Raw genomic sequence first — 55,580 nt, 5'->3', positions numbered from 1 at the left:
CAGCCAGCGAGGGCTCGTCCGAGTAGTCGATCCAGACGCCCTCCGGGCCGAGGGTGGTGACCCAGCTGCCGACCCGCCGCAGCACCTCCTCGGCGGTCCACCCGGTGTGCTCCAGCAGCAGGCCGCGCTCGCGCCGGTTGGTGACCAAGCAGTCGGCGCCGGTCAGCACGGCCTCGGCGCCGGCCGTGCCCAGTTCCTCCGTCCGGCCGGCCACGTCCACCAGGTACGGCAGGCCGAGGCGCCGGCACTCGGCGGCGCGGGCGGCCATCACCTCCGCCGCGGCGGGGCCGAGGAAGACCAGCCCGACGCCCTCCGTCCAGCCCGGCGGGCCCGGGCTGACGTCTTCGGCCAGCGCCCCGGGGTGGAAGGAGGTGATCCGGTTGCGGTCGGCGTCGGTGGTGCTGGTGTAGCGGGCGGTGGCCAGCTCGGTCGAGACCCGGACCAGGGAGGTGTCCACCCCGGCCTCGGTCAGCCGCTCCCGGTAGTCGCCGAAGTCCCGGCCGGCCGCGCCCAGCAGCAGCGGCCGGCGGCCGAGGCGGCCGAGCCCGTAGGCGACGTTGGCGGCCACGCCGCCGTAGCGCACCTCCAGGTCGTCGACCAGGAAGGAGAGCGACAGGTGCTTGAGCTGGGCGGGCAGCAACTGGTGGGTGAAACGGCCGGGGAAGGTCATCAGGTTGTCGATGACGATCGGGCCGGTGACCGCGATTCTCATGGGGGTACCTGCCTCACCGTGGAGGGTCCGGAGTGACGTGGCCGGAGCGGCCGGAGCGGAGCGGAGGGGGGTGGGCGACGACGGCGGGACGGGCCGGTCCGGCGCTCGTCGGCCAAGCCCTAGAGGGCCCAGAGGACCCAGCCGAGGAGCAGCAGGTTGGCGGTGCCCTGGGCGACGGCGCTGGCCAGCGCCGAGCCCGTCCAGGCGCGGCAGACGCCGAGTGCGAGGCCCATGGTGAAGACGGACGGCAGGACCCCGGTGATCACCCGGGTGTCGAACGGGTTGAGGCCGTAGTCGCCGAGGTGGACCAGCGCCCAGGCGGCCGAGGTGGCGGCGATCGCCACCACCGGGCCCCGGCCGCGCTCCACCGCGTGGTACAGCACGCCCCGGTAGCAGACCTCCTCGACCAGCGGCACCAGGACGCCCATGCAGACCACCATGGCCAGGCCCGCGACCACCGGGGCGCCCGGTGCCAGCTGCCGGAACAGCTCTGGGATCAGCGACGTCCAGTTGCCCCCGCCCCGCCCGAAGGCGGCGCGGGTGGCGAAGACGGTGTCGGCGTAGGCGAGCACCACCAGGGCGGTACCGGCCGCCGCGGGCCCGAACCGGAAGCGGCGCAGCCCGGCGGCGGCGCGGTCCGGCCGGTCCAGCACGGTCAGGACCAGCGCGCTCAGGCCCACCGACAGGACCATCAGCGGGATCGCGAACGCTCCGGCGATCCGGACCGAGGCCAGCACCGCGAACAGCAGCGCGGCCGAGGCGACGGGCGTGGCGCGGTGGCGGTCGCGCAGGCGGTGCAGGGTGCGAGCCCGTCCGGTGGCGGCGGGCTCGGGGGGCGCGGGCGCCGCCACCGGACGGTTCGCGGTCATCGCGGGCCCACCTCCGCCACCACGGGGGCGCGGCGCAGCGAGGGGAGCCACCAGTTGTAGCGGCGGAACAGCAGCAGCGTGGCCGGGACGAAGAGCATCCGGATCAGGGTGGCGTCCAGCAGGACGGCCAGGCCGAGGCCGGCGCCGTACTCCTGGAGCATCACCGTGGAGGAGAGCACCATCGTGCCGAGGCTGCCGGCCATCACCAGGCCCGCCGCGTTGATCACCCGGCCGGTGTCGACCACCGCGCCGATGGTGGCGCTCTCCTGGTCGGCCCCGCCGCGCACCAGGTCGCGGACCCGGGTGACCAGGAAGATCTCGTAGTCCATGCCGAGCCCCATCATCAGGACGGTGAGGAAGATCGGCAGGTCGTCGATGATCGCCCGGTCGAGCCAGAAGTGGAAGATCAGCACGGTGATGCCGATCGCCCAGACGTTGCTCATCATGATCGTGAGGATCAGCCGGACCGGGATCAGCAGCGAGCGCAGGGCCACCACCAGCATCACGAACACGCCGACCGAGACCAGCCCGATCATCTGCCAGAAGCTGGAGTTGAGCGCGTTGCCGTACTGGCGGTCGACCTGGGTGGCGCCGCCGACCTGGAGCGCCCCGACGTCCTTCGCGCCCTCGGTGACGTCCTGGATCCGGTCCACGGTGGCGACCGCGGCCTCGGAGTAGGGCGGGTCGGCGAGTTCGACCACGATCCGCAGCGCGCCGTCGTCGGCCAGGTAGTCCCGCCGTACGTCCGCGGTCAGCGCGTCGACCTGGTCGTCCGGCAGCGGGCTGCCGAACGGCCTGGTCACCGCGGAGACCCGGGCGACGCCCGGAACGGCGGCCAGTCGGTCGGTGAGCGCCGTCACCGAGCCGAGGCCGCTCGCGGTGAGCCGGTGGGTGGCCGGGTCGACCACGCCGGCGGCCGGCCGGGTGACCACCAGGGTGGGCAGCACGGTCGCGTCGCCCCACTTCTCGGCGACCAGCTCGAAGCCGGCCTTGGAGTCGGTGGCCGGGCTGAGCGCCACCGGGTCGGCGGTCGAGCGGTGCTGGGCGGTGATCACCGCGAACGGCACCGTGATCACGGCGAACACCAGCACGATCGCCACCTTGCGGCGACGCGCCAGGTCGGCGGCCCTGGCCAGGTGCCGGCCCAGGGCGCTCTCGTGCTCCAGATCGCTCAGCGGGCGCCAGCCGAGCGCGAAGAACCGGTCGCCGAGCAGCACCAGCAGGGCCGGCGTCAGGGTGAGCGCGGCGAGCAGCACGATCGGGATGCCGATCAGCCCGCCGTAGCCGAGCGGCGGGATCCAGTCCACCGGGGAGAGCAGGGTGGCCCCGAAGGCGAGGACCACGGCCACCGCCGCGAGCAGCATGGACTCGCCCGCGTGCGCGGTGGCGTGCACCGCCGCCTCCTTCGGCGGGCGGCCGGCCAGCCGTTCCTGCCGGTAGCGCGAGGAGAGCAGCATGCTGTAGTCGACGCCCGCGCCCAGCATCACGAAGTTCATGATCGTGATGGTGAACTGGGTGAGCGTCACGCCGTGGCCGAGCGCGAACAGCGCCGCCTGGCTGACCGTCATGGCCAGCCCGATCGCGGCCACGGTCAGCACGGCGGGCACCACGGCGCGGAAGAACAGCAGCAGCACCACGAAGATGATCGCGTAGGCGACCGTCTCCATCAGGGCGTTGTCGTCCTCGGCCTTCTTGTAGGTGTCCTTGATCAGGGCGAGCTCGCCGGTCACGTGGGCGTCGACGTCCGGGCCGGCGCCGACGGCGCGCAGCGAGCCGTCGATGGCCGAGCGCAGCCAGTCCACGTCCGGATCGTGCCCGGCCTGTTTGGCGAAGCTGACCGTCACCAGGGCCGCCCGGCCGTCCTCGGCGAGCAGGCGGTTCACGGCGTCGGCGGGCACCGGCACCGGGAAGGAGCGCCAGTCGGTGGCGGCCGCGAAGCCCGCGGCGAGACCGGGCAGCGCCGCGTCGTCGGCGGCCACCCCCCGCTGGGCCAGGTCGGCGAGGCCGGCCGGGACCTGGCCGGCCGCCACCGCCGCGTCCACCGCCTGCCGGCGGGCCTCCGGGGAGGTGCCGGCCGCCGCGGCGGTGAGGTCGCGGTCCACCTGGGTGCGCAGTTGGCGCAGGTACTCGGTGGTGGAGTCCCGGTAGAGGGTGTACGCCGAGACGGACTGCCGGACCTCGCCGGTGCGCTCCTTCCCGGCGATCCGGCCGTCCAGCTCGGCCAGCAGCTTGCGCAGTTGCTCGCCCCGGACGTCCGGGGCGCCGATCGCGACGATCGACTCGCGCTGCGAGCGGTCGGGGAATGACTGCTCGACGAGCTGGTCGGCCCGGGCACTGCTGGTGCCCGGGACGACCTTGGAGGCGCCCTGTTTGGTCAGGACGTCGTTCAGCTGCGAGGCGAACGGGAAGCAGACCGCGATGACCACGGCCCAGACGGCGAGCACGGTCTTCGGGCGGGCGGTGAGCACCCCGGCGAGGCGCAGCAGGCGGCGTTGCACCGCGCCGTGGGTGGTCTCCGGTGGTGCGGGGGTGACGGTCGTGGTCATGCGGTGCCGACTCCCTCGCGGTGGCGCCCGCCCGGGCCGGTGCCGGCCGAGGGGGTGCTGGGGCTGGTGCCGGTGACCACCGCGAAGGTGTGCCGCAGCTCCAGCGTGCCGTTCCTGGCCACGTGTTCGGCCAGGCCGGCGCGGATCAGCTCCAGCGCGTGGTCCTCGCGGCGGTGGTCGACCGCGTCCTTGAAGCCGGCCGCCGCGCCGGAGCGCTGGACCCACTCCAGGGCCGCCTCCGGGGTGTCGGCGGGCAGTACCTGGTGGCCGTCGCGCTGGACGTCGACGGTCAGGCCGGCCTTGGTGAACCAGCGGGCCACCGTGGCGGCGTCCTTCGGCAGGTTCACCCGGACCAGACCGGTGAGCAGCGACGGGTCCGCGGCGAAGACCTTCTCCAGCTGGGTGATCAGGGTCTTGAGCGCGTCGCCGCGGGTCTCGATCACCACCACCCGGCCGCCGGGCCGCAGGACTCTCCTGATCTGCTCCAGCAGCTTGACCGGCTTGCTGTAGCAGATCGCCCAGCCGACCACCACGAGGTCCGCCGAGGCGGTCGGGCGGGGGCGCAGGAACTCCTCCATGTCGCCCTCCTGGAGGGAGACGTCGAGCTCCGGCGCGCGCAGGGTGTCGGGGAGGATCTTGGCCTGCGCCACGGCCAGCATGCCGGGGGACTTGTCCACCGCGTGCACCGAGCCGCGGCCCTCCAGCCGGCGGACGATCTCGTGGGTCAGGTGCCCGGTGCCACAGGCGAGTTCGATGACGTCATCGCCCGGGCGGATCTTTACCTCGTTCAGCGCGGCGACCGAGTGCACCCCCATCACCGGGCTGAAGTAGCTGTCGTAGCTGGAACTCGCGGCGTCGTAGTCGGGCGTGGTGTCGGCGTGGGTGCGGCTCAGGGTGAGGCGCAGGGCACGCGCGGCGAGTCCGAGGCGACTCATGGCTGGCTCCTTCTGATGTGGTCGGATTCCGAGGGCTGCGAGGCCGGTGCCGCGCAGGCGAGGAGCAGGAGGCCGGCCAGGCCGGCCAGGGTGCCGAGGACGCCGGCGGACACCGAGGGGGCGGTGGCCCCGGCGGCGACGCCCGCGACCAGGGCGAACACCGCCGGGGCCACCACGGGTGCCCGGGCGGCGGGGCGGTCCGGGCCGAGCGCCACCGCGACGGTCAGTGCGGCGACGGCGGTGACCGCGGCCGCGAGGACGGGGCTCGCGGTGGTGGCCGAGGCGGGCAGGGCGGCGCCGAGCAGCAGCAGGCCGGCCGCCGGGGCCCGGTGGGGCGGGCCCGGCAGCAGGGCGGCCGCGGTCCGGCGCCGCGGCAGGGCGGCCGTCAGGGTGAGCGCGGCGCCGATCGCGGCGGCGGCGCACCAGGGCCAGTCGGGCGCGCCGCCGCCGGCCGGAGGCAGGCCGGCGCCGAGGACGGCACCGGCCGCGCCGCCGGCCAGCGCGGCGATCGTCGGGGGGCCGGCCGGCGGGCCGCCCGGTGCGCCCGCCCGGCTGCCCCGTGCGGGGTCCGGCGTCCGGTTCACGGCCGCGCGGCGGACGAGTCGGCGAGCTCCGCGAGCTCGGCCAGCTCGTCGGTGGCGTCCGGCTCGCCGTCGCGCAGGAACATGGCCGTCTCGTCGCTGAGCGCGTCCAGCACCCGGTTCAGGTGCTCGGTGGTGTGGGTGGCCATCAGGCTGAGCCGCAGTCGGGGCGAGGCGGCCGGCGGCACCACCGGGTTGGTGTAGACGCCCTTGTCGATGAGCCGGCGCCAGAGCAGCAGGGTGTCGACGACCCCGCGGGTGCGCAGCGGGATCACCGGGGTGCTGCTCTCACCCGGGCTGATGCCGAGGGAGAGCAGGCCGGCCCGCAGGTGGTCGGCGTTCTGCTGGGCCCGCTCGGGGCGCCAGGGCTCCTCGCGCAGGATCCGCAGCGCGGTCAGCGCGGCGGCCATGCTGGCCGGGGTCGCGGAGGCGCTGAAGATCAGGCTGCGGGCGTGGTGCTTGATGTAGTGGATGACGTCGTCGTCGCCGACGACGGCTCCGCCGAGCGAGGCCAGGGACTTGCTGAAGGTGACCGTGATGAGGTCGACCCGGTCGGTGAGGCCGAAGTGGGAGCAGGTGCCCCGGCCCTGGTCGAGGACGCCGAGGCCGTGCGCGTCGTCGACGATCAGCCGGGCCCCGTGGCGCTCGCAGACCTCGACGATCTCCGGCAGGGCGCAGAGGTCGCCCTCCATCGAGTAGACGCCGTCGACCACGACCAGCTTGCCGGCCTGGGCCGGGACGGCGGCCAGGCCGCGGTCCAGCGCGCGGGCGTCGTTGTGCCGGAAGCGCCGGTGCTTGGCGCCGCTGAGCAGGCAGCCGTCGACGATGGAGGCGTGCGCGTCGCGGTCGGCGAAGACGACGTCGCCGCGGCCGGCCAGGGCGCTGATCGTGCCGAGGTTGGCCTGGTAGCCCGTGGAGAGCACGGCCGCCGCGGGCTTGCCGTAGAAGTCGGCGAGTTCGCTCTCCAACTGGTCGTGCAGGTCGAGGTTCCCGTTGAGGAAGCGGGATCCGGTGCAGGACGGGCCGTACCGGTCGAGCGCGTCGGCGGCCGCCTTTCTGACCCGGGGATCGGAGGTCAGACCCAGATAGTTGTTGGAGCCGCACATCACCAGCTCACGGTCACCCAGGGTGACCGTGGTGCCTTCGTGGCCGGTGAGCGGGAGGAAGTAGGGATAGATCCCCGCCGCCATGGCATCCCGGGCAGCACGGTAGTCGGATACCTTGGAGAAAATGTCCACCAGATTCCCTCGAATTCGATGATCGGCGTATTCGACGCATCGGTTCACGCGAATTTTGACCCTGGTTTGAACGGAATACCCGCCGCTTGGGCATGGCCGGGCCGGCCGCATCGGACGGGGCCGTGCGGAAGCCTGCCCCGGGGCGGTGCGCGTCGTTGCGCAGCGGCCCCGGGCGTGGTCGTCGAAGCACGACCGGGCATGGCGGATGAGCTGGCGGTGTGTTGACGCGGCGCGAACAGCCGACGCCTCAGCCTTGTTGACGTGTTGTCAGCTAGTGCTCGTGGGCTGCCGGCCTGCGCGGACATCGTCGAATCCGTATGTCTCGCATGATCCCCCGTGGATGTCGAACAGCGTTCCCCCTGGCGCGGAGAAAAATCCCGGCGCCGCTTCTTCGATCATCGTGCGCATGAATCTTGAGGTGGCCGGGCGGCGATCCCCGGGATCTCGCCTGTTTTCGGCCGAGGAAACGTAAGCACGCTCCATTCCGGGCTGTCAACACCCGTCTCTTTCGGGCCACTTGGAATTACCGGCGAGTCACATCGGTTCTGCTAGGGTGGGCGCCGACCGTCTGGACGGTCCGTGACACGGAGAGAGGGACGGAACGGTGCGTGATCATCTGCTCGACGCTGTCGAGCGGCTGCTGGTGCGGGGAGGTCTGGACGCGGTGCGGCTGGACGCGGTGGCCGTCGAGGCCGGCGTCAGCAAGGGTGGGCTGCTGCACCACTTCCCCAACAAGCGGGCGCTCGTCCAGGGGGTCGTCGAGCGGCTGGCGGACCGGTTCGAAGCCGTACTGCCCGGGCCGCAGGCGCCTCCCGGCGCCTTCGCGCTCGCCTGGTTGGAGGCGAGCATCCCGGAGGAGTCACCGGCCGGGGACACCAGCGGGGCGGACCAGGTGCCGGTGGCGCTGCTCGCCGCGGCCGGCGGTCCGGAACTGCTCGACGTGCTGCGGTCCCGCTACGAGCGCTGGCAGCGGCGGCTCGTCGAGGACGGCCTGGACCCGGCCGTGGCCACCCTCGTGCGGATGGCCGTGGACGGCTGGTGGTCGGCCCGCCTGCTCGACCTCAGCCCGCCGCACGACGGGCTGCACCGTGAGTTGCGCAAGCTGCTGGTCGACCTCGCCGGCGGCAGAAGCTAGGTCATCCGAAACGAGACGGGGGACGGACATGACGGCGTACCTGCTGGTGGGAGCGGCCATCGCGGCCGAGGTGACGGCGACACTGGCCCTGCGGGCCTCGCACGGACTGACCAGGCTCGCGCCCAGCGTGGTGGTCGCGATCGGCTACGTCGCCGCGTTCGTGCTGCTGGCCCAGGCGCTGAAGTCGTTGAACGTGGGCCCGGTGTACGCCGTCTGGTCCGGGCTCGGCACGGTCGGGGCGCTGGTCGGCGGCGCGGTCGTGTTCGGCGAGCCGGTCAAACCGGCCTCGCTGATCGGGGCCGTGCTGGTGGTCGGCGGGGTCGCGGTGATGTACCTCGGCGGCGGGCTGAGCCACGAGTGAGCTCCTGATTCGGGGCGCCGCCCGGCGCCCCGCCGCGGGGTGCGCCCCGCTACTCCCACTCCCAGCGGATGCCGACGTGGCCGGGCTGCTGGTCGGGGGCGAGCACGTGGGCGCTGGCCGAGGCACCGATCCACAGCTGCTCGCGGCGGCGGTCGACGTCCTCGCCCGGAGCGCGGTCGTAGCGCTCGCAGTGGACGGGCACGGCCGCCGGGTCGAAGTGCACCTGGAGCACGTACTCGCGCACCGGGATGGCGAACCGGCGGCTGTACTCCATGGTCGGGCCGCCGGGCGGGATCTCCACCTCGTACTCGAAGACCGTGCTGTCCCCGTGGCCGAGCGGGCGGTCCAGCATCAGCTCGCCGACCACCAGGCCGGCCTTCGGCCTGCGGCGGACCCGGCCGAGGCGGCCGTGCCGGACCGAGGTGATCTCGGGGCAGCCGGTGGCCTCCTCGTCGGCCTTGTGCACCACCAGGCAGCGGCCGACGCCGCCGACGGTGGCGCGGACCACCTGGCGCATCCGCAGCAGGTTGCCGCGGCGCTCGGCGTCGACGTAGTACGAGTCGTGGATGGAGAGCCGCTCCAGCTCGCCGACCGGCGGGGCGTCCAGCTCGGCGAAGACCTCGGCGATCTGCTGCTCGCCCGGCCAGACGTCCTCCAGCCGCAGGTGCGCGGTGTTGGCGGCGGCGGCCCAGCGGCCCCGCGGGCGCGGCGGGCCGAGCAGGGCGGAGAGGGTGGAGTGCGGCAGGCCGAGCAGTTCCTCCAGCAGGTGGACGGCGCGCAGCGAACTGGCCCGCTCGGGCTGGCTGCGGCCGCGCCGCCAGTAACTCAGCGTGGTCACGCTGACCCTGACCCCGCGTTGGGCGAGAGCGGCGCGGATCCGGTCGAGGCTCAGGCCGCTGGCCTCGATGGCCAGGTGCAGGGTGTCGGCGAAGCCCCCGGCGGGGGCGGGCCGGCCGGCGCCCGGGGCGGCGGCGGGTGTGGTGGCGGTCGCGGCGGTGGTGACGGTCGTGGCGGGGGGCACGGCGGCGGGTGCGGGCGCGCCGGGGCGCGGTCCGACCAGCCGGAGCCGGGCGTCCTGGGGGTGTTGTGAGCCCATGCGGTTACCTTCCCCAGCAAGCGGGTTCGGCGCGGTCGGTCCGGCGCCGGAGGGCGCCGTGAACGGCTTCACCGAGCTGTGGGGAACCCTATGCACGGTCGAGAGGCTACGTCATCAGTCGTGCGTATGACAGTGGTCACGAGGGGTGGGCCACAGGGTTATCGATCTTGAAACAGAACGGAAACACGCCGTCGGGGCGGTCCCGGTGCGGACCGCCCCGACGGCGTGGGGTCGCGGAGGTGATCAGGAGACGCTGAGCGCGGCGTCGTCGATCACGAAGCTGGTCTTGAGCGAGGCGTCCTCGGTGCCGGTGAACTTGACCGTCACCGTCTGGCCCGCGAAGGCCGACAGGTCGAAGGACTTCTGGACGAAGCCGGTGGCCGCGTTGGCGTTCGACAGGGTGGCCAGCGTGGTCGAGCCGGCCTGGACGGTCAGCTTGTCGTACGCGGTGGAGCCGGACTCGGCGGTGTCGACGTGCACCCAGAAGGAGAGCGTGGCCTTGCAGCCGGCCGGGATCGACACGGTCTGCGCCAGGGTGTCGGTGTGGGCGCTGCCGTAGCCGTCCAGCCAGGCCTTCCAGGAGCCGGCGTGCGCGGCCTCGCCGGAGGCGTTGTCGACGACGCCGGTGGACGCCGTCCACGGCGCGGCGGTGCCGGTCTCGAAGCCGCCGTTGCCGATCAGCTGGGCCGCGGTGCAGCCGCCGGTGGGCGGCGTGGTGGTGCCGCCGAGCAGCGCCGCGTCCAGGGCGTCGGCGATCGGGCTGCCCCAGCCGGTGACCTGGTCGTAGCCGGCCTTGGTGGAGAAGTCCTGGTTCTTGCCGGTGGTCACGTCGTGGAACGTGGTGCCGTAGCCGCTGCCGTTGGCGACGGCGTACAGCCGCGGGCTGGCCTCACCGAGGACGGGCTGCCCGGCGGCCTTGGCCTTCTGGTTGAACTGCGCCGCGTAGCCGGACCAGAGCGGGGCGGCCGCGCTGGTGCCGCCGTAGACCTGCCAGCCGCCGGCGGTGTAGATGGCGAAGCCGCTGGCCGGGTCGGCGTTGGAGGAGACGTCCGGGACGGTGCGCATGGTGCCGCTCACCCCGGTGCCGGTCTGCCAGCTCGGCTTGGCGAAGACGGTGGAGACGCCGCCGCCGGCGGTGCTCCAGGCGCTCTCGGAGGAGTAGGCGCTGCCGGAGACCTTCAGGTTGGTCCCGCCGACGCCGGTCTGGTGCGGGCTGGACGCGGGGAAGTCGACCGCCTTGACGGAGGAGCCGCTGGTGGAGCGGGTGCAGTCGCGCGAGCCGTCGTCGCCGGAGGCCGAGAAGATCGAGATGCCCTGGGCGGCGGCCTGCTTGAAGGAGTTGTCGACCGCCGTCATGGAGGAGGCGGTGGTGTCGGGCTCGCAGGAGCCCCAGGAGATGGAGATGACCGAGACCCGGTTGTCCGCGACGATCTTGGCGGCCATGTCGATCTCGCCCTGGTCGCTGTTGGGGGCCTCGTAGACCAGCTGGGTCGCCTTGGGGGCGACGCCGCGCACGATCTCGCTGTCCAGCTCGACCTCGCCCTGGCCCTCGCCGGGGGAGGAGTCGTAGTTGGCGCCGTCCACCGACACGGTGGAGACGGCCGGGCCGGTGAGCCCGTACTGGCTGTCGTACGTCTTCAGGTTGTTGGAGCTGTAGCCGTCGAACTCCCAGAGCGCGACGCTGACGCCGGTGCCGTCGGCGCCGGTCTTGTTCAGGTTGTACGCGCCGTCGTACTGGCTCGGGCCGAAGCCGCTGGGGGCGGCGGTGACCGCGTTCGGTGCGGCCGGCGTGGACGGCTTCACGTTGCGGGTGGTGCGAACGGTGTGGTTGTTCAGGCCGGATATGCCCTGCACCACGCCGGCGAGGTCGGCCGGCACGGAGGCCGCCGCGTCGTTGGCGAAGAAGGTGCGCTGCTGCTGCGGGTCCAGGTAGGCGCTCTCGTGGGTGCCGAAGGCCTTGGCGATCTGCTCGGCGGTGCCGTGCGCGTCGACCACCTGGCGGTTGTCGCTGACGGCGGAGACGGTCAGGCCCTGGGCCGTCAGGTAGCCGCGGACCTGGTCGACGGCGGCCTGGGTCGGGCCGAACCGGTCGGTGAACTGCTGCGGCGTCAGGTGGGTGCCGAACTCGGGGGCGCCGGGGGTGGCGATCGCGGCGAGGAAGCGGTCCAGCTCGGCGGTGTCGCGCAGCTTCAGGCTGACCGCGACGGAGAGCTGCTGCTCGGCGGGGACGTCGCCCTTCTTCTCGGAACGGGCCACCGCGGGGGTGACGGTGTTCGGCAGCGAGACGCGCGGCGCGGCGGCGTTGGGGGCCGGGGCGGCCTGCGCGGCGGTCACGCCGAGCGAGACCGCGGACAGCGGCAGGACGGCGAGTGCCGCGACGAGGGCGAGGGAGCGAGGGCGCACGGAATCCTCCTCTGGCCGGCATGTGGGGGCCGGCAGGGGCCAGGGCGTCTCTGGGGTGAAACGCTGGCTAGAACATGACAGAGCGGTTCCGGGAATTGGCTTATGGTCAAGCAATTCGTTGCTAAAGAACAGTCAACTGTGGAGAACGGAATGGAGGCGTCTTCATACAGTTAACGGCCGGAATTCACGCTCCGGACCGCCCCGATTCGGCGGCCGCGGGCGACGTAGAATCGGGTACCGGGCGAGACCGAGGGAGTATCCGATGACCGACCGGACGGCAGACCCGCGCGACCCCCGCCCGCTGACCGGCGAGCCGCTCGCGCTCGACCTGCTCAACACGCGGTGGGCGGGCAGCCCGGTGAACGACCTGCTGGACCGGCCGGACGGCTTCGGGGTCTGGCTCTCCTCCGCCGGGCTGGCGGACCGCTGCGAGGCCGACGACGCGGGGCTCGTGGCGCTGCGGCAGGCCCGGGAGGCGCTCGCCGCGGCGGTCCGGGACCTGGACGCCCGGGGTGAGGTGACGGCGCCCGCGGCGGCCGGTCTGAACGAGGTGCTGCGGCACGGGCGGCTGCGGCGCGAGCTCGGTCCGGCGGGGCCGGCGGCGCACGTCGAGGTGGACGGGCCGCAGTGGCTGGCGGCCTGGCTGGCGGTCGACGACTTCCTCGACCTGCTCGCCCGGGGCACCCTCCGGATCAAGAAATGTGCCCACGAGGCCTGCATTCTGCACTTCTTCGACACATCGCAGAACGGCCGCCGGCGGTGGTGCTCGATGGCGGTGTGCGGAAACCGCGCGAAAGCGGCCCGGCATTACGAGAAGGCGCGCGCCTAGGGCCGGCGGCGGGGGCGGTGAACCGCCCCCGCACGCGGTCCTCAGCTCTGGTCGGGGGCGCCGAGCCACTGGGCCAGCGCGGCGCGGACCTCGCCCTGGCCCGGGTCGACGGCGGCCCAGGCGGCGTAGCCGTCGGGGCGGACCAGCAGCACGGTGTCACGCAGCTTGCCGTGCGGGTCGGCCGGCGCGACGGCCTGCAGCCGGCCCGCCCACGGCTCGGCGGCGGGCAGCTGGTCATTGCTGACCAGCACGAACGTGCCCGCGCGCAGTGCCTCGTAGAGCCGCTCGGGCGCGGCCGGCCCGTCCTCTTGGGCCTCCTCCAGGGCCGTCAGCCGCAGGTCCGGCACGCGCCGGCCGGCCAGCGGGTGGGCGTCCTTCGGCGCCGCGTAGCGGATGCCGATCCCGGACACCGTCCGGGCGCCGCGCTCGGCGACCACGTCCAGGTGGTCGGCCAGCGTGGTGAGGGCGCCGCGCAGCACCCGGGTGGGAGCGGACTGGGCGAGGGCGAGCCGGATCAGCGCGCCGGAGGTGCGCAGCACCGACTTGCCGACCGGGTGCCGCTCGGTCTGGTAGGTGTCCAGCAGGGCGTCGGTGGCGTGGCCGCGGACGGCGGCGACGAGCTTCCAGGAGAGGTTGGCGGCGTCCTGGAGACCGGTGTTCATGCCCTGGCCGCCGGCCGGGGAGTGGCAGTGCGCCGCGTCGCCGGCCAGGAAGACCCGGCCGGAGCGGTAGTTCGGCACCTGCCGCTCGTCGCTGTGGAAGGTGGAGCTCCACCGGGCGTCGTGCAGCCCGTAGTCCTCGCCGAGGGCGGTGCGGGTCATCTCGGCGATCCGCTCCAGCGAGGGCGGGGCGCCGTCCGCGTGCTGCTCGGCGCGGTCCCAGGCGATGACCCGGTACCAGCCGTCGCCGAACGGCGCGAGGAAGGCGAAGCCGCCCTCGCCGGCGCCGACGGTCAGCAACTCGTCGGGCGCGCGGTCCAGCCGGACGTCGGCCAGGACGACGGAGTTGACCACCGACTCGCCGGGGAAGGGGATGCCGAGCAGGTCGCGGACGGTGGAGCGGACGCCGTCGGTGCCGACCACGTAGGCGGCCCGGTGGGTCTCGGTGGTGCCGTCCGCGGGCGCCTCCCCGCTGCGGGCGCGGGGGCGGGTCTCGACGGTGACGCCCTCGGCGTCCTGCCGCAGCCCGACCACCTCGGCGCCGCGCAGGAGGGTCGCGCCGGCCTTCAGCGCGCGTTCCTGGAGGAGGCGTTCGGTGTGGTACTGCGGGGTGATCAGGACGAACGGGAAGCGGCTCGGCAGGGCGGCGAGGTCGACCCGGAGCCGGTCGAAGAGCCGCAGCGAGCTGAGCGGGCGGCCGGTGGCGATCAGGTCGTCGGCCAGGCCCCGGGCGTCCAGCAGCTCCAGGCTGCGGGCGTGCACCGCGAAGGCCCGGGTGAGGTTGGACTCGGTGTCGCGCTTCTCCAGGACGGTGACCCGGATCCCGGCGGTGGCGAGGTCCCCGGCCAGCAGCAGGCCGGTCGGTCCGGCCCCGACGATCAGGACGTCGGTGACGGTCTGCTTCGCGGTCATGTGTCAGCTCCCGGTGCTCGGACGGAGGTTGGACGCCGGTCCGGGCGCCCTCCCGGCCTCCATCATCGCTGGCGCGGGCGGGGCTGTGAATTCCCGCGGGACGGAACCGGGCCCCGGCGTGGCACCGCCGGGGCCCGGAACCGGATCGGCTCAGCTGTGGCGGCGGATCTCCACGGTGCGGAACCGGTTGGCGACGAAGGCGCCGTCGCAGTAGGCGGCGTTGGCGGCCGGGTTGGCGCCGGTGCCGTGCAGGTCGGAGAAGGCGGCGGTCTGGTTGGCGTACACGCCGCCGGTGAGGTTGAGCGAGAGCGAGACGCCGGAGTCGAGCGCGGCCTCGACCAGCGCGGCCTCGACCTCGGGCGAGGTGGTGTAGCCGGAGGCGGTCATCGCGCCCTGGGTCCGGACGGTGTCGCGCAGCAGCTCGACCGCGGCGGCGGTGGACTCCACCGCGACGGCGAAGGAGACCGGGCCGAAGCACTCGTCGCGCAGGACCGCGCGGTCGTCCGGCTTGTCGGCGTCCAGCTTGACCAGCGCGGGGGTGCGGACGGTCGCGGCGGGAAACTCCGTGGAGGTCACCACCCGCGGGGCGAGGGCGAGTTCGCCGTACTCGCCGCCGGCCGCGGCGACCGAGCGCTGCAGCACACCGGGGTTGACCACGGCGCCGAGCACGGCCGTGGCGCGGGCGTCGTCGGAGAGCAGGCCCTCGATCGCGCCGGCGAGGTCGGTGACCACCTCGTCGTAGGACTTGGCGCCCTGGTCGGTGTCGATGCCGGTGCGCGGGATCAGCAGGTTCTGCGGGGTGGTGCACATCTGGCCGCTGTAGAGCGAGAGCGAGAAGGCCAGGTTGCCCAGCATGCCCCGGTAGTCGTCGGTGGAGTCGACGACCACGGTGTTCACGCCGGCCTTCTCGGTGTACACCTCGGCCTGGCGCGCGTTCTCCTCCAGCCAGTCGCCGAAGGCGGTCGAGCCGGTGTAGTCGATCAGCTTGACCTCGGGGCGGACGGCGAGCGTCTGGGCGACGGTGCCGCCCTCGTGCTCGGCGGCCAGGCAGACCAGGTTCGGGTCGAAGCCGGCCTCGGCGAGCACCTCGCGGGCGGTCCGCACGGTCAGCGCGAGCGGCAGCACGGCGCGCGGGTGCGGCTTGACCAGTACCGGGTTGCCGGTGGCCAGCGAGGCGAACAGACCGGGGTAGCCGTTCCAGGTGGGGAAGGTGTTGCAGCCGATCAGCAGCGCGAGGCCGCGCGGGACGACGGTGAACTCCTTGGTCATCACCAGCGGGTCGCGCTTGCCCTGCGGCTTGGTCCAGCCGGCGCTGGCGGGCAGCCGGGTCTGCTCGGCGTAGGCGTAGGTGACCGCCTCCAGACCGCGGTCCTGGGCGTGCGGGCCGCCGGCCTGGAAGGCCATGCCGTAGGCCTGGCCGGTGGTGTGCATCACCGCGTGCGCGAACTCGTGGGAGCGCGCGTTGATCCGGGCCAGGATCTCCAGGCAGACGGCGGCCCGGGTGAGCGGGGTCGCGGCGGCCCAGCCGGGCCGGGCCGCGAGCAGCGCGGCGATCAGCGTGTCCGCGTCGGCGTGCGGGTAGCCGATGCCCATCTCGACGCCGTACGGGGACGCCTCGCCGCCGATCAGGTCGCCGTCGGCCGGGTGGCCGTCGAGGGCGAACGGGAGGTTCAGCAGCGCCTCGAAGGCGGCCTTGCCGTCCGCGGCGCCGCTCTCGCCGTAGGCCTTCGGGAACTCGGGGTAGGGCGACCAGTAGTCGCGGGACGCGGCGGCGGCGAGCGCGGCGTCCAGGGTGGCCTGGTGGCGTTCGACCAGCTCGGCGACGAGGGGGTGGGTGACCGCTGCGGACATGGTGTGCGCTCCTCAGAGGGGAGGACGGGACACGTCACAGAGTAACCGAACGATCGGTCGGCTCAAGAGGGTGTGCGGATCGGATCCGGAGAACGCGCAGGGGCGCGTCCGCAGCGGACGCGCCCCCGGGGCGGAGCGGGGTACCGGTCTACGGGATGCCGAGCTCGAAGATGACGTACCCGGCGTACCAGCCGGAGGCGATCGCGCCGGTGCCGAGCACCGTCGCCAGCACCGGCCAGCTCAGCTTGCGCATGGCCACCGCCAGGGCGATCAGCAGCGGGAAGGCCGGGAGCAGGTAGCGCGAGGTGTTGCCGAAGATCCCCAGGCTGCCCAGCACCGAGACGATGGTGGCCAGCGTGTAGGCGGTCAGCACCAGCGGCGGACGCAGCCGGACCAGCAGCACGATCAGCACCGGCAGGGTCAGCACGATCAGGGTGGCCAGCAGGTCGGTCACCGGCCAGGCGAACGGGTAGTCCGAACGGCCCAGCAGGACGCCGCGGATCGCCTCGAAGGTGCCGTGGCCGAAGTCGAAGTAGTGCAGCCAGGCGTCGTGCTGGAGCTTGAAGTAGCCGCCCCACTCGCCCGTCCGCCAGCCCACCCAGCCGACGTAGCCGAGCAGGCCGAGCGGGGCCAGCAGCATCGCGGCCACCGGGCGGGCGACGCCGCTCCCCCGCCGGTACAGCTCGACCAGCGCGGCCAGGCCGACGGCGCCGATCAGGGCCGCCGAGGTCGGCCGGTTGAGGCCGGCGACCAGCGTGATCACACCGGCGGCGATCCACTGCCCGGTCATCACGCAGTAGCAGGCCCAGGCCGCCAGCGCGACGAACAGCGAGTCGGAGTAGAGCGCCCACTCGGCGCCGGAGCCCGGGGCGATCGCCCAGAGCCCGGCCGCGATCACGCCCGCGCGCGGGCCGGCCAGCTGGTCCACCACCGCGTAGATCCCGGCCGCGGCGAACAGCGAGGCCACCACCGAGACCAGCATCCCGGCGCCGTACAGGCCGAGCCCGGTGCCGTCCGAGACCAGCCGCATCAGCCCCGGGTAGAGCGGGAAGAAGGCGGCCGAGTTCTGCTCGACGGTGAAGCCGGGGAGGCCGCCCGGGACGGGGACCAGCGCGGGGTGGTAGCCGAACTGGGCGATCTGCTGGTACCACCAGCCGTCCCAGCTGGCCAGCACGTCCCAGGGGTTCGCGCCGCCGCCGAACCGCGGGTGCTTCTTGACGTAGTCGCCCGAGAAGGAGAGCAGCTTCATGAAGACGGTGAAGCCGATCAGCTTGAGCACCGCGTAGCACCACACGGCCGGCCCGAAGCGCAGGACCAGGGCGCGGCCGCGCTCGCGCCAGTCGGCCCGCGCCGCGTCCCCCGGCTCCTCGCTGCGCTGCTCGGGCACGTCGGAGGCGACTGCCGGTATTGCGCTCATGAGACTGGACCCCACCCTGCTGGCCGTGGACGCTGGTCCGCAGATTCTAGGCCGTCGGCCGCGCCGCTGGTGCGGACCAATGGACCCGGGCGCATCGGGCGCAGCGGGGCCGGGGATACTCGGAGGATGGCCGATCACACCACGCGTACCGCCTACACCGTGGAGTCGCTGCTCGCGGTGACCGTCGACGTCTTCAACGAGCGCGGCTACGACGGCACCTCGATGGAGGACCTCTCCCGGGCGGCCGGGATCTCCAAGTCCTCGATCTACCACCACGTCCGCGGCAAGGAGGAGCTGCTCCGGCTGGCCGTCGGGCGGGCCCTGGACGGGCTCTTCGGCATCCTCGCCGAACCGGGCGCGGTCGAGGGCCCCGCGGTGGAGCGGCTGGAGCACGTGGTGCGGCGCACCGCGGAGGTGCTGCTCACCGAGCTGCCGTACGTCACCCTGCTGCTGCGGGTGCGGGGCAACACCGTGACCGAGCAGTGGGCGCTGGAGCGCCGCCGGGACTTCGACCACCAGGTGGCCGAGCTGCTGAGGGCCGCCGTCGCGGACGGCTCGCTGCGGGCGGACGTCGAGCCGCGGCTGGCCACCCGGCTGCTCTTCGGCATGATCAACTCGATCGTGGAGTGGTACCGGCCCGGCGTGAAGGCGGCCGACGGCGTCGCGGACGCGGTGGTCCACCTGGCCTTCGACGGCCTCCGCGCCCGGTAGCACCGGGAGGGGCCGGGGCCGGAAGGTCCGCGCCAAAGGGCCACCCACCCGTCCCGAAAGGGCACCCGGCTCGGGCCCTCATCGGGCCCGGGGGCGCCCGCCGGTCCCCCAACGGTCACCCCGCCCCGGCACTGCCCGGGTCCAGGGGGCGCTCCGCCGGGCTCCCAACGGGCGCCCCGCCCCGGCACTACCCGGCCCAGGGGGCGCTCCGCCGGGCTCCCAACGGCCACCCCGCCCCAGTGCGCCCCGAGCCGAAGGGGCGCGCCGGTGCCGAAAGGGAGAAGCGAGGACGCCCCGAGGAACGAGGGGCGTTGGAGCGCCGACCGTCGGCGCCGGGTCGAAGCGCCCCGGAGGCGAGCGGGCGAGGACACTGAGCGCCGACCGTCGGCGCCGGGTCGAGCGCCCCGGAGGCGAGCGGGCGCCCAATCAAAGCGGCGGCACCTGGTCGGTCTCCTCGAAGACCAGCATGGTGCGGGTGCCGAGCACCTGGGGGATGGACTGGATGCTGCCCAGCACCAGTTCGCGCAGCGCGTGGTTGTCGGCGGTGTGCACCAGCAGCAGCACGTCGAAGTCTCCGCCCACCAGCGCGATGTGCGCGACGCCGGGCAGCTCCAGCAGCTGCTCGCGGACCGTCCGCCAGGAGTTCTGCACGATCTTCAGGGTGACGTAGGCGGATGCGCCCTGACCTGCCTTTTCGTGGTCCACGCGGGCGGTGAAGCCGCGAATGACGCCGTCCTCGACCATCCTGGATATCCGGGCGTACGCATTCGCCCGGGACACGTGCACCCGCTCGGCCACCGAGCGGATCGAGGCGCGACCGTCCTGCTGCAGCAGCCGCAGGATCGCCCGGTCGACACGGTCGAGTCTGGACGTCTGTTCAGCCGACATGACCCCCACCCCCACGGATTGGACGCACTGCCACCAGTCGACCGCCACCCGGGCCGATTGTCCACCACCTTGTCACGCTTCTGGTCAAGATGAACAGACGACCGAACAATCGGTAGGGAGCCCCCGCTACCCCTGGAGGTGCCCGAGATGACCGTTCTCGATCACAGACACCACACGGCGGTGCCCGGTTGGCTGCCCGGGGCGACCGCCCCGCGCAGCGACCCGGCCCCGCTGCTTCCGGACGCCTCACCGGTCCGCGTGCTCGGCACCCCCGAGCTGGAGAAGTACGACCCCGCGCTGCTGCGCGAGCTGTACCGCCGCCTGGTGGTCGGCCGCCGCTACAACCAGCAGGCCACCACCCTCACCAAGCAGGGCCGGCTGGCCGTCTACCCGGCGTCCACCGGCCAGGAGGCCTGCCAGGTGGCCGCCGCGCTGGCGCTCGGCGAGCAGGACTGGCTCTTCCCGAGCTACCGCGACACCCTCGCGGTGGTCTCCCGCGGCGTCGACCCGCTGGAGGCGCTGACCCTGCTGCGCGGCAACGCCCACACCGGCTACGACCCGCTGGCCACCCGGACGGCGCCGCTCTGCACCCCGCTGGCCACCCAGGCCCCGCACGCCGTCGGCCTCGCGCACGCCGCCCGGCTGGGCGGCGACCCGGTGGTCGCGCTGGCGCTGCTCGGCGACGGCGGTACCAGCGAGGGCGACTTCCACGAGGCGCTGAACTTCGCCGCGGTGCTGAACGCCCCGGTGGTCTTCCTGGTCCAGAACAACGGGTACGCGATCTCCGTCCCGCTCACCGCGCAGTCCGCCGCACCGACGCTCGCCCACAAGGCGGTCGGCTACGGGATACCGGGCCGGCTGGTGGACGGCAACGACGCGCCCGCCGTGCACAGCGTGCTGACCGAGGCGGTCGAGCGGGCCCGGACCGGTGGCGGCCCGACCCTGGTCGAGGCGCTCACCTACCGCGTCGAGGCGCACACCAACGCCGACGACGCCACCCGCTACCGGGACGACACCGAGGTGGCGGCCTGGCGGGAGCACGACCCGGTCCTGCTGATGGAGCGGCACCTGCGCCGGATCGGCCTGCTGGACGACGCCCTGGTGCAGGAGTCGGCGGACGAGGCGGAGGCTCTGGCGGCCCGGATGCGGGCCGAGTTCCACGCCGACGCCGAGCTGGACCCGATGGCGCTGTTCGCCCATGTGTACGCCGAGCCGACCCCGCAACTGCGGGAGCAGGCAGCCCAGTTGTCCGCCGAGCTGGCCGCCGAGGCCGAGGTGCAGCACCCATGAGCAACACCGCCCAACCGTCGCCCGCCGCCACCCTCGGCCGGCCCGCCGCGCGACCCGCCCCGGCCGGTCCGCGCACCGCCACCATGGCGCAGGCGCTCAACTCCGCGCTGCGGGACGCCCTGCGCGCGGACCCGGCCGTGCACGTGCTCGGCGAGGACGTCGGCGCGCTCGGCGGCGTCTTCCGGATCACCGACGGCCTGACCGCCGAGTTCGGCGCCGACCGCTGCCTGGACACCCCGCTGGCCGAGGCCGGCATCCTCGGCACCGCGATCGGCATGGCGATGTACGGGCTGCGCCCGGTGGTCGAGATGCAGTTCGACGCCTTCGCGTACCCGGCGCTGGAGCAGCTGTTCTCGCACGTCGCCAAGATGCGCAACCGCACGGCCGGGCGGCTGCCGCTGCCGATCACCGTGCGCATCCCGTACGGCGGCGGCATCGGCGGGGTCGAGCACCACAGCGACGCCTCCGAGGCCTACTACACCAGCACCCCCGGGCTGCACGTGGTCACCCCGGCGACGGTGGCGGACGCCTACGGGCTGCTGCGGGCCTCGATCGCCTCGGACGACCCGGTGGTCTTCCTGGAGCCCAAGCGGCTCTACTGGGGCAAGGCGGAGTTCGACCCGGCGGCGCCGGTCGAGCCGATCGGACGGGCCGTCCTGCGGCGGACCGGGACGTCGGCGGTGCTGATCACCTACGGCCCCTCGCTGCCGGTCTGCCTGGAGGCGGCCGAGGCGGCCAAGGCCGAGGGCTGGGACCTCGCGGTGCTCGATCTGCGCACCCTGGTCCCGTTCGACGACGAGACGGTCTGCCGGGTGGTGCGCTCGCTCGGCCGGGCCGTGGTGGTGCACGAGGCGACCGGCTTCGGCGGCACCGGTGCGGAGATCGCCGCCCGGGTGACCGAGCGCTGCTTCCACCACCTGGCGGCCCCGGTGCTGCGGGTCACCGGCTTCGACATCCCGTACCCGCCGCCGATGCTGGAGCACCACCACCTCCCCGGGGTGGACCGGATCCTGGACGCGGTCGCCCGGCTGCAGTGGGAGGCCTGAGGATGATGCCGGTCGTACGCGAGTTCACGCTGCCCGACCTCGGTGAGGGGCTCACCGGGGCGGAGGTGGTGCGCTGGATGGTCGAGGTCGGTGAGGTGATCGCCGTGGACCAGCCGGTGGTGGAGGTGGAGACCGCCAAGGCGGTGGTCGAGGTGCCCTGCCCGTACGGCGGGGTGGTCACCGCCCGGTACGGCGAGCCGGGTGAGGAGGTGGCGGTCGGCGCACCGCTGGTGACGGTCGCGGTGTCGCCCGCCGCGGGCGCGCCGTCCCCGTCCGCCGAGGTGGAGCGTCCGCTGGTCGGGTACGGGGTCGCGGAGCCGGACAAGGGCGGCCGGCGCCGCCGGGTCGGGGCTCCGGCCACCGCTCCGGCGCCTGTTCCGGCGGCCGTCGCCGCGCCGGTGGCCGTGGTGGCGCCCGCCGCTCCGCCAGCCGTGGCCGTGGCCGTCGCGCCGGTGGTGGTGCCGGTGATCTCGCCGCTGGTCCGGCGGTCGGCCCGGGAGCACGGGATCGATCTGGCGGCACTGACGGGCAGCGGGCCGGACGGTCTGATCATGCGCGCGGACGTCGAACGGGCGATCGCGGCGCTGGCCCCCGGCGGTGCGCCGGCGGCGGTGCCGGTGTCCAACGGGGCGAGCGCGCCGGCCGGGGCCGAGGTGGTGCCGCTGCGCGGTCTGCGCAGGGCGGTGGCCGAGAAGCTCACCCGCAGTCACCGGGAGATCCCGGCGGCGACCTGCTGGGTCGACGCGGATGCCACCGAACTGATGGTGCTGCGAAGGCAGTTGAATGCCACCGCCGGGCCGAAGGTGAGCGTGCTGGCGCTGCTCGCCCGGATCTGCACGGTGGCGCTGGCCCGCTTCCCCGAGCTCAACTCCAGTGTCACCGAGGACGGTTCGGGCATCCTCCGGCACTCCGCGGTGCACCTGGGCTTCGCCGCCCAGGGCGAGCGGGGCCTGGTCGTTCCGGTGGTGCGCGACGCCCAGCGGCTGAGCACCGAGCAACTCGGCGCCGAACTGGCGCGGTTGACCGAGTCGGCCCGGACCGGGGCGCTCACCCCGGCCGAGCTCACGGGTGGGACCTTCACCCTGAATAACTACGGGGTGTTCGGGGTGGACGGCTCCACCCCGATCCTCAACCACCCCGAGGCGGCGATGCTCGGGGTGGGCCGGATCGTCGCCAAACCCTGGGTTCACCAGGGCGAGTTGGCGGTGCGCGAGGTGACCCAGCTGTCGTTCACCTTCGACCACCGGGTCTGCGACGGCGGTACCGCGGGCGGGTTCCTGCGGTTCGTCGCGGACTGCGTCGAGCAACCGGGCATGCTGCTGCGGCAGTTGTGACCGGCGTCCGGGCGGTCGCCTTGGGTGGCTGCCCGGACACCCAGGGCGACCGCAGATCGAGCGAGAGTAGCGCGTACGGGGGGCGGGTGTCCGGCCTTCGCGCGATTTGTCGGATGAGCACTTCGGGCGTGCCACGCTGCCTAGGCGTCAGCAGGAACAAGCCAGGTGGTGGCACAGGCCGGCCGGAGGCGAAACGATTCTCTTGGGTACTCGAAACGTTGCGGTGAAGTCACGCAGAACTCTCCTGGTCCGCACCGGACACGGCTCGGCGGCAGCCGCGGCCGTCCCGGGGATGCCGGACTCCGGCCCGGAGCCGGCCCCGGACACCGTGCCGACCGCGGCGGCGGCCGTCCCGCCGATGCCGCTGGACCCGCCGGACCTCCCGCCGGTCTCCGCCGCCCCGGTGCCGGTGGCTCCGCTCGTCCCGGCCCCCGCCGCGGCGCTGCGGGTGGCGATCCCCGACCCGCCGGCCCGGCCGCCCGCGATCCCGGCGCCGTCGACGCCCGCCGGGCCGCCGGTGCCCGCGATCGAGCCGCTGTTCACCCGGGCCCCCGGCCTCAACTGGACCGCCGTGGGCGGCGATCCCGCCCGGCCGCCGGTCGCCGCCGTGGCCGGCGGGGCGACCGCAACCGAGCCGGTGCCCGCCGCCGTGTCCGGCCCCGGGGCCGCCGCCGCGCAGCAGCCGCCCACCGCCCGGGACATCGAGCTGATCCGGGCCAGCCTGGCCGTGGTCGAGCCGGTCGCGGACCGGGCCACCGCGCACTTCTACGCGCTGATCTTCCTGCACCACCCCGAGGTCCGTGCGCTCTTCCCGGCCGCCATGGACGTCCAGCGCGACCGGCTCTTCCGCGCGCTGCTGATGGCCGCCCGCAGCGCCGGCGACCCGGAGGGCCTGCGCGGCTACCTGAGCGCCCTGGGGCGCGGCCACCGCCGGTACGGCACCCTGACCGGTCACTACGGACCGGTGGGGGAGTGCCTGGTGGCGGCGCTGGCCCGGTACTCGGGCAGCCGCTGGGACGCCGAGACCGAGCTGGCCTGGCGGCGGGTCTACCGGCTGGTCTCCTCGATCATGATCGAGGCCGCCGAGGATGACGCCCGTACCTCGCCGCCCTGGTGGCAGGCCGAGGTGGTCGGGCACGAGCTGCGCACCCCGGACGTCGCGGTGCTCACCCTCCGCCCCGACCAGGCCTATCCGTACCGGGCCGGGCAGTACACCAGTCTGGAGACGCCCTGGTGGCCGCGGGTCTGGCGGTACTTCTCGTTCGCCTCCGCGCCCCGGCCGGACGGTCTGCTGACCCTCCACGTCAAGGCCGTCCAGGCGGGCTGGGTGAGCAACGCGCTGGTGCACCGGGCCGCACCGGGCTCGGTGCTGCGGCTGGGCCCGGCGGCGGGCACGATGACCGTCGACCACACGTCCGGGGCGGACCTGCTCTGCCTCGGCGGCGGCACCGGGATCGCCCCGATCAAGGCGCTGGTGGAGGAGGTGGCCGAGTACGGCGCGGCGGGCCGCGCGGTGGACGTCTTCTACGGGGCCCGGCGGGCCGCCGAACTCTACGAGCTGGCGGCGCTGCGCGCGCTGGCCGAGCGCCACCGCTGGCTGTCGGTGCACCCGGTGCTGTCCGGGCCGGGGCCGCAGGCCGGTGGTCCGGTGCCGGGCGGCGGAATGCTCACCGGTGAACTGCCCGAGGTGGTCGGCCGGTTCGGACCGTGGGCGGACCGGGAGGCCTTTCTGGGCGGGCCGGCCGCGATGGTGCGGCGCGGCGCCGGGGTGCTGCTGCGGGCCGGGGTGGCGCCCGAGCGGATCCGGCACGACCTGGTCGGCGATCTGGCGGCGGGCTGAGCCGGGAGCCGGACCGCCCGGCTCCTCCCCTGGGCCCCGGGCCCGTCAGTCGAAGTCGGGGGCGAGCAGGGCCCGGACGCCCTCGATGTTGGCCGCCAGGTACGCCCGCAGGCTGGGCGGGACGACGTTGACCGAGGTGACGCCCTCCCGGGTGAAGGGCACCCGGACCACCTCGTACTCGCCGTTGGGCTCGTCCACCTCCGGCCCGTGCCGGCGGTCGAGGTCCATCGAGGCGAGCCGGCAGACGAAGAAGTGCTGGACCTTGACCCCGTGCGGGTGGAGCAGCGTGCCGTCGTCGTGGTGGGTGTGGCTGATGGTGTCGACGAAGGCGGGGACGAGGTCCAGGACCTTGCCGCCGAGCTCCTCGTCCACCTCGCGGTGCAGGGCGTCGGTGACCGTGCGGTCCTCGCTCTCGACCCCGCCGCCGGGGGTGATCCAGTACGGGTGCGGGGAGCCGGGCCTGGTGCGTTTGATCAGCACGATCGAGGCCGGTCCATGGGGATCGGCCGGGTCCAGCTCCAGCAGGATCGCCCGCGCGGTGCGTTTGACGACGGGTCGGGGCGGGGTGCGCATGGCCACCTCCGGGGCTGGAGCGTTGTGCGGGAGTCTCCCGCACGCCGACCGGCCCGAAACTCGGACCTGCTCGGGTGCGTCCGTTCGGGGCGTGTTCACAGTGCCGATGGATCTTGGATAGCCAAGGTGAATGTTCACCTGATCTTCAAAATATCGAACTGATCTCCACCGTCGCCTTCAATCCAAAGGAATTTGTCGATCGAACGGTCGGAGAGTGATTGCGGCCGCGCCCGGCCTGTGCTGCGATGAGCGACCAGCCACCCGGCCGGGCAGAACGAGAGGTACTGGCGCCATGCAGCACAGCACAGTCCAGGGTCACCTGGTGATGAGCCTCGTGGTCTCCACCGAGCTCTCCTTCCGCCTCGTGGCCGAGCTGGAGTACGACCCCGCCGACCCGTTCGCGGTCCGCCTCACCTTCCACCTGCCCGGCGACGCCCCGGTCACCTGGGTCTTCGCCCGGGAGCTGCTGTTCGACGGGGTCGACCGGCCGACGGGCGAGGGCGACGTGCACGTCCACCCGGCCGGCGAGGAGCTCTCGGAGGTCTGCGTCGTGCTGCGCTCCCCCGAAGGACATGCCCGGTTGCGCGCCTGCGCGGCGCCGCTGACCGCCTTCCTCGCGCGGACCGACCGGCTGGTGCCGAGGGGCCGGGAGCTGACCGGCGGGGAGATCGACGCGCAGCTCGCCGACATCCTCGGAGGCTGCGAGCGGTGACCGGTCGCCCGCCGGCGACGGTGGGACGAAGGGGCCCGCCCCGGTGCGGAACCGGGTGCGGGCCCCTTTCGCGTGCCCGGGCGCGCGGACCGCGGCGCGTCGCTCAGTCGTCGTCGCCGAGCGCCAGGTTGAGGCCCCAGGAGACCAGGCTGATGATGAGCGCGCCGAACAGCGCCGCCCAGAAGCCGTCGACGTGGAAGTCCAGGTCGAGCTTGTCCGAGGCCCAGGAGGTCAACCAGAGCATCAGGGCGTTGATGACGAAGGTGATCAGGCCCAGGGTGAGGATGAACAGCGGCAGCGAGAACAGCTTGACCACGGGCTTGATCAGCCAGTTGACCACGCCGAAGATCAGTGCGACGGCGATCACCGTCAGGGTCTTGCTCTGCCAGTCGTCGCCGGTCAGCGTGATCCCGGAGACGATCCAGGCGGCCACCCAGATGGCGGCCGCGTTGATAAGTGTCTTGATGACGAAACCCTTCATGGGGCCAGCGTCCCAGGCCGGTCGGGGCGGGGGAAGCGCCCGACCGGCATGTTTGGTGTTGAATGCCCCCTGGACCCGGGCCAAGGACGAGGAGGGGCACCCCCGATGAAGCTGTTCCGGCTGGACGAACTCGACGCCGAGCGCGCCGCCAACGACGGTGCCTATCTGCGCTTCCTGCGCGAGCCGCGGATGTCCGCCGGGCTCTACGCGCTCTCCCCCGGCGCCACCGACCCGCAGACCGCGCACGCCCAGGACGAGATCTACCAGGTGGTCAGCGGCCGGGCCGAGTTGACCGTCGGGAACGAGACCACCACGGTGGCCCGCGGCACCGTGGTCTACGTCCCGGCGGGAGTGCCGCACCGGTTCCACCACGTCACCGAGGAGTTGCGGGTCCTGGTGGTGTTCTCCCCGCCGGAGGACTGACGGCCGGGGCCCGGGGCGGTCCGGCTAGGGTCGGGGCATGAGCCTGAGCCTGACGGAAGAACTCTGGGCGGCGATCGAGCCGATCTACGCCGAGATCCTCGACCACCCCTTCATCGGCGGCCTCACCGACGGCACCCTGCCGCGCGAGGCATTCCGCCACTTCGTCGTCCAGGACTCGCACTACCTGCGCGACTACGCCCGCGCGCTCGCCGTCTGCGCCGCCAAGGCGCCCGGCGAGGAGGACGTGCGGGCCTTCGCGGACGACGCGGTCGGCGCGCTGGCGGCCGAGCAGGGCATGCACGCGGAGTTCATGACGGCCTTCGGCGCCGACGCCGAACAGGCCGCCGCCGAGCCGGTGCTGCCCACCACCCGGGCCTACACCAGCTACCTGCTGGCCACGGTGTACGGCGGCTCCTTCGCGGAGGCGGTCGGCGCCGTGCTGCCCTGCTACTGGATCTACGCCCGGGTCGGCGACCGGCTGCTGGCCGAGGGCTCCCCCGACCCGCTGTACGCCAAGTGGATCGCCACCTACGGCGACGAGGCCTTCCAGTCCGTGGTGCGCCGCGTCCTCGCGCTGGCCGACCGGCTCGGCGAGGAGATCTCCCCGGCCGAACGCCGCCGGGTGGTGGAGCACTTCACCACCACCTCGCGGTACGAGTGGATGTTCTGGGACGCCGCCTGGCGCGGCGAGACCTGGCCGGTCTGACACCCTCCGGGCCGGCGTCCGGGCCGTTCCCCCGAGCCTTTCCGGGTGCCCTTTCGGGCGCCCTCCCCCGGGTCTCCCCGGGGGCCGGAGTAGGGGTGATCTCCGGGTTCTCTCCGGGCCATCGGCCCTCGTTCCGACCCGTGCGTCACCGTACGATCGAAGTATCGAAGCAAGCGGGATGCGGCACCGGACGGCAGCCGGCCCGAGGGGAGAGAAGGAACGGACATGGCTGAGTTCTGGAAGTCGCTGCCCTCGTGGGTGCGCAACATCGTCGTTCCGGTGCTGGTGCTGATCCTGGCCTGGAACATCATCGGATTCGTCTTCGGCGTGGTGGGCGCGCTGCTGAGCCTGGTCATCAAGCTGCTGGTGGTGGTGGGGATCGCGGCCGCCGTGGTGATCCTGGTGAAGAAGGCCGCCAGGAGCTGAGCCGCCGGTCCCGGACGCCCGTACCCCCTCGGGGGTGCGGGCGTCAGTCGTCGGCGGACGCGCCCCGGGCGCCGGCGGTGGCCCGGTCGAGCAGCAGGACCGTGTCGAGGTCCCAGAGCGGCCGCCAGTGCTGGGTCCGGGACCGGCCGAGGTCGAGGGTGACGCCGGTGGCGAGCTGGTCGACCGCGTACGGGGTCAGCCCGGGGACGCGGCCGGTCCGGGCGGCCAGCCGGGCGAGCGGCGCCGGCACGTGGCCGATCCGGGCCCGCACGCCGTGCGCGGCGAGCACCCGGCGGACGGCGTCGTCGCGCCGGTAGTGCCGGTCGTCGGCGATGTTGTACGCGCCGGGCGTCCAGGCGCGGCCGCCGGTCAGGCCCAGGGCGGCCAGGCAGGCGTCGGCGAGGTTCTGCACGGCGGTCAGGCTGATCCGGACGTCGCCGCCGGGGAGCAGCAGCAGTCCGCGCCGCACCCGTGCCAGCAGTTGGGGCGCGAGGTGCGGATCGCCCGGCCCGTAGACGGCGCGTGGGCGAAGGACGACGGCGCCCGCCTCCAGCGCGAGCCGTTCGGCGGCCGCCTTGGTGCGCCCGTAGGCGTTGAGGTGGCCGCCCTCGGTGGAGTGGTGCTCCATGATCCAGGAGCGGCCGATCCGGGGGTCGTAGACGCTGGCGCTGCTCACCTGGACCACCGGACGGCCGGCGGCGGCGCGCAGCAGCCGTGCGGTACCGGTGACGTTCACGGCGTACTGCCCGGCCTCGCCGGCGGAGCCCCGGGGGAGGTCGGCGACGGCCGCGGCGCAGTGCACCACCAGGTCGGCGCCGGCCAGGTCGGGGTCGCCGGTGGTGGCGTCCCAGTGGACGTGGCGGCCGACCGGGCCGGGGGACCGGCCGTAGCAGAGCACGTCGAGGCCCAGCGCGGCGGCGGCGAGGGCGACGTGCGAGCCGCAGAAGCCGCCGGCGCCGGTGACGGCTATCCGCATCGGGACTCCTCAGGCCGCTCGGGTGTCGTGGGACGGGCCGCCCCGGGCTCCGGTGCGCGCCGGACGGTGAGCTCCGCGTAGCCCGGGAGCGCGGACCGCCGGTCGACCCGGGCCCGGACGACCACCGGGCGGTGCGGGGCCAGCGCGAGCAGCACGTCCGTGAGCAGGGCCCGGGCGAGGCCGGCGCCCGGGCAGGCGTGCGGGCCGGCGCCGAAGACGGCCTGGGTGGCGGCCGGGCCGGGGGCCGGTCCGGTCCGGTGGGCCCCGGCGGCGTGCCGGGCGACCAGGACCAGGCGGTCGCCGGCCCGGAGGGGGCAGCCGGCCAGCGTGGCGTCGGCGGCGGTGACCCGGGGGAGCAGTGGCGAGGGCGCGGTCAGCCGGAGGAGTTCGGCGGCCAGGCCGGGGGCCGTCCCGGCGTCCACCCCGGTCCAGAGGCCGGCGTCGGCGCACCAGGCGGCGGCCCGGGGCAGGGCGGCGACGGTGGTGGTGACGGCGGCGACGGTGAGCATCGCGTCGAGCGGGTCCGGGAGCAGCGCGGTGAGGTCGGCCGCCCTGGCGGCGGCGGTGGCTCCGGCCCTCCGGTGGCCGGGCAGCCGAGGGCCGGGCAGGTGGTCCCGGGCGGTGGCCGCGGCGGCGGCGGCGCAGGCCTGGGCGAGGGTGCGCGGGTCGGCGCCGGAGCCGGTCAGCGCGGCCGCCGTCACTCCGGCCAACTCCTCTGCCAGGGTGACGAGTTCGAGTGAACCGGTGGCCAGTTCGGGGACGCGTTCGGCGAGCACGGCCTGCCAGTGCGGGCGGATCCGGTCGAGTGCTCCGGTGCCGAGGTCGGCCGCCACCGCCCGCCGCGCGGCGCGGTGCCGGGCGCCCTCCTGGTCGAACAGCAGCCCCCCGCCGCTGAGTCGGGCGGCGGCCCCGCCGGTGGTGCCGGCCGCCGTGCGGTCGAGCGGGACGCGGGTGAGCGCCTCGCGGTAGGCCTCGGTGCCGTGGACCAGGACGGTTCGGCCGAGCCGGACGACCGGGCGGCGGCGGGTGAGGCAGAGCAGCGCGAACAGCACGGGGTGGCTGCGCAGGTAGACCCGGCGGTCGCGGCGGCGCGCGGCCCGGTCGGCGGCGGCGGGTGCGTGGGCGGCGGGTGCGTGGGCGGACGTGGGGCCGGGCGTCGGGGTGGGTGCGCGGGCGGGCGCGGGGGCGGGTGCGCGGCCGGTGCCGCGGTCGGTGGTCATGCGGACAGCTCCCGGGCGCAGTGGGCGGCGGCCGCCGCCCGGTCGGGCTTGCGGGAGCGCCCGGCCAGCGGGACCTCCCCGAACAGCACGGCGTCCGGCCGGGCGCCGCCCATCCGGTCGAGCGGGTCCCTCAGGGCGGCGCGCAGCCGCCGCGGATCGGCGCCGGGACGCGGCTGGACGAGGGCCACCAGCCGTTCGTCGCCCGGCGCGCCGGCGGCCGGGACCCCGACCAGGACGGCGAGTTCGACGTCCGGAAGGTGCAGCGCGGGCTCGTACAGGCCCGGGTAGATGTTCTCGGCCCGGCGCAGCACCATGTCCTTCAGCCGCCCGGCGAGCACGATCCGGCCGTCCGGGGCGAGGGTGGCCCGGTCGCCGGTGCGGACCCAGGGGTCGGGTTCCTCGCCGAGGTAGCGGTGCCGGGCGCCCGGGCCGGTGAGCAGGAGCTCGCCCTCCGGGGTGAGGCCGGTGCGCACCCCGGGCAGCGGTGCGCCGACCAGGTCCCCGGGCCCGGTGTGGGCGCTCTTCCCGGCCTCCTCGACGGCGGCGGCCGGGAACAGCTCGGTGAGCGCGTACACGCCCCAGGCCTGGTCGGCGCCGGCCTGCTTGACCCGGCGCAGCAGGGCGGCGTCGGCGGGCGCGGAGCCGGTCCAGACCCGGCCGTGGAAGCGGGCCCCGGCGCCGAGCGCGGCGCGCAGGGCGGGCGGGGTGAGGTAGGTGTGGGCCGGTGCCAGCCGGGCGAGTTGGCCGGCCAGCGCCCGCGGGCGCCGGGCCGGCAGGGCGACGGCGGCGCCGGCCGCCAGCGCGGGCACCAGGACGAAGAAGGTGCCGCCGAGCACGGTGCTGCCCGGGCGGGGGTCGACCAGGTCGGTGACGGTGCGCAGACCGGCCGCCAGGCCCTCGCGGGTGTGCACGACGGCGCGCGGGCGGGCGGTGGTGCCGGAGGTGAAGACGATCACCGCGTCGGTGTCCGCGCCGCCGTCGCGGGGCGCGGGCGCGGCGCCGCCGGTGACCGCGAGCCGGGGGGCGCAGCCGGGCAGCCGGCGGCCCAGGGTGGCGACCGGGCCGAGCGCCGACAGCCGGGGCAGTGCGAGGTCGGCGCGGCGGGCCAGCGGTCCGGCCCAGCCCGCCACCGCCTGGGCGGCGGCGTCGGCGAGCACGAGGTCCGGCCGGGCCAGGGCGAGCCGGGCGGCCAGCACGTCCGGCCCGGCGGTCGGGTCGAGGACGGCGGCGCGCAGGCCGAGCCGGTGGGCGGCGAGCAGGACGGCGAGCGCCCGGGGGCCGGGGCGGACGGCGACGCCGAGGGTGGCGCCGGGGCCGAGGCCGCGGGCGTGCAGGGCGGCGGCGTAGCGGTCGGCCAGGTCGGCGAGTTCGCCGCGGCGGATCAGGACCCTGGTGCCGCCGGTGCGGCCGCGGCCCAGGACGGCGGGACGGTCGGGGTGGACGGTGCGCAGGGCGTGGGCGAGCCGGTCGAGCACGGGGCCCTCCTCGACGGGGTTGCGGTGGTCGGTTCTCCGGGCGCTCGGTTCTCCGGGCGCTCCGTTCCGGGGGTGCGCGGTCAGCGGGTGCGCGGTTCTCCGGGCGTGCGGCCGGTTCAGCGGACGTCGACCGAGCGCCGGCCGGCGCCGCGCTCCAGGTACCAGCGGGCGGTGCCGACCACGCCGTAGGCGCGGATCCGCCGGGTGGAGTTCTGCACCACCATGTCGCGGCGGTGGACGATCGCGGTGGTGTGGCGGCGCACCCGGTTGATGAACATCCGGTCGGTGGGCGACGGCCGGCGCGGCATCCCGCCGACGGCCCGGTACAGCTCCGCGGTGATCGCCATGTTGTTGCCGGCGTGCATCCGGTACGGCGTGAGGAAGCCGTGCCGGCGGCGGTGCGCGGGCCGGATCCGGCCGAAGAGGGCGCCGAGCGCGACCAGCACCAGGAACACCGCGCGCCCGGCCGGCCCGTGCTCGTCCCGGCGGGCGGTCACCCGGCCGCAGACCAGCCCGCCGCAGGCGCGCATCCCGGCCCGGGCGGCCGCCGTCCAGCCGGGTTCGGGCAGGCAGTCGGCATCGGTGCGGGCCAACAGGGTGGCGCCGTGCGCGATGGCGTACCGGAAGCCGGTGTCGATCGCCGAGCCGACGCCCTTCTCCGGCTCGACCAGCACCTCGACCGGGAACGGCGCCCGGGCGGCGAAGGCCCGGACCTTCGCCACGGTGGCGTCGCTGGAGCCGTTGTCGGCGACCAGCAGGGTGAACGCGCGGTCGCGCTGCGCGGCCAGGGCGGCCAGGGTGTGCTCGATCCTGGCCTCCTCCTGGTAGGCCGGCACGACCACCCAGAGGTCCGTCCCGGTGCTCATGACGCCTCCCAGACCATCGTCATCAGGCTGACGCCGCCACCGAGGCCGATCAGCAGCACCTTGTCCCCCGGGTTCAACTCCGGGGTTGTTCGTTCGAGTTGGATGCCCAGGGTGGCGCTGGCGACATTGCCCAGCTCCGGCACGGTGAGGACCAGCTTCTCCGCGGGCACGCCGGTGAGCTCGACGAAGCGCTCCAGGTAGGGGACGGTCACCTGGTGCACCAGCACCCGCGCGTAGTCGTCCCAGCCGAGGCCGGTACGGGCCGCGACCCTGGTCAGGATGGCGCCGCCGATCTGCTCGAAGACCCCGCGCAACTCCTTTCCACCGCCCCGGAAGTAGCTGTACTCGTCGCCGCGCGGGTGGCGCGACCCACCGCCGGGGATGCCGCCGGCCGCCCAGTGCTCGGAGGCTGTCTCGGTCTCGATGTCCAGGATGCCGCCGCGCTCGACCGCCTCGACGACCACGGCCGCACCGGCGTCGCCGAAGGTGTACCCGGCGAAGCCGTCCCGGAAGTCCTCCTGACCGGCCGGATCGCGGCGCATCGCCCGGCTCGGCGTCTCGCCGGTGACCACCAGGGCGCGCCGGGCGCGGCCCGCCAGGATCATCGCGCGGGCCAGGTCGATGCCGTTGAGGAAGCTGTTGCAGGCGTTGCTGACGTCCAGCGCGTGGGCCCGGGAACCGAGTTCGGCCTGGACGAGGTGGGCGGTGGCGGGCTCGCAGACGTCCCGGGTGGCGGAGGCGTACAGCAGCAGGTCGAGGTCGAGCGGGTCCAGTCCGCGGGCCGCCAGGGCGCGCCGGGCGGCGCCGACCGCCAGCGTGGAGGCGTACTCGCCCTCGGCCGCGAAGTGCCGGGTGACGATCCCGGTCGCCTTCTCGAACATCCGCTCCGGCAGCCGGAGCCGACCGCCGGCGGTGACCTCGTCCTGGAGCTGCTGGGAGGTCAGGCGGTGGGCGGGGAGGTGGGCTCCGACGGCGGTGATGCCGATCCGCGCGGTGGCTGGAGGGTGCATGCCCCCATGCTCCGGCCGGCGCCGCCGCGCCCACCTGAGTACGGGTACTCAGGTGGGCGCGGGCGGCTACTCGACCGGGCCGGGAGCCGTCACTCCTCGACCGGGATCTGCTGGACGGGCACCACGACGGCCGCGCCGCCCGCGGCCGTCCCGGCCACCGCCGGTGCGGCGGCTCCGCCCGGCGCCGCGGTGTCCGGCGCCGGGCCGGGCTGCCCCGGCCCGTGCAGGGTGGTGAGCAGTTGGCGGGCCAGGCCGAGGCCGGTCCCGCCCATGGTGAGCGCCTTGGCGAACAGCTCGCCCACCCCGTCGGCGCCGTTGAGCAGCACCATGTGCTCGACGTTGCCGAAGGACTGCGCGGCGGCCAGCACGATGTCCGGCCACTTCTCCGCCAACTCCTGTGCCACCACGGCGTCCTGGTTCTCGGCGAGGGCGGCGGCCCGGGCCTGGATGCCGGCGGCCTTGGCGAGCCCGATCGCCTTGGCGGCCTCCGCGTCCGCCAGCCCGCGGGCCTCGGTGGCCGCGGCCTCGGCCTGTCCGGTGGCCCTGGTCGCCTCGGCCTCGGCCAGGGCGCGCAGCCTGGTGGCGTCCGCCGCGGCCTGGGCCGCGATCCTGACCTGGCCGGCCTCGGCGGCCGCCTTCAGCTCGGTCTCCTGGGCCTGGGCCTGCGCCGCCGAGATCCGCGCGTCGCGGTCGGCGTCCGCCCGGGTGCGGGTCTCGTACGCCTTGGCGTCGGCCGGCTTGCGGACCTCGATCTGCAGCTGCTGCTCCTTGCGGCGCGACTCCAGTTCGGCGACCTTCGTCTCCTGGACGACGACCTCCTGCCGGGAGGCGGCCTCGGCGAGCGGCCCGGCCTGCTGGGCGCGGGCGTTGGCGGTGTCCCGTTCGGCCTGGTAGGCGGACTGCTGGATGGCGCTGTTGCGGGTCGCCTCGGCCTTGCGGGCGGCGGCCTCCTGCTCCGCCTCGGTGGCCATCCGGTCGGCCGCGGCCTGGGCGATCCGGGCGTCCCGCTGGACGGCGGCGGCGTGCGGGATGGCGAGGTTCTTGATGTAGCCGGTCGGGTCGATGATCTCCTGGATCTGCAGGGTGTCGATGATCAGCCCGAGCTTCTCCATCTCCAGCCCGGAGGCGGCCCTGGTCTCCCCGGTGAGCCGCTCGCGGTCCCGGATCATGTCCTCGACGGTGAGCCCGCCGACGATCGAGCGCAGGTGGCCGGCGAAGACGTTGTGGACCCGCTGGCTGATCAGCTTCTGCTGGTCCAGGAATCGCCGGGCGGCATTGGCGATGGAGACGTCGTCGTCGCCGATCTTGAAGATCACCACGCCCTTGACCCGGACCGGGATGCCCTGCGTGGTGACGCATTCGACGTCCAGCTCGGCCTCGTTGAGGTCCAGCGAGAGCCGGCGGACGCCCTGCAGCCCCGGCGTGACGAAGGTCCCCCGCCCGGTGACGATCCGGAAGCCCAGGCCGTCCCCGACCCCCTCGGTCCGGTGCCGGGAGCCGGAGATGATCAGGGCCTCGTTGGGCTCGGCGACCCGCCACATGAGCTTGAAGAGCGTGACACCCACCAGCAGTACCCCGGCGGCGGTCCCGATGATGACGAACACCATGGTTCAACTCCCCCTTTCGGCGCATGAGATGCGCCGACTCGGATTGTCCGCCCGGGGCACCCGGAGGAGAAGGGATCGCACATGACCGTCCGTCACAACCCTGTCACGGCAGGATCGGTGCCACGTAGACGGTCCGGGGCGGGTGGTACTCGATCACCACCACGGGCGTCCCGACCGACAACCGGTCACCCGGCACGGCGAGATAGGCGAGGAACGCCTCCGTGCCCCGGCGCTCCGGGACGTGCACCATCACCTCGCCGACCAGTCCCGTGCCCACCGCTCCGCTGACCCGCCCCGTGCTCCCGATCACTGCGCTCCTCCTTCGCCGCCCGCCCCGCGTGACTGCCAGTCTGCCCGCCCCGGAGCGCCGCGGCGCCCCGTGGTCCGGAGCGCCGCCCGGGACCCCCTCTGGACCAGCGGCGATCCGCTCGCTACGGTGTTGGACGTCATGCGCAGGCAACACCGCCTGCGGACACGGGAGCTCGGAGCACCGGGCTGAGAGGGCGCTGACCGGAACGTCACTGGACGTGCCGACCGCTGCGTCGACCGCAGGAACCTGACCGGGTAATGCCGGCGTAGGGAGTAGAGGGTCTGATGACCACGTTCGACGCACAGCCGCAGTCTGCCCGGAACCAGGCCGCCGGAAGCGCGGCCACCGGCTACCCGACCCCGGCCTGGCGCAAGGCCTACCGCCAGGGGTCCCGCCCCGACCTGCGGGTCCCGTACCGCGAGGTCGTCCTGACCAACGGCCGGACCGTCCCGCTCTACGACACCTCCGGCTCGTACACCGATCCCGCCTACGAGGCCGACGTGCGGCGCGGCCTGCCGCCGCTGCGGGACGCCTGGATCCGCCAGCGCGGCGACGTCGAGGAGTACGACGGCCGCGAGGCCCGCCCGGAGGACGACGGGATCAAGCACACCTCGCCGCGCGGCGGGAACCTGCGCAACCTGGACGCCGTCTTCCCCGGCCGCCCGCGCCGCCCGCTGCGCGGCCGGTCCGGCGCCTCCGTCACCCAGCTCGCCTACGCCCGGCGCGGCGTGGTGACGCCGGAGATGGAGTTCGTGGCCCTGCGCGAGGGCCTGGACCCGGAGTACGTCCGCGCCGAGGTGGCGCGCGGCCGCGCCGTCATCCCGGTCAACGTGAACCACCCCGAGGTGGAGCCGTCGATCATCGGCACCAACTTCCTGGTGAAGATCAACGCCAACATCGGCAACTCCGCCGTCACCTCCTCGATCGAGGAGGAGGTGGAGAAGATGACCTGGGCCACCCGCTGGGGTGCCGACACCGTCATGGACCTCTCCACCGGCCGCAACATCCACACCACCCGGGAGTGGATCCTGCGCAACTCCCCGGTCCCGATCGGCACGGTGCCGCTCTACCAGGCGCTGGAGAAGGTCGACGGCCGGGCCGAGGAGCTCAGCTGGGACGTCTACCGGGACACCATCGTCGAGCAGTGCGAGCAGGGCGTCGACTACATGACCGTGCACGCCGGCGTGCTGCTGCGGTACGTGCCGCTGACGGCCCGTCGCAAGACCGGCATCGTCTCGCGCGGCGGCTCGATCATGGCGGCCTGGTGCCTGGCCCACCACCGGGAGAACTTCCTCTACACCAACTTCGAGGAGCTCTGCGAGATCCTCGCGAGCTACGACGTCACCTTCTCGCTCGGTGACGGCCTGCGCCCCGGCTCGATCGCCGACGCCAACGACGAGGCGCAGTTCGCCGAGCTGCAGACGCTGGGCGAGCTGGGCCGGATCGCCCGGGAGCGGGACGTCCAGGTGATGATCGAGGGCCCGGGCCACGTCCCGATGAACAAGATCAAGGAGAACATGGATCTCCAGAAGGAGATCTGCGACGAGGCGCCGTTCTACACCCTCGGCCCGCTGACCACGGACGTCGCCCCCGGTTACGACCACATCACCTCGGGCATCGGCGCCGCGATGATCGCCTGGTGGGGCACCGCGATGCTCTGCTACGTGACCCCCAAGGAGCACCTGGGCCTGCCCAACCGGGACGACGTGAAGACCGGCGTCATCACCTACAAGATCGCCGCCCACGCCGCCGACCTGGCCAAGGGCCACCCCGGCGCCCAGGCCTGGGACGACGCCCTCTCCGACGCCCGCTTCGAGTTCCGCTGGGAGGACCAGTTCAACCTGGCCCTCGACCCGGAGACGGCCCGCGAGTTCCACGACGAGACCCTCCCCGCCGAGCCCGCCAAGACGGCCCACTTCTGCTCGATGTGCGGCCCGAAGTTCTGCTCGATGAAGATCAGTAAATCCATCAATGAGAAGTTCGGCGCCGACGCGGCCTCGCCGGAGTACGACGAGGCTGCGGTCGAGGGCATGAAGACGATGTCCGAGGAGTTCAAGGCCCAGGGCAACAAGGTCTACCTGCCGATGGCGGACTGACCACACACCACCGCGCTCGGTGGGGCCAGGAGCTCCGTTCGGCTTCTGGCCCCCACCGAGTTACGGCATCCGTCCCCCGAGACAATAGGGCCTCCCAGGACGCCCTACCCGGCGACGGCTCGCCAGGGATCGAACAGTCTTGACCTCAGCCGCCGTAGAGGTTGTACCCAGCCATCTCATGCTTCCTGTCCGTCATCTCTCGGATGCCTGTATCGGCGGCGTCGAGTAGCCCGGCAATGCCCACCATCACGTTGTGGAAGTGACGGATGTGGATGCGGGTAACGCCGTCGAGCGTGGCATCACCACTGTTGCGGACCGGGTAGCGAAAGCCCTCGGAGCTCGGATCCATGCCATGGAGTTGGAAGAGCACACGCTCCGTGTTGTCCAGCTCCGCTTGGTCATCGCCAGGGAACGAACGCTCCAGAAGTGGCCGTGCCCTGCGCCACAGGACCTCAATGCTGTGGCTCCGCAGCAGCTCATGTGGCTCATCGAGATAGACGCTCGCCAGCTCGATCAAGGTCTTGAGATGAAGCTCGACGTAGTGCCGCCAGCACATTGCGAAGGGGTAGATCAGCGTGTCTTGGCCCCGCCCAGTGGACATGACCTCGTCTACGATGATCTCCGCGGCCTTCGCGTAGCCGCGGAGGTAGCCAAGCCAGCGATCCCGAGGAAAGTCGAGACAGGCCACGGCCTGCCAGTCAGGCTCCTCATGCAGAAGGTCAGCCTCTGCATGAGGCCACGCCGGCGGATCCGTGAAGCTCATCGTCTCGTCAGATGCGTCCATGCTTGTGAGTCTCCTCGGGCGCCTTGGACGGCGCACCCGATTTCATAGTCACACTGCCACAGAGCAGTTCACGCGCGGGACGGAGCAGCATGTTGGCCTCTTCCCGGTGGTGCGCGCATCGGTCATGACAGCGATGTACCGATGTATCTGGCTTCAAGACCGTCGAAGAACTCACGCAACTTGGCAGCCGCTGAAGGATCCTGAGTCAACTCGTAGCCGCCGTACCGGTAGACCTCATACCCCTTGAGTCGGAGGGTTCGATCCTCGGCCACCATCTCGGATTACGACTGCGGTGCTGCGACGTCGCCCTTGGCGTAGTGCTGCTTACCGTCCGCCTCGATCACGATGCGGATGTTGCCAGGCATCATCAAGAGGAAGTCCATACGCTCACGGTTCAAGCGCTGGCCCTTGTGGAGCTTTGGGCGCTCACGCTTGGTGAACGGGTGGTCGTCGAGAGCTTCTGAGCGAGTGGCCTCGCGGAGAGGCCAGCATCCGCTGGTATTCGTCGGTCTGACGCGAATTGGTCAAAGCAATCGGCGGGCCGCCCGTCTCTGACATGCTGAAGGTCCACGGAGAGGGGCCGCAGCGATGCAGTGGAAGATCCACGGGGAACGTCCGATCTACGAGAACCCCTGGGTGAACGTCTGGTTGGTCGACGTCGAGCAGCCGGACGGGCACCGGTGGGAGCATCATGTGCTCAAGCTGCGGCACCTGGCGGTGGCGGCGGTGGTGAACGATCAGAAGCAGGTGCTGATGATGTGGCGGCACCGGTTCATCACCGACTCGTGGGCTTGGGAGCTGCCCATGGGGTTGATCGAGGCAGACGAGACCCCGGCGGAGGCCGCCGCCCGCGAGGTGCTGGAAGAGACGGGTTGGACCGTCGAGCAGGTCAAGCCGCTGATCTATGCCCAGCCGGCGAACGGGATCACTGACTCGGAGCACTTCATCTTCCGGGCCGACGCCGTCGAGTACGCCGGGCCGCCGAGTGAGCGCAACGAGTCGGATCGGATTGAGTGGATCCCGCTGTCCGAGCTGCGCGGAATGATCGACCGACGCGAGATCGTGAGCAGCGGTTCGCTGGTCGGTGTGCTGTACCTGCTGCTTGATGAGGCCGGTCTGTAGTCAGGCGCTCATCTCCTGGATGCGGGCCGATAGTTCGGCGACCAGCCGGTTGCTGCGGTAGGGGGTCAGTAGGTGGCGGAACTCCCGAAGGTGCGCGAGCACGCGCGGGGATCCCACCTCGGTTGCCAGGGCAAGGGCTTGGCCAGCCGTAGTGCAGGCCAAGTCGATTTCGTGGCGCTGTAGCTGGGTGCGGGCCAGCCAGTAGGAGTGGAACGCGCGGCCGCGCAGGTTGGCGGCTGCTTCGGCCCGTAGCGCCTCCTGGATGAGCGGTTCGGCGGCCACGGTGTCGCCGAGCTGGCCCAGCGCGATGCCGGTGTCGACGGTGAGCTTCGTCTGATCGAAGTACTGGACCCAGAGCGGGTCGTCGTCTGCTGGATCGACGCGCTCGAAGTGCCGCCGTGCGTCATCGAGGGCCTGGTGGGTGGCCTCTCGGTCATGCGCGCTGGCGTGACCGAAGGCTTCTCGCATCGCCAGCATGGCCATCAACCTTGGCGTGCCGCCGTTGAGTCGTGCGGTGTCCTGTGCGGTCCGGGCAAGGACGATCGCCTCATGCGCCCTGTCCTCGTACGTGGCCTGGAGGCTGAGACAGGAGAGCACGTTGGCGACGAACGGGCGGTCGTCGATCTCGCGCGACAGACGCAGAGCTTCGGTGAAGTAGCCACGGGCAGTGCTGTACTGCCGGGCGTCGAAGTAGGTCCATCCGGTGAGGCGCGCGAGTTCGGCCGCGATGCCATGCAGGCTGCGCTGGTAGTTGGGATCGGTCGTGTCGCGCAGAACGTCCAGGACATAGCGAAGTTGGCCCATGACGGCCGGTCGGAGGGCTTCGCCACCGTGCTCGTCGTCGCGTCGCCAGTAGTCCTCGATGGAGGCCTGAAGGGATCGGAGAACCGTCGGCGTGACCCTGGTGCTGGCCGCTATGGCGAGGATGTCATCCAGCTCGCGGCTCGGCAGCACCGAATCCGCAGGAGCTGTGGCCCGTTGCCGGGCTGGTAGCGCCACGGGCTGAGCCGGGACCTGCGGGCGTTCCCAAGCTCGGGGGGCCAGACCGACCAGGTGGCCGGGGATTCGGAGGCCGTCGGCGATGCGCTCGATGACGGTCATGTTGGCGATCTCCCGGCGCCCCGCGATCACCTCGCCGACACGGCTTGGAGTCAGCCCGCACACCCGCGCGATGCGGGACGGGTGGAAACCACCTCGGGCTTTGGCCAGCCGAAAGATCACCGCGAAGTCCCGTGCCCTGCACGCGGCCACCATCTCGGGGTCGGCCAGCAGGCGACTCGGCAACCCGGGCGATCGTGCGGAATCGCTCATGTCCGGCACCCCCAGCACCGGGAAAGGTATCACTCCGTGTCACGTGGCGTAACTGACCGCGAGTTTACCCATGGTGGGTAATCACGTGGCCCTTATCCCGGAACTGCCCGCTCGGAAATCCTGGGGTCCTCCGAGCGCGAGCCCGGAGGAACGACCCGACCAGTACGAAGGGCGGCCAGTGCTGATGAGCGAGGCAGCTTCGTTCCCAGTGCCGCAGGAGTGGGATGTTGAGCCGGATGCAGCGGCCATCGCGTCGGCTCGACGGCTGGTCGTCGACGTAGCGCGGTTCTGGCGCGTGCCGCTGTCGGACGACGCGTTGCGCGATGTCGAGTTGTGCACGAGCGAGTTGTTGGCGAACGCCATGGAGCACACGAAGGCTCGTTGCAAGGTGATGGTGCGTTGGACTGGCACTCACCTGCGGGTGGAGGTTGCGGACACCAGCCTCCGGCTCCCGAACCCGGACTCGGCGCAGGACACCGTGACCGGCGGCGGGGGCCTGATCCTGGTCGCGGGGCTGTCGCACTCGTGGGGGTGGCACCCCGCAGGGGTCGGGAAGGTCGTGTGGTTCGAGATCGCGGCCGACCAGTTGGTGACGGGAGACGCGCGACTCTCCGTGCTCGTCCATGCCGCACAGGCCCGGCCGGATCCGGTCGCGCGGACCGTCTGAGCTCCCTCAAGCTCCACCTGGCCACGCTAGGGAATCCCGGCCGGGTGGATCGGCGGCGCCGACCGCTTCAACCCCACGGTCGGCGCCGTCACAGCTCCACACCCACGTGCCCGAAGCACAGGGCGATTCACCTCAGACCTTCCGCCCAGAGGTGGGCGGAAGCCATGTAGGAAGGAGCACCGACGTGGAGAACGCCACGAAGAAGCCGGCGACGGAGGCGAGCGGGTTGCTGGTCGCGGTCGAGGAGTTGACCGCCGTTCAGGACCGGTACGACAGCCTCCGCTCCGACAATGCCGGATCGTCCGGCGACTCGCCGTGGCCCGGCGGTGACGGCAACCTGACCGACGTCGAGTAGGCCCGGTCACTCCAAGGGGGGCGGGGGCTTCGCGGCTCCCGCCCCGTTTCCAGCACGCTCCCATGGAGGTAGATAGTGGAACACCATCTGGTCACCGCCATCGAGACGGCCTTGGGCTGGGGCAGCTCCGAGCCGATCGGCAACGGCTTCGCGCTCGGCCAGATCGAGGACGACTCGCTGCTGTCGCGCATCCTCACCCCGAACAAGCTGCTCGACGTCGCGATGCGACGCAGCCTCAACCGGCCGCAGTTCCGCGCCTTCCAGAAAGGCGAGGAAGTCCACCCGGCCGTGTACTTCACCGACACCGTCAGCCCGCGCGGACAGTCCATCCCGATGGCCAACATGCACCGCCTGGGCGACCTGCTCCGCGACGGCGCGACGCTCATCATGGACCAGGTCAACGTCTTCGACCCCACCATGGAGGTCACCTGCCGCGCCTTGCAGTGGTGGGCGCACGAGCGGGTGCAGGTGAACGCGTACCTCACCACCAACGACGCCGCCGGCTTCCCGCTGCACTGGGACGACCACGACGTGATCGTCGTCCAGCTCTCCGGGGAGAAGGACTGGGAGGTGCGAGGCACCTCGCGCACGGCGCCCATGTACCGGGATTCCGACCCCAACAACACCCTGAGCGACACCGTGATCTTCAACGGCACGCTCCAGGCCGGCGACGTCATGCACATCCCGCGCGGCCACTGGCACCAGGCCACCCGCACCGGGAGCGGGGCCGGTCACAGCCTCCACGTCACCTTCGGCATCACCAAGCGCACCGGTGCCTCCTGGATGGCCTGGCTGGGCGACTGGTGCCGCGAACAGGAGGTCTTCCGCCTCGACCTCGACCGCTCCGGCTCCGGCAGCGGCGCGCTCGTGGAAGCCGCCACCCGCCTCGTCGGCCAGCGCGGACCGGAGGACTTCCTTGCCGCCCACAGCCAGCAGACCACTCCCGGACGCCACGTGCCCTACCTCGGCATCTTCGGCCCGCTCCACGGAGTGGTGTGCACCGCCCACTTCCCGCCCCGGATCGCGGAGCTCGGGGACGTCGTGGACGTGTGGGCAGCCGGGAAGAAGCTGACCTTCGCCGCCAAGGCCCTGCCCGCCCTGCGGCTGCTGCTCAGCGGCTGCCCGGTCCAGCTCGACCAGGCCGCGGCCGTCGCCGGGGCTGAGATCCACGAGGTTGCGGAGATCCTGATCAAGGAGGAGTTGTGCGCACCGCTGACCGACGAGTTGTCCTCGGGCTACACCGGTCTCGTCACCGACGCGACCTCCTGACCAGCGCTCTGGACCTCGGCGTCACCGCGCTCGACACCGCCTCGAACTACCTCGGGCACCGATCCCACAGCGCCCTCGCGGCGGGCGCCGGCGACCTGCTCCCGAAGTTCTCGATCTCCACCAAGGTCGGGTATTTCGAGGGCGGGCACAGCCTCGACCAGGCCCGGCTCCGGGACGCTGTCGAACAGGCTGTGGTGGGTCTCGGCCGCGAGCCGGACACGGTGCTCCTGCACAACCCCGAGCACTCCGCTCCGGATGCCGAGACCCTGTCGCAGGCGTGTGCGGTCCTGGCCGACGCGGCGGAGAGAGGGCTGTGCGGTTCCTGGGGGATCTCCACCTGGGACCCGCGCCTGCTGGTCGGCATCGACCTGCCCCGGCCCGACACGTTGATGGTTCGCTCCGGGCTCCTGGTCAGCAGCAGCGTCCTCAACGCTGCCGAGGCACTGGTGACCGCATGGCGGCCGACAGCGGTGTGGGGCATGAGCCCCTTCGGTGGCAGCACCACCGCACCTGTCTGGCAGAAGGTGGACCCGAGGATGTTCCTGCGGTCTCCAGTTGCCACTCCGGTGCAGGCGGCGTTCCGAGTCGCCTTCGCGCTGCCCGCAGTGGACGCGGTGGCCGTCAGCACCGACGACGCCGAGCACCTGCGGGAACTGCTCGGCGGCCTGGGCCAGGAGATCGACACCGAGGTCGTCCAGGCCTACCGGCAGCTTCTGTGTCAGTCCCCCTGAAGTTCCTTCACCGCTTGCTCCGCCAGCGCGCGAGCACCATCGCGGCGCGGGTCCTCGGAATGCCCGTACGGCCCGAGGATCTTCGCCGCGACGAACAACGCCATCAACTTGCCGTCCCGGCGCGCGAAGTCGGCGCTCCGCTCGGCGCGGACGCGATCGGCCAGCTCCGGCACGGCGAGCGACGCCGCCCACAGCGTGGCCGCGTCCAGGCCGCGCGGGGCCATCCCCCAGTCCTCCCAGTCGAAGACGCAGAACTCCGGCGCCGTCACGTTCGCCCAGTTCAGATCCGCATGCGCCGGACACCACTCGCTCACCGTCGCATCGACAACTGGGAACACTTGATGGATCGTCCGGGTCACCAGCTCCTGCGTGATGGTCTCCGTGTCGGGGGTGGCGATCCGGTTCGTCCGCTGCCGAGCGAGTGCATCGAGAGACGCGTTCAGCTGTGCCCACCACCCGGGAGGTAGCTCGGGTTGGTCCGCCACGACTGCGGGCCCCGCCGGCTCGGCTGGTAGAAGCCTGGTTTCGTCGGCTCGCCACATCACCGGCTCGGCCTCGTCCCGCCATGCGAGGCCGGCCAGCCACGCGGGTTTCGCGATGCCGTCCAGTGCCTCGGCCGCGGGCGTGCCGTCCCCGCCCTGCACACCGATCCGGTCCAACCCGCGCCGCTCGATCCGCACCCACGTGCCGCGCCCGGTGCGAGCGCCTACGGATCGACGCTTGCGGACAACCGTCGCACGATCGAGCTGGGTCCCCAACGCGGTCTCGACCCGTTCCAGTACCTCGTCAACCGGCACCCGGCGCAGATCTGTCATGGGGCAACGGTAGCGATTCCGGGCCAAGTTGGAGGCACTTCGCTGGTCGTGCCGCATCCGATTCGCTCTCGTGGCAAGGGTTTTCGGCAAGCGGTGACCACTCCGGCCGGGCGCCCCGATAGCTGCCGAGATTAGGGGCGGGCGGGTTCGGTCAAGGCCGTGCGTACGGGCCTGCACCTGGTAACGGTGGTGAGCGGCGCGGGCTTGACGGGTTCCGTTCGCCCCGGATCATCGAGTAGCGGGGAGCCCGGACGAACGGCGGTCAGCCATCGGCCGTGACCTGTACGGTCTACGCCTCGGTGTTCGTCCGGAGCCCTACCGGCTCGGTGTCGTCCTTCCGACTCGTTCTTGCGCCTCCTCGGGCTCTGAGCGGCCGTCGCCCCGGAGGTCGGCGGGGCGGGGGAGTTCGCCCGCCGGGGTGACCGCGCCGCGCTGACCCGTAGGGACGGTCAGGCGACGGGGTGAGGGGCCGTCAGGCCGGCCACGCGGTCGGCGGTGAGGATGCCGAGGAGGTAGCCGTCGTCGTCGATGACCGGCCAGATCGCGAGGGACTTGATCCTCATCGCCAGCGCCGCCAGGCCGAGGGCCATCTCGGGCCGGGCGAACGGGCCCCGCTGGTGCGCGGTGTCGCGCAGCGGGGTCCGCTCGGCGTACCAGGAGCGGGTCAGGAACGAATCGAGACCGGCCCGCGTCACCAGCCCCTCGCAGCGGCCGTCGTGGTCGCGGACCAGCAGGTAGGCGACGTGGGCACCGCGGAAGATCTCGTTGGCCCGGTCGACGGTGATGTCGTCGGCGATCTGGTACTCGTAGGGCTCCATCGCGTCCGACACCGTGAGGCCGTGGCTCGCGGACTGTGCGTACTGGGTGCTCATGACGTCGAACCGACCCGCCTCCGGGCGGTTCTGCGCCGCCCGGTGCTGTCCTGCACCCAGAACGAAGCCGGAACGGGACCGGATGTGGAATGCCCTGGATGAAGCCCAGGCTATGCCGGTCGGGCCCGGCCCGACGGGGTCCGGAGCAGTCTCGGGAAACGGCCCAGGACGCCTCGCACACGCGGGGCGCGGCCGCGCGGGGAACCACACACCGGCGGAGGCGCCACTCAACCTGGGCCTGCCCAACCGGGACGACGTGAAGACGGCGTCATCACCTACAAGATCGCCGTCCGTGCCGCCGACCTGGCCAAGGGCCACCCCGGCGCCCAGGTCTGGGACGACACCCTCTCCGACGCCCGCTTCGAGTTCCGCGGGGAGGACCAGTTCAACCTGGCCCTCGACCCGGAGACGGCCCGCGAGTTCCCGCGACCCGAAGGGGGGAGTCGCGGGCCGGTGCGCTTCCACGTCCGGGCGACCGCGCCGGGATTGCGGTGCCCGGGCTCGCCGTCGGGGGTGGAATGCATTTGACAGCAGCATGTTGATCACACGAATGTGTGCTCCGCCGTTCTGGCGCCATCGCGTGAATCATGGGGGAACCACCGTGCGAAGAGCACGTATTCCGGCTGCAGTCGTTCTGGTCCTGTCGGTCACCGGGGCGATCACCTCGGTCGCCACCGCGAGCGCCGACGCCACCGATCTGTACGTGGACAACACGTCCGCGTCCTGCTCCGACTCCGCGCCCACCGCGGGGGGCCAGGGCACGCCCTTCTGCACCATCGGCGCCGCGACGGACGCCGTCCGGCCGGGGCAGACCGTGCACATCGCGGGCGGTGACTACAACGAGCCGATCGCGCTCACCCGCTCCGGGACGCCGACGGCGCCGATCACCTTCGTCGGGACGCCCTACACCGAGGATCCGGCCGGCCGGGGGACGGTCCTCGGGGAGTACGGGGGCCTCAGCAACGTCGTCGCCCTCACCGGCGTCCACGACGTCGTGGTCCGGCACCTCTTCGGGCGCTCCGGTCGGGAGGCCGTCCTGGTCACCGACTCCAGCCGGGTCACCATCGACGACCTGGTCGTCTACAGCTCCGGCTGGGACAGCACGGTCGGCACCGGGTACCCGAGCGCGCGGATCACCGGTGCGAGCAGCGACGTCACCCTGAGCCGCAACGACATCAGCGCCTCGCACGCGGGCGGCGTCCAGGTCGACGCCGGAGTGCGGCACGCGGTCCTGACGACCAACTACCTCAGCTCCAACTCGGGCGTCGGGGTGCGGATCACCGACGCTCCGGACGCGGTGGTCACCGGCAACACCGTCCAGGCCTCCTGCGGGCCGCTGGTCGAGCTGGCCGGGGCGTCCACGGGCGCGACGGTCGAGAACAACGTGCTGGACGGGGACGAGAACGGCCATCCGAGCTGGGGCGGCTGCGCGTCCACCGGACACGAGGACCTCTCGGTGTCCGTCGGCTCGACCGCGGGGACCAAGGCGGACTACAACCTCGTCACCACGCTGACGCGGACGCCGTACAGCTGGGCGGGCCGGACGTACGCCACGGTCGCGCAGTTCCAGCAGGCCTCCGGCCAGGGCGCGCACGACCTGTCCGCCTCCCGTGCGGACCTGTCGCGCCCCGACTCCCCCGCCGTCGACTCGGCCGACGCGACCGCACCCGGCACGCTGACCACCGACGGGCGCGGCAGGCCGCGGGCCGACAACCCGGTGGTCGCCAACACTGGGACGGGTGTCGGCTACTACGACCGGGGCGCGGTCGAGGCGCAGGACCCGCTGGCCGTGTCGCTGAGCGTCTCGTCGACCCCGCCGGCCGGGCAGCCGCTGACCGCCGTGATCAACGGCCGGGTCGATTCGCCCTGGTCCCCCGCGACCGCCACGCTGGACTTCGGCGACGGCAGCGCGCCGGTCGGCCCGGTCACCTTCCCGGCGAGGCACGACTACGCCCCGGGGACCTACACCGCCACGCTGACCGCGACCGACGGCCTGGGCCTGACGAAGACCACGTCCACCCGGGTCACGGTCGCCGCTCCCGGCCCGGTCCGGCCCGCCCTCGCGCTGTCGCCCTACAACACGGGCGGCCAGGAGGTGCTGGCCGACGGCACCGCGACGGTCAGTCCGTGGCCGGTGGCCACCCGGAGCTTCGACTTCGGTGACGGCACCGCGCCGGTGGCGGGGAGCGCCACCACCGCGCGCCACTCCTACGCGAAGCCCGGCACGTACACCGTCACCCACACGGTGACGGACGACCACGGCCGCTCGGCCTCGATCACGTACCCGGTCTCGGTGGCCACTCCGATCGCCGGCCGCTGGACCACCGGGCAGCCCGCCACGGTGGCGTTCTACCGGAACGGCGCGCTGACCCCGCTGACCACCAACGCGCCGACCGGCCAGGGCGAGCGGATCTACCTCGGCCAGGCCGGTGACACTCCGGTCGCGGGCGACTGGGACGGCACCGGGCACGACCAGGCGGGCATCTACCGGCCGGGTTCGAGCACCTTCGGCCTGCGACACCAGGACGGCAGCGTCACCGCCGTGCCGATGGGCGACCCGGGGGACGTCCCGGTGCCGGGCCGCTGGGACGGCAACGGGCACGCGCAGCTGGCCGTCTACCGTCCGAGCACCGGGGCGTTCATCGTGCGGCACGACGACGGCAGCTTCAGCAGCGCCGTCTTCGGCGACGCCGGCGACCTGCCCGTGGTGGGCGACTGGGACGGCGCCGGCCACACCCAGCTGGGGATCTACCGGCCGGCCGAGGGCCTGAAGGGCCTCGGTGTCTTCGCGCTGCGGCACGACGACGGCAGCGTCTCCACCGCCGGCTTCGGCGCGCCCGGCGACCTGCCGATCGTGGGTGACTGGAGTGGCACCGGCCGCACCACCTACGGTGTGTACCGGCCGTCCGAGGCCCGCTTCCTGCTCAGCCGCGCGTACACCGGGCAGTCCGACATCGACTTCGTCCACCCGAACGTGTAGGCGGTACGGCCAGGGCCGCCAGCGGCCCCGGCACCCCCGCCGGATGTCGGCCGAGGGCACGCCGGACCCCTGTACCGGCGTGTCCTCGGCCTGTTCGTGGGCCGGGTCCGGCGCTCAGGAAGCGTCCTCGGGGTACCAGCGGAGTTCGACGGTGTTGCCGTCCGGGTCCTGCACGTAGACCGAGGTGGCGCTGCCGCGGGCGCCGTAGCGGGGGACGGGGCCTTCGAGGACGGTGAAGACGCCGGAGTCGATGACCTCCTGCCAGTCCAGGGGGTCGACGGTGAGGCAGATGTGGTCGACGTTGGACCCGCCGCGCTCGCGGGCGGTCAGGTCGATGATGGTCTCCGGGCTGACCCGCACGGAGGGGAACGAGACCTTGCCGGCCCGCCACTCGTCGACGCGGACGGGGGCCAGACCGAGCAGGCCGGCGTAGAAGTCCAGCGAGCGCTCGACGTCCCGGACGTTGAGGACGAGGTGGTCGAAGGCCTTGACGCGGACGGCGCTCACTGGGGACTCCCGGGGGTGGGGCGGGCGGGGTGACGTGCTTCCATGATCGGACCGCCCCGGGCGGGGGATCAACGCTCGATCGGTCCAGGATCGTTCACCGGAAGTAAACGATGGGAGCCGGCCGTGTGGGAGCGCCACGAGATCGAGGCGCTGCTGACCCTCGCCGAGGAGCTCCACTTCGGGCGGACCGCCGAGCGCCTGGGAGTCAGCACCGGCCGGATCAGCCAGGTGATCGGGAAGCTGGAGCGGCGGATCGGCGCCCGGCTGTTCGAGCGCACCAGCCGGACCGTGCGGCTCACCGCGATCGGGCAGCGGCTGGCCGGGGACCTGGCGCCGCTGGCCGCCGGGATCGAGGCGTCGGTGCGCCGCGCCGTCGACGCCGGGCGCGGGGTGACCGGGGAGCTGCGGGTCGCCTTCCTCGGCGAGTGGACCGCGCCGGTTCTGCTCAGGGCCGTGCGGCTGTTCACCGAGCGCCACCCGGGCTGCCGGGTGGACGTCCGGGAGGTGCAGCTGTTCAACTCCCGGTCCAGCCTGCTGGACGGCTCCGTCGACCTCCTCATCGCGGCCTTCCCGTTCGACGGGATGGCCTGCGGGCCGGCGCTGATGGAGGAGCGGCGGGTCCTGGCGGTGGCCGCCGGGCACCCGCTGGCCGGCGCGGAGTCGGTCTCGCTCGAAGTCCTCGCCGAGCACCCGGTGGTGCAGTACCCGGCGGTCACCTCGGTCGAGTTCAAGCGGGACCGCACGCCGGAGCGCACCCCGGCGGGCCGGCCGGTGCCCAAGGGGCCGGTCGGCAACACCTTCTCCGAGATGCTCTCGCTGGTGGCGATGGGCCGGGGCGTCCTGCCGGTGGGCGAGCACTCCCGGCGGTACTACCCCCGCCCGGACGTCGCCTACGTGCCGATCCACGACGCGCCGCCGATCGAGCGGGGGCTGGTCTGGTTGGAGAGCAACACCACCGAGCGGGTCCGCGCGTTCGTCCGCGCCGCGACGGACGCCGGCGCGGGGCCGGAGCCCGGCGCCGATCCGGTCGCGGGGGCAGGTCCGGTCGCGGCGGCAGATCCGGTCGCGGGGGCCGATCCGGTCGCGGCCGCGGCGAACTGACGCCGGGTGGGTCCGGGCGGCGGCCCACCCGGGCCCACCCGCCCCGGCCCACCCGCCCGTCCCTCGGGGTCAGACCTCGTCCGGCCCCGTGAACCCCGGCCCGGTGTAGCCGGGGCCGGTGAAGTCCGGAGTGCTGAAGGAGGCCGTGCGCGGCTCCCGGCCCTGCGGGTCGGTGAGCCCCTCGGCGCCGGGGCTGGTGAAGCCAGGCCCGCTGTAGCCCGGCCCGCTGTAGCCGGGGCTGCTGAAGTCCGGGCGGCCGGTGTCCGGGCGGGCGCTGCCGGGGTGGGCGGTGTCGGGTCCGGCGCCCGGTCCCGGTATGCCCGGCGCCGTGGTGGGGTCGGCGCGCAGGGCGGTGTGCAGGTAGGGCAGCAACGCCCGCTCGCGCAGCGCGCGCTGCCAGTCGCGCCGGGCCTCGGCGAGCTCGGCGGCGAGGTCCGGGTCGGTGCCGGGGGGCGTCGGGGTGCCGGCGCCGTCCCGCAGGGCGGTGAGGATCAGCCCGACGATGCCCACCGCCATCGCGACCACGCCGGCCGCCAGCGCCAGCCAGCCGGCGGTCAGCAGCGAGCGGGCCAGCCGCAGCTCGGGGTCGGCGGCCCGCAGCGTGTAGCCGATCAGCAGCAGGACGAGTGCGGCGGCCCAGGCCAGGATCGGGGTGAGCACGGTGAGCACCGGGAAGAGCCCGGCGCCGCCGTTGGCGGAGCGCAGCTGGGTGAGCAGGCCGGGCGCGCTGGGCTCGCCGCTCCGGGCGGGCGGTGGTGTCTCCCGCAGGCTGTCGCGGAGCCGGAGGTAGTGCGTGTACTCGGTGGCCGCCGCAGCCGCGACGCCGTCGGCGGCGCGCAGGGCCTTGATGCGCAACTGGTCGGCGGTGAGTGCGCCGGGCGTGCGCAGGGCGGTGAGGACGGTGCCGTCACGCAGTGCTTCGTCGAGGAGGCGCTCGTAGTCAGGGCGGTCCTCGGCGAGCAGGTGCGGGGCGTTGTTCATGGGGACCCCGTTCATGCCAACCCCGTTCGCTCCGTCGCGGTGCACGGAGACGGGTAGGGAGACGGGCCGTCACACGGGCGGCCGGGTGTGGTGTGCCCTCGATGGTAGGGGTGGTCACGGCCGCGCAGACAGTAAGTTTCCGGAATTTCGCGCCCCGGGCCGCGCGTGCGCTACGGCCCGGGCGCCGGGAACGGGTGTTCGCCCTGGGGTCGGTGGGGCGGCCGGGGGGTCAGATCGGCAGCCGTGCGACGAGCAGCCGCCCCTCCATGGTGACCCCGCCGTCCATGGCGACGGCGAGCTCGTCGGCGTAGACGTACGGGCCCGGGATGTGCGGTGGCGCGCCGTCGTCGGCGTGCACCGCGCCGGTCAGGTACGGGATGGGGCTGTGGCCGTGCACGATCCGCGCGCCGCCGTAGGTGTCGAGCAGCTCGTGGGCGGCCGTCGGGCCGCCGTCGCCGCGGAACGCGAAGCGCTTGGTGAACCGGCGGAAGCAGTCCCACCACTCGTCGACGCCCTCGTCCGCGAGCAGGTCGTGGACGGCGTCGTTGACCTCGGCGATGGAGTCGCCGTACTCCAGGTACGCGGTGGTGTCGGAGTGCAGCAGCAGGTGGCCCTCCTCCAGCGCGATGGCGGGCAGCCGGGAGAGCCAGCTGATGTGGTGCGTCTCCAGGCGGTCCAGGTCGTGCTGCTGGCCGCCGTTGAGCCGCCAGGCGGCCAGGAAGGAGGCCGTACCGGCGGTGGACTGGACGGGTTCGTCGCCGTACCGGGCGGCGCCCAGGAAGAGCAGTTCGTGATTGCCCATCAGGGCCCGGCAGTAGCCGCCCGCGGCGGCGGCCTCGGCGGCGAGCTGCATGACGAGGTCGATGACGCCGATGCCGTCGGGGCCGCGGTCGGTGAAGTCACCGAGGAACCAAATCCGCGAGCGCCCGGCGGCCCAGTGGCCCTCGGCGTCGATCAGGCCCTGGTGGCGCAGTTCGGCGAGCAGCTCGTCGAGGTAGCCGTGCACGTCGCCGACCACGTAGAGCGGGCCGGGCGGCTCGTTCGGGGCGGGCGCCGGGTACGGGTGGTAGGGCAGGCCGGGCTCGGGCAGCGGGGGCCCGAGTTCGATGGTCGGCGGGTCGTCGTTCTGGTGCGCGGGCGAGGGCTGGTCCGGCAGGGTCGGCTCGTACCCGCGGTGCTCGGTCTGCGCGGCGTGCGGGTGCCCGACGCCGTGCGGGTGACCGGTGTTCTGCGGGTGCCCGGCGGCCGGCCAGTGCTGTTCGAGGTAGCGGGCACCGCCGTAGCCGCTGTAGGTCTCCGACTCGTAGGCCGCCTCGGCATACCCGGTCGGCTCGGGTTCGTAGTAGGTGCCGAAGGGCAGCACGTCGAGGTCCGGCTGGTGGCGGGGGCCTGAGTCGGGGTGTTCAGGCCCGGGGAAGCGGTCCTCGGGTGTCATTCGCCCATCATAGGAAGACCACTCTCCCGGCGTCGTCACCTGGTGGGTATCCAATCCTCCGGAGCGTCAGCCGGGCGGTCCGTCAGGTCCGTTTTGTCCCGGCTAGGTATGGTCTAGACCGCAAGATGATCACCTGCGGCCGTCCGTGGCGATGCGTGCCGGTCCGTGACAGGACCATGCCGAGCCGGGAGCCCGGGACCGGCCGCCGCACCGGTGCTCGGCCCACGCACCGGGCCGGGCGGCCGGCCCGGACGGGCTGCCCGACCGCCAGCGCCGGCCCGCGCACCGCCCGTCTGCCCCCCTACACCTCGCCCGGCGGGCGCGGCGGGCTGACGGTGGTGCGCGGACTCCGCCGTTGGGAGGACGCGCGGACGATCAGCTCGGTGGGCATCAGCGTGCCGGGCGGCGGCCCCGTCCCGGCGGTGCGGAAGCGGGGCGGGAAGAGCCGGGCGATGTCCACGCCCGTCCCGGAGTCCACCCCCTCGATGGCGTCGATGAGCAGGTTGACCACCGTCGTCCCGATCCGCCGGGGCTTGAGCGAGAGCGTGGTGATCGGCGGCTCGGTGGTCGCGTACACATCGCTCTCGCTGCAGCAGACCAGCAGCAGGTCGTCCGGCACCCGCAGGCCGTACCGCCGGGCGGCGGCGAGCAGGTCGGTGCCGTTCGGGTCGAAGAGCCCGTAGACGGCGTCGGGCCGGTCCGGGCGGGCCAGCAGCCGGTCGGCGGCGACGGCCCCCGCGGCCGGGTCGTGCGCCGGGTAGGTCTCGTAGACCGGCTCCTGGCCGACCTTGGCGCACCAGCCGAGGTAGGCCTCGGTGGAGAGCCGGGTGTAGGTGTCGGTGCTGGTGCCGGTGAGCAGGCCGATCCGGCGGGCGCCGGCCTCGGAGAGGTGGTCGAGGATGCCGAGCACGGCGGCCTCGTGGTCGTTGTCGACCCAGGCGGTGACCGGGCAGTTGCCCGGCTTGCCGTCGCTGACCACCGGGACGCCGGACCGGTACAGCTCGCTGACCAGGGGGTCCTGGTCGGGCGGGTCGATCACCACGGTGCCGTCCAGGGCGATGTTGCCCCAGACGTCGTGCCGGGAGGAGGCGGGCAGCACCACCAGGGCGTAGCCGCGGCCGAGCGCGGCGCTGGTGGCGGCCCGGGCCATCTCGGCGAAGTAGGCGAACTCGGTGAAGGTGAACGGCTCTTCGCCGTAGGTGGTGACGGTCAGTCCGATCAGGCCGGAGCGCCCGGTGCGCAGGGTTCGGGCGGCGGCCGAGGGGCGGTAGCCGAGGCGCTCGGCGACTTCGCGCACCCGGCTTCTGGTCTCGTCGGGCAGGCGGCCCTTACCGTTGAGCGCGTCGGAGACGGTGGTGATCGACACTCCTGCGGCTGCTGCCACATCCCGGATGCCGGCCCGCTCCAGACGCCGCGAGGTGGTGGGTCGCCGACCGCTCTGGTTGGCTGCTGCTGTCATGGCGGACCGATCGTATGGCTCCTGACAAGGGTCTGTGACCGGCGCATCGGGGGTCCTTGGAGATACGTTTCTCCAAGAGTGAGCCCGTGTGCGCCCCTTCGATACCCGCACGAAACCAGCCGTCTTACCTCTGACATGTGCCAAAGGAACCCTGCAGAATGGCTGATCTGCACCAGTAACCCGACCGGGCATCTCACTCCTACGGGTGAGCCGCGGTCGGTATCGTTCAGGGCACCCGACCGGGGTGGTCCGGTGCGTTGCGAGATCCCGGGGCACGGCGGCGATCCCGTCCGGCGCGGGAGCGGACGCACCAGCGGGCCCGACGCAGTGGGCCCGACGGAGAGAGAAGGAGAAGGACCGTGAGTGGAACGGCAGCGCAGGGGCCTCGGCTGAGGTCGAGCCTGGACGGCATCCCCACCTACAAGCCCGGCAAGCCCGCCGGCGCCGACGCCTACAAGCTGTCCTCCAACGAGAACCCGTACGAGCCGCTGCCCGGCGTGCTCGAAGCGGCCGTCGCGGCGGCCGGCTCGCTCAACCGGTACCCGGACATGGCGGTCACCGAGCTGACCGCCGAGCTGGCCCGGCGCTTCGACGTCCCGGCCGAGCACATCGCCACCGGCACCGGCTCGGTCGGCGTCGCCCAGTCGCTGATCCTCGCCACGGCCGGCCCGGGCGACGAGGTGATCTTCGCCTGGCGCTCCTTCGAGGCCTACCCGATCATCACCCAGGTCGCCGGCGCGACCCCCGTCCCGGTGGCGCTCACCGCGGGCGGCGACCACGACCTGGACGCGATGCTGGCCGCGGTCACCGAACGCACCCGGCTGATCTTCGTCTGCAACCCGAACAACCCCACCGGCAACGTGATCCACCGCGCCGAGCTGGAGCGCTTCCTGGACGCGGTGCCCGCCGACATCCTGGTGGTCGTCGACGAGGCGTACATCGAGTTCATCCGCGACGCCGACGTCCCCAACGGCATCGACCTCTACCGCGACCGCCCCAACGTCTGCGTGCTGCGGACCTTCTCCAAGGCGTACGGCCTGGCGGGCATGCGGGTCGGCTTCGCGATCGCGCACGAGCCGGTGGCGAACGCGCTGCGCAAGACGGCGGTGCCGTTCGGCGTCACCCAGCTCGCGCAGAACGCGGCCGTCGCCTCGCTGCGGGCCGAGGAGGCCCTGATGGTCCGGGTCGACGCACTGGTCGAGGAGCGCACCCGGGTGGTCGCCGGGCTGCGCGCCCAGGGCTGGGAGATCCCGGACTCGCAGGCCAACTTCGTCTGGCTGGCGCTCGGCGAGCGCTCCCAGGAGTTCGCGGCGGCCTGTGCCGACGCCGGCGTGATCGTCCGCCCGTTCCCGGAGGGCGTCCGGATCTCGATCGGCGAGGTCGAGGGCAACTCGATCTTCCTCACGGTGGCCGAGGCGTTCCGCAAGACGATCGACGGCTGACCTCGTACGGACACCGGCTTCACCAGGGGCGCACCGCTCGGCGGTGCGCCCCTGCGTCGTCCTGCCCGGGCGTGCCCCGGTCCTGCCCGGGTGCTGCCCCGGTCCTGTCTGGGTGCTGCCCCGGTCCTGTCCGGGTGCTGCCCCGAGCCGGTGACGCCGTGGTCCGACGGCCCGACCGGCGGAGTGGGAAGTCGGCCGGTCCGACTTCCCACTCC

Annotated in this window: 50 protein-coding genes, 1 pseudogene and 1 riboswitch (1 of these 52 running past the window's edge); of the genes and pseudogenes, 22 read left to right on the top strand and 29 right to left on the bottom strand. The window is 73.2% G+C overall.

All coding sequences use genetic code 11. From position 1 onward, the window contains the following. From ABZ495_RS21360 to ABZ495_RS21335, 6 genes are all read right to left on the bottom strand, one after another. Positions 1-712, bottom strand: the 5' portion of a protein-coding gene (locus tag ABZ495_RS21360; RefSeq protein ID WP_359837451.1) for a PfkB family carbohydrate kinase. The gene continues 242 nt to the left of window position 1, outside the view; the window shows 712 of its 954 coding nt (coding positions 1-712); it begins with the start codon at positions 710-712; its stop codon lies beyond the left edge, outside the window. Between the two features lie 119 nt (positions 713-831). Then, positions 832-1,581 (bottom strand): CPBP family intramembrane glutamic endopeptidase, encoded by a 750-nt coding sequence (locus ABZ495_RS21355; RefSeq protein ID WP_329488836.1) that lies wholly within the window; start codon positions 1,579-1,581, stop codon positions 832-834. Further along, positions 1,578-4,127 (bottom strand): MMPL family transporter, encoded by a 2,550-nt coding sequence (locus ABZ495_RS21350; RefSeq protein ID WP_359837449.1) that lies wholly within the window; start codon positions 4,125-4,127, stop codon positions 1,578-1,580. Before ABZ495_RS21350 ends, ABZ495_RS21355 begins: the two co-directional genes overlap by 4 nt. After that, a complete protein-coding gene (locus ABZ495_RS21345; protein ID WP_359837447.1) occupies positions 4,124-5,062 on the bottom strand; it encodes a class I SAM-dependent methyltransferase in 939 nt (312 codons plus the stop codon). Before ABZ495_RS21345 ends, ABZ495_RS21350 begins: the two co-directional genes overlap by 4 nt. After that, positions 5,059-5,646 (bottom strand): hypothetical protein, encoded by a 588-nt coding sequence (locus ABZ495_RS21340; protein ID WP_359837445.1) that lies wholly within the window; start codon positions 5,644-5,646, stop codon positions 5,059-5,061. The genes ABZ495_RS21345 and ABZ495_RS21340 overlap by 4 nt, the downstream gene beginning before the upstream one ends. Next, entirely contained in the window at positions 5,643-6,881 is a 1,239-nt protein-coding gene (locus ABZ495_RS21335) for an aminotransferase class I/II-fold pyridoxal phosphate-dependent enzyme (protein WP_352294988.1), read from the bottom strand. Before ABZ495_RS21335 ends, ABZ495_RS21340 begins: the two co-directional genes overlap by 4 nt. Before the next feature lie 604 nt (positions 6,882-7,485). Here ABZ495_RS21335 and ABZ495_RS21330 point away from each other — a divergent pair. Both ABZ495_RS21330 and ABZ495_RS21325 read left to right on the top strand, forming a co-directional pair. Continuing rightward, positions 7,486-8,016: a TetR/AcrR family transcriptional regulator gene (locus tag ABZ495_RS21330; protein WP_329488841.1), complete on the top strand. Its 531-nt coding sequence runs from the start codon at positions 7,486-7,488 to the stop codon at positions 8,014-8,016. Further along, on the top strand, positions 7,970-8,377 hold the full coding sequence (locus ABZ495_RS21325; protein ID WP_329488842.1) for a multidrug efflux SMR transporter: 408 nt from the start codon (positions 7,970-7,972) through the stop codon (positions 8,375-8,377). Before ABZ495_RS21330 ends, ABZ495_RS21325 begins: the two co-directional genes overlap by 47 nt. A gap of 49 nt (positions 8,378-8,426) precedes the next feature. Here ABZ495_RS21325 and ABZ495_RS21320 read toward each other — a convergent pair whose 3' ends face one another. Further along, positions 8,427-9,473, bottom strand: a complete 1,047-nt coding sequence (locus ABZ495_RS21320; protein ID WP_359805853.1) for a hypothetical protein — start codon at positions 9,471-9,473, stop codon at positions 8,427-8,429. 243 nt (positions 9,474-9,716) lie between these two features. Further along, a complete protein-coding gene (locus ABZ495_RS21315) occupies positions 9,717-11,876 on the bottom strand; it encodes a protease pro-enzyme activation domain-containing protein (RefSeq protein WP_359805851.1) in 2,160 nt (719 codons plus the stop codon). A 262-nt stretch (positions 11,877-12,138) separates the two neighbouring features. Between ABZ495_RS21315 and ABZ495_RS21310 the strand changes: the two genes are divergently transcribed. After that, positions 12,139-12,705 carry a CGNR zinc finger domain-containing protein gene (locus tag ABZ495_RS21310; protein WP_329488845.1) on the top strand — a complete coding sequence of 189 codons (567 nt, stop codon included), beginning with the start codon at positions 12,139-12,141 and terminating at the stop codon, positions 12,703-12,705. A 41-nt stretch (positions 12,706-12,746) separates the two neighbouring features. Here the strand turns inward: ABZ495_RS21310 and ABZ495_RS21305 are convergent, their stop codons facing one another. From ABZ495_RS21305 to ABZ495_RS21295, 3 genes are all read right to left on the bottom strand, one after another. Further along, complete coding sequence (locus tag ABZ495_RS21305) at positions 12,747-14,276, bottom strand: FAD-dependent monooxygenase (RefSeq protein ID WP_359837443.1); 1,530 nt, start codon at positions 14,274-14,276, stop codon at positions 12,747-12,749. 150 nt (positions 14,277-14,426) lie between these two features. Beyond that, positions 14,427-16,127, bottom strand: coding sequence for a phenylacetic acid degradation protein PaaN (gene paaN, locus ABZ495_RS21300; RefSeq protein ID WP_359837440.1), 1,701 nt, complete (start codon positions 16,125-16,127; stop codon positions 14,427-14,429). Between the two features lie 148 nt (positions 16,128-16,275). Then, positions 16,276-17,544, bottom strand: coding sequence for a hypothetical protein (locus ABZ495_RS21295; RefSeq protein ID WP_329488848.1), 1,269 nt, complete (start codon positions 17,542-17,544; stop codon positions 16,276-16,278). A gap of 126 nt (positions 17,545-17,670) precedes the next feature. Between ABZ495_RS21295 and ABZ495_RS21290 the strand changes: the two genes are divergently transcribed. Next, positions 17,671-18,255 carry a TetR/AcrR family transcriptional regulator gene (locus tag ABZ495_RS21290; RefSeq protein WP_329488849.1) on the top strand — a complete coding sequence of 195 codons (585 nt, stop codon included), beginning with the start codon at positions 17,671-17,673 and terminating at the stop codon, positions 18,253-18,255. 426 nt (positions 18,256-18,681) lie between these two features. Here ABZ495_RS21290 and ABZ495_RS21285 read toward each other — a convergent pair whose 3' ends face one another. Further along, on the bottom strand, positions 18,682-19,143 hold the full coding sequence (locus ABZ495_RS21285; protein WP_329488850.1) for an Lrp/AsnC family transcriptional regulator: 462 nt from the start codon (positions 19,141-19,143) through the stop codon (positions 18,682-18,684). A gap of 147 nt (positions 19,144-19,290) precedes the next feature. On the opposite strand from ABZ495_RS21285, the gene pdhA reads away from it, so the two are divergent. From pdhA to ABZ495_RS21265, 4 genes are all read left to right on the top strand, one after another. Next, the gene (gene pdhA, locus ABZ495_RS21280; protein ID WP_359805842.1) at positions 19,291-20,433 is read left to right on the top strand and encodes a pyruvate dehydrogenase (acetyl-transferring) E1 component subunit alpha; all 1,143 of its coding nucleotides are present in this window, start codon (positions 19,291-19,293) and stop codon (positions 20,431-20,433) included. A gap of 83 nt (positions 20,434-20,516) precedes the next feature. Beyond that, on the top strand, positions 20,517-21,479 hold the full coding sequence (locus tag ABZ495_RS21275; RefSeq protein WP_329492182.1) for an alpha-ketoacid dehydrogenase subunit beta: 963 nt from the start codon (positions 20,517-20,519) through the stop codon (positions 21,477-21,479). Between the two features lie 5 nt (positions 21,480-21,484). Continuing rightward, positions 21,485-22,813, top strand: coding sequence for a dihydrolipoamide acetyltransferase family protein (locus ABZ495_RS21270; RefSeq protein WP_359837471.1), 1,329 nt, complete (start codon positions 21,485-21,487; stop codon positions 22,811-22,813). Positions 22,814-23,036: 223 nt separating this feature from the next. After that, a complete protein-coding gene (locus ABZ495_RS21265) occupies positions 23,037-24,653 on the top strand; it encodes a globin domain-containing protein (protein ID WP_359837438.1) in 1,617 nt (538 codons plus the stop codon). A gap of 45 nt (positions 24,654-24,698) precedes the next feature. On the opposite strand, the gene ABZ495_RS21260 is transcribed toward ABZ495_RS21265, so the two are convergent. Beyond that, positions 24,699-25,226 (bottom strand): NUDIX hydrolase, encoded by a 528-nt coding sequence (locus ABZ495_RS21260; RefSeq protein WP_359837436.1) that lies wholly within the window; start codon positions 25,224-25,226, stop codon positions 24,699-24,701. Positions 25,227-25,518: 292 nt separating this feature from the next. On the opposite strand from ABZ495_RS21260, the gene ABZ495_RS21255 reads away from it, so the two are divergent. Next, positions 25,519-25,938, top strand: a complete 420-nt coding sequence (locus ABZ495_RS21255) for an SsgA family sporulation/cell division regulator (protein WP_359805836.1) — start codon at positions 25,519-25,521, stop codon at positions 25,936-25,938. A 103-nt stretch (positions 25,939-26,041) separates the two neighbouring features. Here the strand turns inward: ABZ495_RS21255 and ABZ495_RS21250 are convergent, their stop codons facing one another. After that, complete coding sequence (locus ABZ495_RS21250) at positions 26,042-26,419, bottom strand: phage holin family protein (RefSeq protein WP_329488855.1); 378 nt, start codon at positions 26,417-26,419, stop codon at positions 26,042-26,044. A gap of 105 nt (positions 26,420-26,524) precedes the next feature. On the opposite strand from ABZ495_RS21250, the gene ABZ495_RS21245 reads away from it, so the two are divergent. The 3 genes from ABZ495_RS21245 to ABZ495_RS21235 all read left to right on the top strand — a co-directional run bounded on the left by ABZ495_RS21245 (position 26,525) and on the right by ABZ495_RS21235 (position 27,974). Next, positions 26,525-26,842 carry a cupin domain-containing protein gene (locus ABZ495_RS21245; protein ID WP_329488856.1) on the top strand — a complete coding sequence of 106 codons (318 nt, stop codon included), beginning with the start codon at positions 26,525-26,527 and terminating at the stop codon, positions 26,840-26,842. 37 nt (positions 26,843-26,879) lie between these two features. Next, on the top strand, positions 26,880-27,548 hold the full coding sequence (gene tenA / locus ABZ495_RS21240) for a thiaminase II (RefSeq protein ID WP_352295008.1): 669 nt from the start codon (positions 26,880-26,882) through the stop codon (positions 27,546-27,548). A 225-nt stretch (positions 27,549-27,773) separates the two neighbouring features. After that, positions 27,774-27,974, top strand: a complete 201-nt coding sequence (locus tag ABZ495_RS21235) for a DUF5326 family protein (RefSeq protein WP_329488858.1) — start codon at positions 27,774-27,776, stop codon at positions 27,972-27,974. Positions 27,975-28,017: 43 nt separating this feature from the next. Here ABZ495_RS21235 and ABZ495_RS21230 read toward each other — a convergent pair whose 3' ends face one another. The 7 genes from ABZ495_RS21230 to ABZ495_RS21200 form a co-directional block, all read right to left on the bottom strand. Further along, positions 28,018-28,950: an NAD(P)-dependent oxidoreductase gene (locus ABZ495_RS21230; RefSeq protein WP_359837433.1), complete on the bottom strand. Its 933-nt coding sequence runs from the start codon at positions 28,948-28,950 to the stop codon at positions 28,018-28,020. Next, positions 28,941-30,170, bottom strand: a complete 1,230-nt coding sequence (locus tag ABZ495_RS21225; protein ID WP_359837431.1) for a cytochrome P450 — start codon at positions 30,168-30,170, stop codon at positions 28,941-28,943. The genes ABZ495_RS21230 and ABZ495_RS21225 overlap by 10 nt, the downstream gene beginning before the upstream one ends. After that, on the bottom strand, positions 30,167-31,645 hold the full coding sequence (locus tag ABZ495_RS21220) for a class I adenylate-forming enzyme family protein (RefSeq protein WP_359837429.1): 1,479 nt from the start codon (positions 31,643-31,645) through the stop codon (positions 30,167-30,169). Before ABZ495_RS21220 ends, ABZ495_RS21225 begins: the two co-directional genes overlap by 4 nt. Positions 31,646-31,761: 116 nt before the next feature. Continuing rightward, positions 31,762-32,511 carry a glycosyltransferase family 2 protein gene (locus ABZ495_RS21215; protein ID WP_359837427.1) on the bottom strand — a complete coding sequence of 250 codons (750 nt, stop codon included), beginning with the start codon at positions 32,509-32,511 and terminating at the stop codon, positions 31,762-31,764. Next, positions 32,508-33,521: a 3-oxoacyl-[acyl-carrier-protein] synthase III C-terminal domain-containing protein gene (locus ABZ495_RS21210; protein WP_359805819.1), complete on the bottom strand. Its 1,014-nt coding sequence runs from the start codon at positions 33,519-33,521 to the stop codon at positions 32,508-32,510. Before ABZ495_RS21210 ends, ABZ495_RS21215 begins: the two co-directional genes overlap by 4 nt. Before the next feature lie 89 nt (positions 33,522-33,610). Beyond that, a complete protein-coding gene (locus ABZ495_RS21205) occupies positions 33,611-35,128 on the bottom strand; it encodes an SPFH domain-containing protein (RefSeq protein WP_359805816.1) in 1,518 nt (505 codons plus the stop codon). A 103-nt stretch (positions 35,129-35,231) separates the two neighbouring features. Then, positions 35,232-35,438 (bottom strand): hypothetical protein, encoded by a 207-nt coding sequence (locus ABZ495_RS21200; protein WP_359837425.1) that lies wholly within the window; start codon positions 35,436-35,438, stop codon positions 35,232-35,234. Positions 35,439-35,592: 154 nt separating this feature from the next. Then, positions 35,593-35,727: riboswitch (TPP riboswitch) on the top strand. Between ABZ495_RS21200 and thiC the strand changes: the two genes are divergently transcribed. Then, positions 35,723-37,534, top strand: a complete 1,812-nt coding sequence (gene thiC / locus ABZ495_RS21195; RefSeq protein WP_359837423.1) for a phosphomethylpyrimidine synthase ThiC — start codon at positions 35,723-35,725, stop codon at positions 37,532-37,534. (Overlaps the previous riboswitch by 5 nt.) Positions 37,535-37,679: 145 nt before the next feature. Here thiC and ABZ495_RS21190 read toward each other — a convergent pair whose 3' ends face one another. Beyond that, positions 37,680-38,318: a hypothetical protein gene (locus ABZ495_RS21190; protein ID WP_359837421.1), complete on the bottom strand. Its 639-nt coding sequence runs from the start codon at positions 38,316-38,318 to the stop codon at positions 37,680-37,682. Positions 38,319-38,906: 588 nt separating this feature from the next. Here ABZ495_RS21190 and ABZ495_RS21185 point away from each other — a divergent pair. Continuing rightward, positions 38,907-39,440, top strand: coding sequence for an NUDIX hydrolase (locus ABZ495_RS21185; protein ID WP_359837419.1), 534 nt, complete (start codon positions 38,907-38,909; stop codon positions 39,438-39,440). On the opposite strand, the gene ABZ495_RS21180 is transcribed toward ABZ495_RS21185, so the two are convergent. After that, on the bottom strand, positions 39,441-40,751 hold the full coding sequence (locus ABZ495_RS21180; RefSeq protein WP_359805804.1) for a hypothetical protein: 1,311 nt from the start codon (positions 40,749-40,751) through the stop codon (positions 39,441-39,443). A gap of 184 nt (positions 40,752-40,935) precedes the next feature. Here ABZ495_RS21180 and ABZ495_RS21175 point away from each other — a divergent pair, with 184 nt between their 5' ends. The 4 genes from ABZ495_RS21175 to ABZ495_RS21160 all read left to right on the top strand — a co-directional run bounded on the left by ABZ495_RS21175 (position 40,936) and on the right by ABZ495_RS21160 (position 43,773). Beyond that, positions 40,936-41,418: an ATP-binding protein gene (locus tag ABZ495_RS21175; RefSeq protein WP_359837417.1), complete on the top strand. Its 483-nt coding sequence runs from the start codon at positions 40,936-40,938 to the stop codon at positions 41,416-41,418. A 184-nt stretch (positions 41,419-41,602) separates the two neighbouring features. Then, complete coding sequence (locus ABZ495_RS21170) at positions 41,603-41,773, top strand: hypothetical protein (RefSeq protein ID WP_359837415.1); 171 nt, start codon at positions 41,603-41,605, stop codon at positions 41,771-41,773. A gap of 75 nt (positions 41,774-41,848) precedes the next feature. Then, positions 41,849-43,042 carry a cupin domain-containing protein gene (locus tag ABZ495_RS21165; RefSeq protein WP_359837413.1) on the top strand — a complete coding sequence of 398 codons (1,194 nt, stop codon included), beginning with the start codon at positions 41,849-41,851 and terminating at the stop codon, positions 43,040-43,042. Then, positions 42,976-43,773 (top strand): aldo/keto reductase, encoded by a 798-nt coding sequence (locus ABZ495_RS21160; protein ID WP_359837411.1) that lies wholly within the window; start codon positions 42,976-42,978, stop codon positions 43,771-43,773. Before ABZ495_RS21165 ends, ABZ495_RS21160 begins: the two co-directional genes overlap by 67 nt. On the opposite strand, the gene ABZ495_RS21155 is transcribed toward ABZ495_RS21160, so the two are convergent. Continuing rightward, a complete protein-coding gene (locus ABZ495_RS21155; RefSeq protein ID WP_359837409.1) occupies positions 43,761-44,588 on the bottom strand; it encodes a phosphotransferase in 828 nt (275 codons plus the stop codon). The two genes, ABZ495_RS21160 and ABZ495_RS21155, sit on opposite strands and share 13 nt — an antisense overlap. 449 nt (positions 44,589-45,037) lie before the next feature. Beyond that, positions 45,038-45,460 carry a CBS domain-containing protein gene (locus tag ABZ495_RS21150; protein ID WP_359837406.1) on the bottom strand — a complete coding sequence of 141 codons (423 nt, stop codon included), beginning with the start codon at positions 45,458-45,460 and terminating at the stop codon, positions 45,038-45,040. A gap of 229 nt (positions 45,461-45,689) precedes the next feature. Between ABZ495_RS21150 and ABZ495_RS21145 the strand changes: the two are divergent. After that, positions 45,690-45,883, top strand: a pseudogene (locus ABZ495_RS21145) (phosphomethylpyrimidine synthase ThiC); the annotation flags it as partial. 178 nt (positions 45,884-46,061) lie between these two features. Further along, entirely contained in the window at positions 46,062-48,440 is a 2,379-nt protein-coding gene (locus tag ABZ495_RS21140; protein ID WP_359837404.1) for a PKD domain-containing protein, read from the top strand. A gap of 114 nt (positions 48,441-48,554) precedes the next feature. Here ABZ495_RS21140 and ABZ495_RS21135 read toward each other — a convergent pair whose 3' ends face one another. Next, positions 48,555-48,947: a VOC family protein gene (locus ABZ495_RS21135; RefSeq protein WP_352295022.1), complete on the bottom strand. Its 393-nt coding sequence runs from the start codon at positions 48,945-48,947 to the stop codon at positions 48,555-48,557. A gap of 123 nt (positions 48,948-49,070) precedes the next feature. Between ABZ495_RS21135 and ABZ495_RS21130 the strand changes: the two genes are divergently transcribed. Then, a complete protein-coding gene (locus tag ABZ495_RS21130; RefSeq protein WP_359837402.1) occupies positions 49,071-50,048 on the top strand; it encodes a LysR family transcriptional regulator in 978 nt (325 codons plus the stop codon). A 69-nt stretch (positions 50,049-50,117) separates the two neighbouring features. Here ABZ495_RS21130 and ABZ495_RS21125 read toward each other — a convergent pair whose 3' ends face one another. The 3 genes from ABZ495_RS21125 to ABZ495_RS21115 all read right to left on the bottom strand — a co-directional run bounded on the left by ABZ495_RS21125 (position 50,118) and on the right by ABZ495_RS21115 (position 53,923). After that, positions 50,118-51,044: a hypothetical protein gene (locus tag ABZ495_RS21125; protein WP_359837399.1), complete on the bottom strand. Its 927-nt coding sequence runs from the start codon at positions 51,042-51,044 to the stop codon at positions 50,118-50,120. Between the two features lie 214 nt (positions 51,045-51,258). Beyond that, entirely contained in the window at positions 51,259-52,464 is a 1,206-nt protein-coding gene (locus ABZ495_RS21120) for a metallophosphoesterase (RefSeq protein ID WP_359837397.1), read from the bottom strand. A 301-nt stretch (positions 52,465-52,765) separates the two neighbouring features. Beyond that, positions 52,766-53,923: a LacI family DNA-binding transcriptional regulator gene (locus ABZ495_RS21115; RefSeq protein WP_078879728.1), complete on the bottom strand. Its 1,158-nt coding sequence runs from the start codon at positions 53,921-53,923 to the stop codon at positions 52,766-52,768. Positions 53,924-54,282: 359 nt separating this feature from the next. On the opposite strand from ABZ495_RS21115, the gene hisC reads away from it, so the two are divergent. Beyond that, on the top strand, positions 54,283-55,365 hold the full coding sequence (hisC, locus tag ABZ495_RS21110) for a histidinol-phosphate transaminase (protein WP_359837395.1): 1,083 nt from the start codon (positions 54,283-54,285) through the stop codon (positions 55,363-55,365). The last annotated feature ends 215 nt before the right edge of the window (positions 55,366-55,580 follow it).

The sequence above is a fragment of the Kitasatospora sp. NPDC005748 genome (assembly GCF_040630735.1).
In the GTDB taxonomy this organism is placed as follows: Bacteria; Actinomycetota; Actinomycetes; order Streptomycetales; family Streptomycetaceae; genus Kitasatospora.
The sequence above is the reverse complement of the archived record's forward strand: the minus strand, read 5'-3'. Positions and strand labels throughout refer to the sequence as shown.

Bases quoted from the DNA above. Each gene is read 5' to 3' on its own strand.
- ABZ495_RS21355 (WP_329488836.1), bottom strand. From the start codon at position 1,581: ATGACCGCGAACCGTCCGGTGGCGGCGCCCGCGCCCCCCGAGCCCGCC.
- ABZ495_RS21350 (WP_359837449.1), bottom strand. From the start codon at position 4,127: ATGACCACGACCGTCACCCCCGCACCACCGGAGACCACCCACGGCGCG.
- ABZ495_RS21345 (WP_359837447.1), bottom strand. From the start codon at position 5,062: ATGAGTCGCCTCGGACTCGCCGCGCGTGCCCTGCGCCTCACCCTGAGC.
- ABZ495_RS21320 (WP_359805853.1), bottom strand. From the start codon at position 9,473: ATGGGCTCACAACACCCCCAGGACGCCCGGCTCCGGCTGGTCGGACCG.
- ABZ495_RS21310 (WP_329488845.1), top strand. From the start codon at position 12,139: ATGACCGACCGGACGGCAGACCCGCGCGACCCCCGCCCGCTGACCGGC.
- ABZ495_RS21305 (WP_359837443.1), bottom strand. From the start codon at position 14,276: ATGACCGCGAAGCAGACCGTCACCGACGTCCTGATCGTCGGGGCCGGA.
- paaN (WP_359837440.1), bottom strand. From the start codon at position 16,127: ATGTCCGCAGCGGTCACCCACCCCCTCGTCGCCGAGCTGGTCGAACGC.
- ABZ495_RS21295 (WP_329488848.1), bottom strand. From the start codon at position 17,544: ATGAGCGCAATACCGGCAGTCGCCTCCGACGTGCCCGAGCAGCGCAGC.
- ABZ495_RS21290 (WP_329488849.1), top strand. From the start codon at position 17,671: ATGGCCGATCACACCACGCGTACCGCCTACACCGTGGAGTCGCTGCTC.
- ABZ495_RS21285 (WP_329488850.1), bottom strand. From the start codon at position 19,143: ATGTCGGCTGAACAGACGTCCAGACTCGACCGTGTCGACCGGGCGATC.
- pdhA (WP_359805842.1), top strand. From the start codon at position 19,291: ATGACCGTTCTCGATCACAGACACCACACGGCGGTGCCCGGTTGGCTG.
- ABZ495_RS21275 (WP_329492182.1), top strand. From the start codon at position 20,517: ATGGCGCAGGCGCTCAACTCCGCGCTGCGGGACGCCCTGCGCGCGGAC.
- ABZ495_RS21270 (WP_359837471.1), top strand. From the start codon at position 21,485: ATGCCGGTCGTACGCGAGTTCACGCTGCCCGACCTCGGTGAGGGGCTC.
- ABZ495_RS21260 (WP_359837436.1), bottom strand. From the start codon at position 25,226: ATGCGCACCCCGCCCCGACCCGTCGTCAAACGCACCGCGCGGGCGATC.
- ABZ495_RS21255 (WP_359805836.1), top strand. From the start codon at position 25,519: ATGCAGCACAGCACAGTCCAGGGTCACCTGGTGATGAGCCTCGTGGTC.
- ABZ495_RS21250 (WP_329488855.1), bottom strand. From the start codon at position 26,419: ATGAAGGGTTTCGTCATCAAGACACTTATCAACGCGGCCGCCATCTGG.
- ABZ495_RS21245 (WP_329488856.1), top strand. From the start codon at position 26,525: ATGAAGCTGTTCCGGCTGGACGAACTCGACGCCGAGCGCGCCGCCAAC.
- tenA (WP_352295008.1), top strand. From the start codon at position 26,880: ATGAGCCTGAGCCTGACGGAAGAACTCTGGGCGGCGATCGAGCCGATC.
- ABZ495_RS21235 (WP_329488858.1), top strand. From the start codon at position 27,774: ATGGCTGAGTTCTGGAAGTCGCTGCCCTCGTGGGTGCGCAACATCGTC.
- ABZ495_RS21230 (WP_359837433.1), bottom strand. From the start codon at position 28,950: ATGCGGATAGCCGTCACCGGCGCCGGCGGCTTCTGCGGCTCGCACGTC.
- ABZ495_RS21225 (WP_359837431.1), bottom strand. From the start codon at position 30,170: ATGACCACCGACCGCGGCACCGGCCGCGCACCCGCCCCCGCGCCCGCC.
- ABZ495_RS21215 (WP_359837427.1), bottom strand. From the start codon at position 32,511: ATGAGCACCGGGACGGACCTCTGGGTGGTCGTGCCGGCCTACCAGGAG.
- ABZ495_RS21210 (WP_359805819.1), bottom strand. From the start codon at position 33,521: ATGCACCCTCCAGCCACCGCGCGGATCGGCATCACCGCCGTCGGAGCC.
- ABZ495_RS21205 (WP_359805816.1), bottom strand. From the start codon at position 35,128: ATGGTGTTCGTCATCATCGGGACCGCCGCCGGGGTACTGCTGGTGGGT.
- thiC (WP_359837423.1), top strand. From the start codon at position 35,723: ATGACCACGTTCGACGCACAGCCGCAGTCTGCCCGGAACCAGGCCGCC.
- ABZ495_RS21190 (WP_359837421.1), bottom strand. From the start codon at position 38,318: ATGGACGCATCTGACGAGACGATGAGCTTCACGGATCCGCCGGCGTGG.
- ABZ495_RS21185 (WP_359837419.1), top strand. From the start codon at position 38,907: ATGCAGTGGAAGATCCACGGGGAACGTCCGATCTACGAGAACCCCTGG.
- ABZ495_RS21180 (WP_359805804.1), bottom strand. From the start codon at position 40,751: ATGAGCGATTCCGCACGATCGCCCGGGTTGCCGAGTCGCCTGCTGGCC.
- ABZ495_RS21175 (WP_359837417.1), top strand. From the start codon at position 40,936: ATGAGCGAGGCAGCTTCGTTCCCAGTGCCGCAGGAGTGGGATGTTGAG.
- ABZ495_RS21155 (WP_359837409.1), bottom strand. From the start codon at position 44,588: ATGACAGATCTGCGCCGGGTGCCGGTTGACGAGGTACTGGAACGGGTC.
- ABZ495_RS21150 (WP_359837406.1), bottom strand. From the start codon at position 45,460: ATGAGCACCCAGTACGCACAGTCCGCGAGCCACGGCCTCACGGTGTCG.
- ABZ495_RS21125 (WP_359837399.1), bottom strand. From the start codon at position 51,044: ATGAACGGGGTCCCCATGAACAACGCCCCGCACCTGCTCGCCGAGGAC.
- ABZ495_RS21120 (WP_359837397.1), bottom strand. From the start codon at position 52,464: ATGACACCCGAGGACCGCTTCCCCGGGCCTGAACACCCCGACTCAGGC.
- ABZ495_RS21115 (WP_078879728.1), bottom strand. From the start codon at position 53,923: ATGACAGCAGCAGCCAACCAGAGCGGTCGGCGACCCACCACCTCGCGG.